Annotated in this window: 39 protein-coding genes and 1 riboswitch; of the genes, 16 read left to right on the plus strand and 23 right to left on the minus strand. The window is 69.8% G+C overall.

Annotation, left to right across the window (positions count from 1 at the left end):
• The 4 genes from QH470_RS13930 to QH470_RS13945 all read right to left on the minus strand — a co-directional run.
• Positions 1-345, minus strand: a 345-nt coding sequence (locus tag QH470_RS13930; RefSeq protein ID WP_280272762.1) for a biotin carboxylase N-terminal domain-containing protein, incomplete at its 3' end; no start/stop codon positions are given.
• Between the two features lie 8 nt (positions 346-353).
• Positions 354-1,952, minus strand: coding sequence for an acyl-CoA carboxylase subunit beta (locus QH470_RS13935; RefSeq protein WP_280272763.1), 1,599 nt, complete (start codon positions 1,950-1,952; stop codon positions 354-356).
• Positions 1,953-2,022: 70 nt separating this feature from the next.
• A complete protein-coding gene (locus QH470_RS13940; RefSeq protein WP_280272764.1) occupies positions 2,023-3,171 on the minus strand; it encodes an acyl-CoA dehydrogenase family protein in 1,149 nt (382 codons plus the stop codon).
• Positions 3,168-4,871, minus strand: a complete 1,704-nt coding sequence (locus QH470_RS13945) for an acyclic terpene utilization AtuA family protein (RefSeq protein ID WP_280272765.1) — start codon at positions 4,869-4,871, stop codon at positions 3,168-3,170. Before QH470_RS13945 ends, QH470_RS13940 begins: the two co-directional genes overlap by 4 nt.
• A gap of 290 nt (positions 4,872-5,161) precedes the next feature.
• Here QH470_RS13945 and QH470_RS13950 point away from each other — a divergent pair, with 290 nt between their 5' ends.
• Entirely contained in the window at positions 5,162-5,320 is a 159-nt protein-coding gene (locus tag QH470_RS13950) for a hypothetical protein (RefSeq protein ID WP_280272801.1), read from the plus strand.
• 31 nt (positions 5,321-5,351) lie between these two features.
• Here QH470_RS13950 and QH470_RS13955 read toward each other — a convergent pair whose 3' ends face one another.
• The 6 genes from QH470_RS13955 to thiO all read right to left on the minus strand — a co-directional run bounded on the left by QH470_RS13955 (position 5,352) and on the right by thiO (position 10,499).
• Positions 5,352-6,116: an adenylate/guanylate cyclase domain-containing protein gene (locus tag QH470_RS13955; protein ID WP_280272799.1), complete on the minus strand. Its 765-nt coding sequence runs from the start codon at positions 6,114-6,116 to the stop codon at positions 5,352-5,354.
• Between the two features lie 414 nt (positions 6,117-6,530).
• On the minus strand, positions 6,531-7,289 hold the full coding sequence (locus QH470_RS13960; protein ID WP_280272766.1) for an ABC transporter permease: 759 nt from the start codon (positions 7,287-7,289) through the stop codon (positions 6,531-6,533).
• Entirely contained in the window at positions 7,289-8,224 is a 936-nt protein-coding gene (locus tag QH470_RS13965; protein WP_280272767.1) for an ABC transporter ATP-binding protein, read from the minus strand. The genes QH470_RS13960 and QH470_RS13965 overlap by 1 nt, the downstream gene beginning before the upstream one ends.
• 226 nt (positions 8,225-8,450) lie before the next feature.
• Positions 8,451-9,224: a thiazole synthase gene (thiG, locus tag QH470_RS13970; protein ID WP_280272768.1), complete on the minus strand. Its 774-nt coding sequence runs from the start codon at positions 9,222-9,224 to the stop codon at positions 8,451-8,453.
• A complete protein-coding gene (thiS, locus tag QH470_RS13975) occupies positions 9,217-9,432 on the minus strand; it encodes a sulfur carrier protein ThiS (RefSeq protein WP_280272769.1) in 216 nt (71 codons plus the stop codon). Before thiS ends, thiG begins: the two co-directional genes overlap by 8 nt.
• The gene (gene thiO, locus QH470_RS13980) at positions 9,429-10,499 is read right to left on the minus strand and encodes a glycine oxidase ThiO (RefSeq protein WP_280272770.1); all 1,071 of its coding nucleotides are present in this window, start codon (positions 10,497-10,499) and stop codon (positions 9,429-9,431) included. Before thiO ends, thiS begins: the two co-directional genes overlap by 4 nt.
• Before the next feature lie 147 nt (positions 10,500-10,646).
• Between thiO and thiE the strand changes: the two genes are divergently transcribed.
• Positions 10,647-11,351 (plus strand): thiamine phosphate synthase, encoded by a 705-nt coding sequence (thiE, locus tag QH470_RS13985; RefSeq protein WP_280272771.1) that lies wholly within the window; start codon positions 10,647-10,649, stop codon positions 11,349-11,351.
• A 274-nt stretch (positions 11,352-11,625) separates the two neighbouring features.
• Here the strand turns inward: thiE and QH470_RS13990 are convergent, their stop codons facing one another.
• Positions 11,626-12,279 carry an NUDIX hydrolase gene (locus QH470_RS13990; protein ID WP_280272772.1) on the minus strand — a complete coding sequence of 218 codons (654 nt, stop codon included), beginning with the start codon at positions 12,277-12,279 and terminating at the stop codon, positions 11,626-11,628.
• A gap of 134 nt (positions 12,280-12,413) precedes the next feature.
• Between QH470_RS13990 and QH470_RS13995 the strand changes: the two genes are divergently transcribed.
• The 3 genes from QH470_RS13995 (at position 12,414) to QH470_RS14005 (ending at position 17,224) form a co-directional block, all read left to right on the plus strand.
• Positions 12,414-13,760 carry a hypothetical protein gene (locus tag QH470_RS13995; RefSeq protein WP_280272773.1) on the plus strand — a complete coding sequence of 449 codons (1,347 nt, stop codon included), beginning with the start codon at positions 12,414-12,416 and terminating at the stop codon, positions 13,758-13,760.
• Entirely contained in the window at positions 13,757-14,725 is a 969-nt protein-coding gene (locus QH470_RS14000; protein ID WP_280272774.1) for a glutamate ABC transporter substrate-binding protein, read from the plus strand. The genes QH470_RS13995 and QH470_RS14000 overlap by 4 nt, the downstream gene beginning before the upstream one ends.
• 450 nt (positions 14,726-15,175) lie before the next feature.
• The gene (locus QH470_RS14005) at positions 15,176-17,224 is read left to right on the plus strand and encodes a serine/threonine-protein kinase (RefSeq protein WP_425302662.1); all 2,049 of its coding nucleotides are present in this window, start codon (positions 15,176-15,178) and stop codon (positions 17,222-17,224) included.
• A gap of 21 nt (positions 17,225-17,245) precedes the next feature.
• Here the strand turns inward: QH470_RS14005 and QH470_RS14010 are convergent, their stop codons facing one another.
• Both QH470_RS14010 and pta read right to left on the minus strand, forming a co-directional pair.
• On the minus strand, positions 17,246-18,442 hold the full coding sequence (locus tag QH470_RS14010; protein ID WP_280272776.1) for an acetate kinase: 1,197 nt from the start codon (positions 18,440-18,442) through the stop codon (positions 17,246-17,248).
• A 57-nt stretch (positions 18,443-18,499) separates the two neighbouring features.
• On the minus strand, positions 18,500-20,587 hold the full coding sequence (pta, locus tag QH470_RS14015; protein ID WP_280272777.1) for a phosphate acetyltransferase: 2,088 nt from the start codon (positions 20,585-20,587) through the stop codon (positions 18,500-18,502).
• Positions 20,588-20,725: 138 nt separating this feature from the next.
• Between pta and QH470_RS14020 the strand changes: the two genes are divergently transcribed.
• Both QH470_RS14020 and QH470_RS14025 read left to right on the plus strand, forming a co-directional pair.
• Positions 20,726-21,529, plus strand: a complete 804-nt coding sequence (locus QH470_RS14020; protein WP_280272778.1) for an LLM class flavin-dependent oxidoreductase — start codon at positions 20,726-20,728, stop codon at positions 21,527-21,529.
• An 82-nt stretch (positions 21,530-21,611) separates the two neighbouring features.
• On the plus strand, positions 21,612-22,121 hold the full coding sequence (locus tag QH470_RS14025; protein ID WP_280272779.1) for a nitroreductase/quinone reductase family protein: 510 nt from the start codon (positions 21,612-21,614) through the stop codon (positions 22,119-22,121).
• Positions 22,122-22,220: 99 nt separating this feature from the next.
• Here the strand turns inward: QH470_RS14025 and fgd are convergent, their stop codons facing one another.
• Complete coding sequence (gene fgd, locus QH470_RS14030) at positions 22,221-23,228, minus strand: glucose-6-phosphate dehydrogenase (coenzyme-F420) (RefSeq protein ID WP_280272780.1); 1,008 nt, start codon at positions 23,226-23,228, stop codon at positions 22,221-22,223.
• 273 nt (positions 23,229-23,501) lie between these two features.
• Between fgd and QH470_RS14035 the strand changes: the two genes are divergently transcribed.
• Positions 23,502-24,269 carry an HAD-IIA family hydrolase gene (locus QH470_RS14035; RefSeq protein WP_425302663.1) on the plus strand — a complete coding sequence of 256 codons (768 nt, stop codon included), beginning with the start codon at positions 23,502-23,504 and terminating at the stop codon, positions 24,267-24,269.
• Positions 24,270-24,273: 4 nt separating this feature from the next.
• On the opposite strand, the gene QH470_RS14040 is transcribed toward QH470_RS14035, so the two are convergent.
• Positions 24,274-24,723, minus strand: a complete 450-nt coding sequence (locus QH470_RS14040; RefSeq protein WP_280272782.1) for a MarR family winged helix-turn-helix transcriptional regulator — start codon at positions 24,721-24,723, stop codon at positions 24,274-24,276.
• Positions 24,720-25,370 (minus strand): DJ-1/PfpI family protein, encoded by a 651-nt coding sequence (locus QH470_RS14045; RefSeq protein WP_280272783.1) that lies wholly within the window; start codon positions 25,368-25,370, stop codon positions 24,720-24,722. Before QH470_RS14045 ends, QH470_RS14040 begins: the two co-directional genes overlap by 4 nt.
• 168 nt (positions 25,371-25,538) lie before the next feature.
• Here QH470_RS14045 and nrdF point away from each other — a divergent pair, with 168 nt between their 5' ends.
• Positions 25,539-26,504 (plus strand): class 1b ribonucleoside-diphosphate reductase subunit beta, encoded by a 966-nt coding sequence (gene nrdF / locus QH470_RS14050; RefSeq protein ID WP_280272784.1) that lies wholly within the window; start codon positions 25,539-25,541, stop codon positions 26,502-26,504.
• Here nrdF and QH470_RS14055 read toward each other — a convergent pair whose 3' ends face one another.
• From QH470_RS14055 to QH470_RS14065, 3 genes are all read right to left on the minus strand, one after another.
• A complete protein-coding gene (locus tag QH470_RS14055) occupies positions 26,505-27,725 on the minus strand; it encodes an O-succinylhomoserine sulfhydrylase (RefSeq protein WP_280272800.1) in 1,221 nt (406 codons plus the stop codon).
• Positions 27,722-28,144: a rhodanese-like domain-containing protein gene (locus QH470_RS14060; protein ID WP_280272785.1), complete on the minus strand. Its 423-nt coding sequence runs from the start codon at positions 28,142-28,144 to the stop codon at positions 27,722-27,724. The genes QH470_RS14055 and QH470_RS14060 overlap by 4 nt, the downstream gene beginning before the upstream one ends.
• A gap of 17 nt (positions 28,145-28,161) precedes the next feature.
• Positions 28,162-28,281: riboswitch (SAM riboswitch) on the minus strand.
• A 46-nt stretch (positions 28,282-28,327) separates the two neighbouring features.
• Positions 28,328-28,765, minus strand: a complete 438-nt coding sequence (locus tag QH470_RS14065) for an Rv0361 family membrane protein (protein WP_280272786.1) — start codon at positions 28,763-28,765, stop codon at positions 28,328-28,330.
• Positions 28,766-29,051: 286 nt separating this feature from the next.
• Between QH470_RS14065 and QH470_RS14070 the strand changes: the two genes are divergently transcribed.
• From QH470_RS14070 to QH470_RS14095, 6 genes are all read left to right on the plus strand, one after another.
• A complete protein-coding gene (locus QH470_RS14070) occupies positions 29,052-30,440 on the plus strand; it encodes an FAD-dependent oxidoreductase (RefSeq protein WP_280272787.1) in 1,389 nt (462 codons plus the stop codon).
• Between the two features lie 63 nt (positions 30,441-30,503).
• Positions 30,504-31,376 (plus strand): amidohydrolase family protein, encoded by an 873-nt coding sequence (locus tag QH470_RS14075; RefSeq protein WP_280272788.1) that lies wholly within the window; start codon positions 30,504-30,506, stop codon positions 31,374-31,376.
• Positions 31,377-31,484: 108 nt separating this feature from the next.
• Positions 31,485-32,582, plus strand: coding sequence for a CaiB/BaiF CoA transferase family protein (locus QH470_RS14080; RefSeq protein ID WP_280272789.1), 1,098 nt, complete (start codon positions 31,485-31,487; stop codon positions 32,580-32,582).
• Positions 32,583-32,690: 108 nt separating this feature from the next.
• Complete coding sequence (locus QH470_RS14085; RefSeq protein ID WP_280272790.1) at positions 32,691-33,380, plus strand: hypothetical protein; 690 nt, start codon at positions 32,691-32,693, stop codon at positions 33,378-33,380.
• Positions 33,381-33,527: 147 nt separating this feature from the next.
• Positions 33,528-36,143 (plus strand): helix-turn-helix transcriptional regulator, encoded by a 2,616-nt coding sequence (locus QH470_RS14090; protein ID WP_280272791.1) that lies wholly within the window; start codon positions 33,528-33,530, stop codon positions 36,141-36,143.
• 139 nt (positions 36,144-36,282) lie between these two features.
• Entirely contained in the window at positions 36,283-36,693 is a 411-nt protein-coding gene (locus tag QH470_RS14095) for a hypothetical protein (protein WP_280272792.1), read from the plus strand.
• Between the two features lie 120 nt (positions 36,694-36,813).
• On the opposite strand, the gene QH470_RS14100 is transcribed toward QH470_RS14095, so the two are convergent.
• Together QH470_RS14100 and QH470_RS14105 are read right to left on the minus strand one after the other, a co-directional pair.
• On the minus strand, positions 36,814-37,365 hold the full coding sequence (locus QH470_RS14100; RefSeq protein WP_280272794.1) for a methylated-DNA--[protein]-cysteine S-methyltransferase: 552 nt from the start codon (positions 37,363-37,365) through the stop codon (positions 36,814-36,816).
• A gap of 297 nt (positions 37,366-37,662) precedes the next feature.
• On the minus strand, positions 37,663-37,896 hold the full coding sequence (locus tag QH470_RS14105; protein WP_280272795.1) for a hypothetical protein: 234 nt from the start codon (positions 37,894-37,896) through the stop codon (positions 37,663-37,665).
• Positions 37,897-37,958: 62 nt separating this feature from the next.
• Between QH470_RS14105 and yczR the strand changes: the two genes are divergently transcribed.
• Entirely contained in the window at positions 37,959-39,458 is a 1,500-nt protein-coding gene (gene yczR / locus QH470_RS14110) for a MocR-like transcription factor YczR (protein WP_280272796.1), read from the plus strand.
• Here the strand turns inward: yczR and QH470_RS14115 are convergent.
• Together QH470_RS14115 and QH470_RS14120 are read right to left on the minus strand one after the other, a co-directional pair.
• Positions 39,445-39,798, minus strand: a complete 354-nt coding sequence (locus QH470_RS14115) for a rhodanese-like domain-containing protein (RefSeq protein WP_280272797.1) — start codon at positions 39,796-39,798, stop codon at positions 39,445-39,447. The genes yczR and QH470_RS14115 overlap by 14 nt on opposite strands.
• A 251-nt stretch (positions 39,799-40,049) precedes the next feature.
• Positions 40,050-41,339 carry an adenylosuccinate synthase gene (locus tag QH470_RS14120; RefSeq protein ID WP_280272798.1) on the minus strand — a complete coding sequence of 430 codons (1,290 nt, stop codon included), beginning with the start codon at positions 41,337-41,339 and terminating at the stop codon, positions 40,050-40,052.
• Between the last annotated feature and the right edge of the window lie 489 nt (positions 41,340-41,828).

The following is a 41,828-nucleotide window of genomic DNA, read 5'->3' on the forward strand; positions in this document are numbered from 1 at the left end:
CGAGCCCATCTGCTCGATGGCGGCGACCGGCGGACCGATCCAGGTCAGTCCGGCCGCGAGCACGGCGCGCGCGAAATCGGCGTTCTCGGAAAGGAATCCGTAGCCGGGGTGGATCGCGTCGGCGCCCGCGGCCAGCGCCGCCTCGACGATCAGGTCGCCCCGCAGATACGTCTCGCCGGGAGTATTGCCGGGCAACCGAATCGCGGCGTCGGCCTCCCCCACGTGGGGCGCGTCCGCGTCGGCGTCCGAATACACCGCGACGGTGCCGAGGCCCATCCGGCGGCACGTGGCGAATACCCGCCGCGCGATCTCCCCACGGTTGGCGACCAGGACTGTGCTGAGCATGCCGGCCCTCACATTCGGAAGACGCCGAAGCCCTCGGCGCCCTTGATCGGGGCATTGTGGATGGCGGACAACGCCATTCCCAACACCGTGCGGGTATCGCGGGGGTCGATGACGCCGTCGTCGTAGAGGCGGCCGGACATGAACATCGGCAGCGACTCCGCCTCGATCTGCGCCTCGATCATCGCGCGCATCCCGGCGTCGGCCTGCTCGTCGAACGGCTGCCCCTTGGCCTCGGCGGACGCGCGGCTGACGATCGAGATCACACCGGCCAGCTGCGCGCCGCCCATCACCGCGGATTTCGCACTGGGCCAGGCGAAGACGAAGCGGGGATCGTAGGCGCGCCCGCACATGCCGTAGTGCCCCGCGCCGTAGGAGGCGCCCATCAGCACCGAGATGTGCGGCACCTTGGAATTGGAGACGGCGTTGATCATCATCGCGCCGTGCTTGATGATGCCCTTCTGCTCGTACTCCTTGCCGACCATGTACCCGGTCGTGTTGTGCAGGAACAACAGTGGGGTGTTCGACTGGTTGGCCAGCTGGATGAACTGCGTGGCCTTCTGCGACTCCTCCGAGAACAGCACGCCGCGCGCGTTGGCGAGGATGCCGACCGGATAGCCGTGCAGCTCGGCCCATCCCGTGACCAGGCTGGAGCCGTACAGCGGCTTGAACTCGTCGAAATCCGATCCGTCGACCACCCGGGCGATCACCTCGCGCGGATCGAAGGGGACCTTCAGGTCGGCGGGCACGATGCCGAGCAGTTCCTCCGGGTCGTACAGCGGCTCGATGACCTCCGCCCGCGGCGCCGGACCCCGCTTGCGCCAGTTCAGCCGCCGCACGATGGACCGGCCGAGCCGGATGGCGTCCTGCTCGTCCACGGCCAGATAGTCGGCCAGGCCGGAGACGCGCGCGTGCATCTCGGCGCCGCCGAGCGACTCGTCGTCGGACTCCTCGCCGGTGGCCATCTTGACCAGCGGCGGCCCGCCGAGGAAGACCTTGGAGCGCTCCTTGATCATCACCGTGTAGTCGGACATGCCCGGGATGTAGGCGCCGCCGGCGGTCGAATTGCCGAAAACCAGTGCGATGGTGGGGATTCCGGCCGCGGAGGCCTGGGTGAGATCGCGGAACATGCGCCCGCCCGGGACGAAGACCTCCTTCTGAGTGGGCAGGTCGGCGCCGCCGGACTCGACCAGGCCGATCACCGGCAGCCGGTTCTGCATGACGATGTCGTTCATCCGCAGGTTCTTGCGCAGCGTCCACGGGTTCGAGGTGCCGCCGCGCACCGTGGGATCCGGGGCCACGATCATGCATTCGACGCCCTCGACGATGCCGATGCCCGCGATCACGCTCGCGCCGACGTGGAAGTCGCTGCCCCACGCCGCGAGCGGGCACAGCTCGAGAAACGGCGAGTCCTCGTCCACGAGCAGTTCGATGCGCTCGCGCGCGGTCAGCTTGCCGCGCTTGCGATGTCGCGCCAGCTTGTCCGGCCCGCCGCCCGCGATGGCCTTCGCGAACTCGCCCTCGATCTCGGTGAGCTTGGCCCGCATCGCCTCGGCCGCGGCCTGATAGTCCGCCGACCCGGCATCGACGGCGGTACGCAGAATACTCATGCTGTGTCCTTTCTGGCATGACCGGGCCGCTGCGTGGTGACGCTTCGCTGCCGCCTCCGCGCCTGACCGTTCATGCCGTGAACCCCAATCGCTTCGCCGCCAGCGCGGTCAGAATTTCGGTGGTGCCGCCGCCGATGCCCAGGATGCGGATATCACGGTACTGCCGCTCCACCTCGGATTCGCGCATGTAGCCGAGACCGCCGAACAGCTGCACCGACTGGTTGGCCACCCATTCCGCGGCCTCCACGGCGGTGTTCTTGGCGAAGCACACCTCGGCGATCAGATCGGTCTCGCCCTCGGCGGCGCGCTCGGCCACCCGGCGGGTGTACACCCGCGCGACGTCGATCCGCCGCGCCATCTCGGCCAGCGTGTTCTGCACGGCCTGGCGGGCGATCAACGGGCGGCCGAAGGTCTCGCGGTCGCGGCACCACCGCAGCGTCAGGTCCAGGCAGCGTTGCGCCTGCGCGTACGCCTGCACGGCCAGCCCCACCCGCTCGCTCACGAAAGCCGCTGCGATCTGGGCGAATCCGCTGTTCTCCGGGCCGACCAGATTCTCCACCGGCACCCGCGCGTCGACATACGACAGCTCCGCGGTGTCCGAGGCCAGCCAGCCCATCTTCTCCAGCTTGCGGCTCACCGTGAAACCCGGCGTGCCCTTCTCGACCACCAGCAGCGACACACCCGCGGCGCCGGAACCGCCGGTCCGCACCGCGGTCACCACGAAGTCGGCGCGGGTCCCCGAGGTGATGTAGGTCTTGGCGCCGTTGACGACGAAATGGTCGCCGTCGCGCACCGCGCTGGTCGTCAGATGTCCCACATCCGATCCCCCGCCCGGCTCCGTGATGGCCAGCGAGCCGATCTTCTCGCCCGCCAGCGTCGGCCGCGCCCAGCGCTCGATGTGCTCGGCGTTACCCGAGGCGATGATGTGCGGCACCGCGATACCGCAGGTGAACAGCGAAGCGAACAGTCCGCCGGACGCGCCCGCCTGGTGCATCTCCTCGCAGACGACGGCCGCGTCGATGCCGTCACCGCCCGCGCCGCCGACCGCCTCGGGGAACTGGATGCCCAGCAGGCCCAGCGCACCGGCCCGCTTGTGCAGCTCGCGCGGGATCTCGCCGGCCCGCTCCCATTCGTCGAGGTGCGGCAGGATCTCGCGTTCCACGAAACCTCTGACGGTGGAACGCAATTCGCGGCGCTCCGGGTTCTCCCACACATTCATGTCAGCAGCTCCACGGGGATATCGATGTGCCGGGACCGCAGCCATTCGCCGAGTCCCTTGGCCTGCGGGTCGAAGCGGGCCTGGTAGGCCACGCCCGCGCCGAGGATGCCCTCGACGACGAAGTTCAGCGCCCGCAGTTCGGGCAGTACGTGCCGGGTGACCGGCAGGTGCGCGGTCTCCGGCAGCAGTGTCCGCAGGGCGTCCACGGTCAGCGTGTGCGCCAGCCAGCGCCACTGCGCGTCGGTGCGCACCCACACGCCGATATTGGCGTTGCCGCCCTTGTCGCCGCTGCGCGCCAGCGCCAGGGTGCCCAGCGGAACGCGCCGGGTCGCGCCGTCCGGCCACGGCTCCGGCAACGCGGGTTCCGGCACCTCGGTGAGTGCGAGAGTGGTTGCGGGCGCGGCGATCTCGACCCGCTCGCCGTCCGGGAGCACCGCGATGTGCGGCACCTCGGCCGCGTCGACGTATCCCGGCGTGAAAACCCCGTAGGGGCCGCCGTTTCCGGGCGGCGAGGTCATGGTGCAGCCCGGATAGCTGGCCAGCGCCAATTCCACGACCACACCGGAGAACTTGCGGCCCACCGTGTCCGGGTTCGGGTCGCGGACCACGCAGCGCAGCAGCGCGCTGGCCTGCTCCTCGGTGTCGGCATCGGGCCGGTCCGTCCGCGACAGCGTCCACTCCAGCTCGGCCGGGCGCACCGGCAGCCACTTCTCCAGCTGCCGTTGTGCCAGTTCGGCTTTCGCCTCGATGTCCAGGCCGGTGAGCACGAAGGTCATCTCGTTGCGGAAGCCGCCGAGGGTGTTCAGCGACACCTTCAGGCTCGGCGGCGGCGCCTCGCCCCGGACACCGCTCACGAGCACCCGGTCCGGCCCCTCCTGCGCGAGCGCGATGCTGTCCAGCCGCGTCGTCACGTCCGGGCCCGCGTACCGCGCGCCCTGGATCTCGTACATCAACTGCGCCTCGACGGTGTCGACAGTGACCGCGCCGCCGGTGTTCTCGTGCTTGGTGATGACGCTGCTGCCGTCGCGGCGCACCTCCGCGATCGGGAAACCGGGCCGGTCCAGGTCGGCGATCTCGGTGAAGAACGCGAAGTTCCCGCCCGTCGCCTGCGTGCCGCACTCGATCACGTGCCCCGCCACCGTCGCCCCGGCCAGCGCGTCGAAATCGTCACGGGCCCAGCCGAAGTGGGCCGCCGCCGGGCCGACCACCAGCGCCGCGTCGGTGACCCGGCCGGTCACCACCACATCCGCACCGGCCCGCAGGCACTCCGCGATGCCCCATGCCCCCAGATAGGCGTTGGCGGCCAGCGGCGCACCCAGGCCCAGCTCCGCCGCCCGCGGCAGCAGATCGTCGCCCTCCACATGCGCCACCCGCGCCGCCACGCCCAGCTTGTCGGCCACCTCGCGCAGCCGCTGCGCCAGGCCCGCCGGGTTCAGGCCACCGGCATTGGCGACGATGCGCACGCCGCGCTCCAAGGCCAGGCCGAGGCAGTCCTCCACTTGTCGCACAAAGGTTTTGGCGTAGCCGAGGTTGGCGTCCTTCATCCGGTCGCGGCCCAGGATCAGCATGGTCAGCTCGGCGAGATAGTCCCCGGTGAGTACGTCGAGCTGCCCGCCCTCGAGCATCTCCCGCATCGCGCTCAGCCGGTCGCCGTAGAACCCGGAACAGTTCCCGATCCGGATGACGTCCGGACTGCTCATCGCGCCTCCGTAATTTTGGCGCCGCCTTCGGCGTCGCGGGGTTTGTGGCCCCTGGGGGGCTCGCGTTTCGAGGTCCGCCGCTCGCGACTTCGTCGCATGCGCGGCGGACCTCGAAACGCGAGCCGGGCCACAAACCGGGGGTGGTTGCGTTATTGAGAGGGTTGCATCATGGTGGGAAAAAATCAAGCTTGCGTGCTTGTTAATTTGGGGCTCGTTGCTGTCTTTGCAGGTCGAGGGGTTTTCTTAGGGTGCGGGGGGCTGGTGGTTCGGCGCACGGCAAGATGGTTTGCGTGTCCAACTCCGTGATCGTGGTGCTGCTGTTCGCTCTTGCGGGCTTCCTGCTGGGTGGGGCCTACAGCAGTTGGAAGAACACTCGGTGGCTGGCGATCGCGCTCGGCGTGTGCGGGGTGCTGGCGGTCGCGGGGGCGATCACGTGGATGGTGGGCTGACCGCCGGCCGAAGGCATGCCGGGATGTGGAACTAGTCCTCGTAGAGGCGGTAGATGCGTAGGTCCTCGGGGACGCCGCTGAGGGGAGCGGCGAAGAAGCTGCGGCGGTAGGGCTTGGGAGCGTAGCCGAGGGCGGGGAGGGTTTCCGGCTCCAGGGCTTGCAGGGTGGCGGCCGACAGCATGGTGTTGCCGTTGCCGCCCGCCTCCATGACGCGGGCCGCTATGGTCACGTCGACGCCGAGCCAGTCGCCGCCGATCTCGCGCGGGCTTCCCGTGTGCAGGCCGATGCGCATCTGGGGGCGGTAGCCCGATACCTCGACGCGGGCCAGATTCTCCTTCGCGGCGACCGCCGCCTGCACGGCCCGGTCCGGCGAACCGAACACCGCCATCACGCCGTCGCCCATCCGCTTGACCACCCGGCCGCCGCGATCCACGATCGGCGGCTCGATGGCCTTGGCAACGCGGCGCAGCAGCTCCAGCGTGGCCTCGTCGCCCGCCGACAGCGACCAGCGGGAGAAGGCCACCAGGTCGGTGAACATCACCGTCATCTGCTCGCCGCCCTTGCCGCGACCGACCCGCTCCAGCATCGCCTGCCAGACCTGCAGGGCGCCCAGTCCGATCTCCTTGGCGGCGCTGGGGGTATCGCCGACCAGTTTGTCGGCGGCGCGGGCCACCGCCCGCGGGCCGCCCGGACCCGAAACCGACAGGGGGTCACCGAAAGCCGGGTCTCCGGGCAGGTTCTCGCGGGCGCGCCGGATCGCTCCGATGACATCGCGACGCTGATTGGCCGCGGCCATCAACGACGAGAACTGACCGGTGCGCAACCGGCCGCTCGGGCGCGGGCGGGCATTCCGGGAATCGGCATCGGGGGGATCCTCGGCGTCCGTCGGCGTGAGCGGGATCACGATATCCGGCGCCGGTTCGGCCCGCCTGCTGCCCTCGCCCCCGCGCGACCCGCCCTTCTCCGGTCGACGTCGCGAACCGTCGGCGCGAGAACCGTTCTCGCCACTGCCGGAGGGTGTTTCGGTCACGGTCCGAGCCTAGCTCAGACACGAAGACACCGGCCCGATGCGAGGTGTTCGCATCGGGCCGGTGTGGTTGTCACGCGGGCCGGGCAGTGGCCCGGCGTGACTCGGGCGTAGCGGTCCCCCGACAGGACCGCCCTCCCGTCCCCGGGTGGCGAGGGATTGCTCCCGGGGGCTGGGCAGGTCTCAGGCGTCGCGGCGGTCCACCACGTACAGCGCGGCGGCGAGCACGACGGCGACGAAGACGGTGAAGTAGACCAGCCCACCCCACGCGCCCCAGTGCCAGTTGCCGGTCCCCTCCGAGCCGAGGAAGCGCTGCATGTTGGCGAAGGGCAGGAACGGCTGCACATTGCGGCCGAAGCTCCCGAACGCCCCCGCCAGCGGCTCCACCAGCATCGGCCACAGCACGATCAGCGCGATCGCCGCGGCGGACTGGCGCACCAGGACCCCGATCGCCACGGCCAGGATCGCGCCCAGGAAGGCGTAGACCGGGACGCCGATCAGGCCGCGCCAATCCTCCGCGGACGTCAGCGTCAGGTGCGCACCGGCGTCCGAACCACTGATGACCTTGGCGATACCGAACGCCAGCAGCGCCAGCACCGCGGTGAGCACCGCACCGAAGACGGCGACCAGACCGGCCTTGGCGGCGATCACCCGCATCCGGTTGGGGGTGGCCTGGAAGGTGGTCCGAATGATCCCGAACCGGTATTCGCTGGTCACGGTCAGGGCCGACATGATCATCAGGATCATCACGCCCAGCCCGGTGAGACCCGAAACCGCCTGCGAGACAGTGAGTTCGAGGCTGCCCTCCTTGTTGTAGGAGGCCTTGGCCACCAGGCCGAACACAGCGGCCAGACCCAGCCCGATCACGACGACCGAGGCCGAGCACCACCACGGCGACCGGGTGGAGGTCAGTTTGATGCGTTCCGCTGTCAACACGCCCATCAGAGCGCACCTCCCATCACCTGTTCGATGCCTTCACCGTGGTACTGCACCGCGCCGCCGGTCAGGCGCATGAACGCGTCCTCGAGCGAGGCCCGCTGCGGTGCCAGCTCGTAGAGCGTGATGCCGTTCGCGCCGGCCAGCTTGCCGACCGCGTCGCTGGTCTCCCCGACCACCAGCAGCGCCGCGGAGTCGTCGTCCTCGCGCACCGTGAGGCCGTTGGAGGTGAGCAGACTGCGCAGCTGGTCCAGCTGCGGACTCCGCACGCGCACAGTCGCTTCCGAGGCGTGCTCGATGAAATCCTTGGTGCTGGTGTCGGCGATCAGCTTGCCGCGGCCGATGACGACGAGATGGTCGGCCGTCTGCGCCATCTCCGACAGCAGGTGACTGGAGACCAGCACGGTGCGGCCCTCGGCGGCCAGCCGCTGCATGAACCGGCGGATCCACAGGATGCCCTCCGGGTCCAGTCCGTTGACCGGCTCGTCGAACAGCAGCACCGGCGGATCGCCGAGCAGCGCGCCCGCCAGGCCCAGCCGCTGTGACATGCCCAGGGAGAAGCCGCCGGCGTTCTTGTTGGCCACCTCGGTGAGGCCGACCAACCGCAGCACCTCCTCCACCCGGGACTCGGGGATGCCGCTGGAGGCCGCCATCCAGCGCAGATGCGACCGCGCCGAGCGATTGGGGTGCACCCACTTGGCATCCAGCAGCGCGCCGACGGTGCGCAGCGGGTCGTCCAGCTCGCGGTACGGCTTGCCCTGCACCAGCGCGGTGCCCGCGGTAGGCCGGTCCAGGCCCAGGATCATTCGCATCGTCGTCGACTTGCCGGCGCCGTTGGGCCCGAGAAATCCGGTGACCTGCCCGGGTTTCACCGAGAACGACAGATCGTCGACAGCGACGGTGGTGCCGAACCGTTTGGTCAGGCCAGTCACTTCGATCATGCCCACAGTCTTGCCGAGAATCCGCCCGTTAACCATCGCTCACAGGTCGCGAGTCACATAGTCCTTCAGGATGACCGCGTCCCCTACCTTCGCCCGAGGCATCCCTGAGGCGCGTCGACGGTCCCCGGCTCCCGGTTAGCGGATCCGGTCCACTCCCCCGGCCTCCGGCCCGCCACCAAGCCCGGTCTCCGCCCCGCCTTCCGGGCGCGGACTCCGGGCGTGCCTGTCACAGCTCCGGTGATGAGGCCTGGGCCCAGAAGCGCTTGGGGATGCGGCCCGCCTGCCGGGCCAGGTATCCGGCGCGCACCGCGTCGGCCATCGCGGTCGCCATCAGCGCCGGGCGGCGGGCCCGGGTGACCGCGGTCGCCAGCAGTACCGCCGCGCAGCCCAGTTCCATGGCGAGGGCGGCGTCGCTGGCGGTGCCGATCCCGGCGTCGAGGATGACCGGTACGTCCGCCTCGGCGACGATCATCTCGATATTGTGCGGATTGCCGATGCCCAGACCGGTGCCGATCGGCGCGCCCAGCGGCATGACGGCGGCGCACCCGGCGTCGGCGAGGCGGCGGGCCAGGATCGGATCGTCGTTGGTGTAGGGCAGGACGACGAAGCCGTCGTCGACCAATTGTTCTGCGGCGCTTACCAATTCGATGGCATCGGGCAGCAGGGTGCGTTCGTCGGCGACGACCTCGAGCTTCACCCAGTCGGTGTCCAGGGCTTCGCGGGCCAGGCGCGCGGTCAGGACCGCCTCGGCGGCGGTGCGGCAGCCCGCGGTATTCGGCAGGGGGGCGATGTCCAGGCGTTTCAACAGGTCCAGCACGCCCGTGCCACCGGCCGCGTCGACGCGGCGCATGGCGACCGTGGTCAGCTCGGTCCCGGAGGCCAGCAGCGCCTCCTCCAGCACCGCCAGGTTCTCCGCGCCACCGGTGCCCATGATCAGGCGGGAGCCGAAGACCCGGTCCGCGATGCGCAGCGGGGGCAGTTCGTGCGCGGCGTCAGCCACCCTGCACCGCCGTGAGCACCTCGATCGCCCAGCCGCGCCCGACCGGTTCGTCCCAGCGGGACTTCGGGAACACCGCGCCGTCGACGGCGAGCGCGATGCCCCGGCACGGCAGGTCCAGTCGCTCCAGCAGCTCGCGGACGGTGAGTTGCTCGGCGAACTCGTGATCCTCTCCGTTCACGGTCACGCCGATCGGGATGGTCGTGGTCATCTATTACCTCCTCGAACTGAAAACCGGTGCGGGTCGGCGACTTTCGCCTCCGGCAGCACCTCGCCGCCGAGCAGCGCCACGACCGCGTCCGCGGTCAGCGGCACGCCCAGGATGCCGTTGCGGCCGTGTCCGGCGGCGACTATCACGCGGTCGGACAGGCGGCCGAGCAGTGGCAGGTTGTCGGGAGTGCCCGGACGCGAACCCGCGGCGGCCTCCTGCAATTCGTATTCGCCGAGGGCGGGCAGGACCGCCTCGGCGTCGGCGATCAGGTCGCGCACGCCCGCGACGGTCACCGCGGTGTCGAAACCGGCCTCGTATTGTGTTGCGCCGACGACGATTCCGTCCGCGCGCGGCACCAGATACAGCGGGCGGCCGTGCACCCGGGCGCGGATCACCCGGCGCGGGGGCGGTGGCGCGCCCGGACGGTGTCGCAGGCGCAGAATCTCGCCCTTCACGGGATGCACCGGCAGGCCCGGCCACAGCCGCGCGGTGGCGGCTCCGGCGGCCAGCACGACCTGGTCGTGCTCGCAGTCCTCCAGCGCCGCAACGGACTCGGCGACAATGTGCACACCGACCTGTTCACAACAGCGGCGCAGGGCATTCAGCAGCAGCCGGTTGTCCACAGCCGGTTCGGTGGGCGCGAGCAGGCCCGCGCGGACGGTCCGGGCCAGATCGGGTTCGGCGGCCCGCACGCCCTGCCGGTCGAGCAGCCGCATCTCGTGGCCGCGCGCGGTCACGAAATCGGCGATGGTGCGCAGGTCGGCGGCGTCGGCAGCATCCAGGGCCACGGTCAGCGTCTCGTCGGCGACGACGACCCTGATACCGGCCGCCGCCTCGAGCCGGGCGGCGAAATCGGGCCAGCGGGCCAGCGTGGCCGCGCCGAATTCCAGCGGTTCGTCCTCCCCCGGCCAGCCCTCCGACAGCGGGGCCAGCATGCCGCCGGCCACCCACGAGGCGCCCGTTCCGGCGGCCGGATCGAAGACCGTGACCGACCACCCCGCCGCGGCGGCGCGCCATGCCACCGACAGCCCGATCACACCCCCACCCACGACGGCCAGAGTTCGCATACCTTCCACCTCACTCGGTCCCGGATGACCGGGATCCGCCGGCCGCGGGCACACCCCGCGCCGAACGGCCTCCCCGCGCGGCCGCCTTCGCTGCGGGGATGTCCAGATGTTTCGACTACCCAAGGTACCGCGACTACGGTCGGTGACGTGCAACCGTCCCATCCGAACCGACCCGCGGCCCCGCGCGAACGCCTGGCCTCGGCACGGCTCTATCTGTGCACCGACGCCCGCCGCGACAAGGGCGACCTGGCCGCGTTCGCCGAGGCGGCGCTGGCGGGCGGAGTCGACATCATCCAGCTGCGCGACAAGGGCTCGGCCGGTGCGGCCGCGTCCGGCCCGCTGGAGGCGCGCGCGGAACTGGGCGCGCTGGCCGAACTGCGGGCCGCGACCCGCCGCCACGGCGCGCTGCTCGCGGTGAACGACCGCGCCGACATCGCGCACGCCGCCGGGGCCGACGTGCTGCACCTGGGCCAGGACGACCTGCCGCCCTGGTACGCGCGCAAGATCGTCGGACCGGATGTGGTCATCGGTCGTTCCACACACGACCGCGAACAGGCGGGACTGGCCGCCATCGAAGAACACATCGACTACTTCTGCACCGGCCCTGTCTGGACCACCCCCACCAAACCCGGCCGTCCCGCCGCCGGACTGGACCTGATCCGCTCGACCGCCGACGCACACCCCACCCGCCCCTGGTTCGCCATCGGCGGCATCGACAACCGCCGCCTACCCGAAATACTCGACGCGGGCGCCACCCGCATCGTCGTGGTCCGAGCCATCACCGCTGCCGACGACCCCGAGTCCGCCGCCCGCACCCTCAAAGAGCGCCTGCTCGAGAACGCCGAGGCCTGACAAGCGACCGTCGCGCCTACCAGTCGCGCGTCAATACGCCGTCATCGACGCGTCGTTCATCCGAGCGCACCGCACGGGTGCTGGGCAAACTGTGCATTCCGGGACGGGGCGAACAGCCTGCGCCGGTCCCCCGCGCGGAGCCCGGTAGCTATCGGCCGCATTACCGTAGGGCGCAATGCGCCGGGCTACGGGGAATGCGGCGGTCGGGATCGCATGGGCCGCGGCACGGTTGGAGATTCGGGCAGCGCGGGGGCGGGACGCGTGCTGTCATATCTCAGGACAGCACCTGATCCAACGTGAGGAACAACACATTTCCCGCCATATCCGCGGAGGATCCGATCCGGGCCGGGCGTCCGCCCCCGCCGTTCGAGTGCAGCCAGACGAATCCGTGCTCGGCCAGGTCCACGGTGCGCGGCAACACCGCCGCCACCGCCGCGGGATCGGCCACATCGTCCAGGCTGACGCGGGCGGGCAGGGCGCGCAGCGACGGCCAGGCCGCCGCGAAGCCGGGATGCAGCGGACGCGCGTCCACCTCTTCCTCGGGGACCCAGGCCAATTCGGCGCTCTCCCGGTTCGCGGTGGTGGCCAACGGCTCGGGCACATCGGCGACGACGGTGGTGTAGGTCCAGCCGCTCGGTGCGGTCGCCGTCACCCGCTCGCCGCGCACCCGCACGGCCGCCGGCGCGATCCCGGCCTCCTCGTGCGCCTCCCGCACCGCGGCGCGCACATTGCTCTCGTGGCTGTCGCGCGCACCGCCGGGCAGCGCCCAGGTGCCGCCTTGATGACTCCACGGCGCCCGGTGCTGCAACAGCACCATCGCGCCCCCGCCTACCTGCGGCGCCCGCAGCAACAACCCCGCAGCCCCGAACAATCCCCATTGCCGCGTCCCGTCCGGGGAATGCACAAAGCCGTCTCCGTCACCACGCATATTCGCCTCGTCCCACTCTCGCCGGCACGGCCGCTCGGCTGCCGCGGCGGGGCGACACACCCGCGACGGCGCCGGTACGACCACAATAAGCTCAGTCCGACACAGCATGGGCCGGACCGCGATCGGAGGTGGGTATGACGCGCAGCACGCAACCGCGGCTGGACGAACTGTCCCCCCGCGCCGCGGCCGCCGCCGTACGCCGCCGCCTCGACGCCACCGATCTGCGGTCGTTCCTGCATTCTTCGCCCGCCAAATTGATCGCCGTCGGGTTACTGCTGTTGATCATGTGCCTGCTGGCGGGGGTGGTCACGGCGTCCGCGGTCAGCAGCCGCCAGCACGCCCTGGATCATCTGCTGGACGAATCCGAACCCGACGCGTATTCCGCTCAGCGCCTGTACGCCTCGCTGTCGGTGGCCGACGCGGCCGCCGGCACCGCGTTCATCTCCGGCGGCCTGGAACCCGAACCGGTTCGCGACCGCTACAGCCAGGCCGTCGGCCAGGCCTCGGCGGAACTGGTGGCCCAATCCAACGCCGGCACGGGCGCTTCCGGCGACAGCGACCCGGACGGCCGCCTGCGCACCGGCATCGCCACCGAGCTGCCGGTCTACACCGGACTGATCGAGACCGCCCGCGCCAACAATCGCGAGGGGCATCCGGTGGGCGCGGCCTACCTCAGCGAGGCGTCCAATCTGATGCAGACCACCATGCTGCAGATGGCTCGCGAACTCCAGGAACACCGGTCCGACGCCATCACCGAGACCCAGCGCCGCCACGTGCAACCGCCCTGGGCCGCGATCGTGCTGCCGATCCTGAGCCTGGCGGCCTTGATCGCCGCGCAGGTGTATCTCGCCCGCCGCTGGCAGCGGCTGTTGAATCCGGGACTGCTGCTGGCCTCGGGCACCCTGGTGATCCTGTTGTCCTGGACCGTGATCGCCGGATCGGTGTCGGCGGTGGCCACCCTGCACGGCCGGGACGACGGCGCGGTGCCGACCTCGGAGCTGACCGAGAGCCGCATCCTCACCCAGCAGGCCCGCGCCGCCGAGACACTGAAGCTGGTGCGCCGCGACGCCAGCGGCGACTACGACCACATCTACGACGACGCCATCGCCAAACTGACCACGCTGCTCACCCGATACCCCCAGGACGCACCGGGTTCCGGCGATGTCGGCACCGCGCGCGGAGCGCTGGACCGCTGGCGCGAGGCGCATCAGCGCATGAACGACGCGCTGGGCCGCGGCGACTTCCCCGGTGCGAGCGTCGTCGCGATCGGTCCCGGGGCCGACGGCGCCGCCGCCGCCGTGGAGGCGCTGGACAACGCGGTCGGCGAGGGCATCTCGGATGCCCGGAACCGGTTGCGCGGCGAGGTTTCCGACGCCGCCCGCGCACTGGATCTGCTGTCGCCGGGTGCGCTGTTGCTGTCGGTGCTCGCCGCGTGCTTCGTGGTGGCGGGTCTGTGGCCGCGGCTGCGGGAGTACCGATGAGGGCGCGCGCACTCGTCCTGCTGCTGGCCGCGGTGGCGCTGGCGGCCGGCGGTTGCGATACCGATTCGGCCGCGCCGCCGCCCGACCACACCGTCAGCTATTCCGAGCCGCCGCTGCCCGCGAAAGCCGGTCCGGCACAGACACAATCGCCGTTGCCGCCGGAAACCGACCAGAACTGCGACGCGACCGCCAGCCTTCGACCCGACGGCGCGGCCGGCGGTCCGACCGTGGACGCCATCCGCGCGCGCGGGCGGCTGCTGGTCGGGCTCGATCCCGGCAGCAACCTGTTCAGCTTCCGCGATCCGATCACGGGCACGCTGGCCGGATTCGACGTCGATATCGCCAAGGAGATCGCCCGCGACCTGTTCGGTGACCCGGAGCGGATCGAGTACCGCATCCTGGGCTCCGCGGATCGCGAACGGGCCCTGCAGGAACACACCGTCGACGTGGTGGTCAAGACGATGACGATCACCTGTGCGCGGCGCGAGCGGGTGACCTTCTCCAGCACGTACCTGATGTCGCATCAGCGGGTGCTGGCGGTGAAGAACTCCGGTATCAACGGGCTGGCCGATCTGGCGGGCAAGCGCGTGTGCGTGGTGAGCGGCACGACGTCGCTGGACCTGATCCGCCGCAAGCAGCCCGCCGCCTCGATCATGACCGTGCCCGCCTGGGCCGACTGCCTGGTGGTGCTGCAGCAGCGCCAGGTCGACGCGATCAGCACCGACGACGCGCTGCTGGCCGGTCTGGTGTCGCAAGACCAGTCGTACACGGAGATGGTCGGCGAGAACCTCAGCGACGAGCCGTACGGCGTCGGCATCCCGAAGGGCAACGACGACATGGTGCGCTTCGTCAACCGCACCCTGGACCGCCTGCGCGCCGACGGCACCTGGAACCGCTTCTATCAGAAGTGGTTGACGGTGCTCGGCCCCTCCCCGGGCCCACCGCCGCCGAAATACCAGGACTGACCCATGCCCGATCCCGACCAAACCCCCTCCAGCACACCCGAACCCCCGCAGACCGAGGCCGTCCCCGCCGAAACATCGCGTGCCGCTGCGACTTCGGACGACGCGGCGACCGGGCAGCCGGGCACCCAACACGCCGAACCGCCGGAGACGCGGGCCGTCCCCGCTGAAACATCGCGTGCCGCTGCGACTTCGGGCGACGCGGCGACTGTGCAGCCGGGCACCCAACACGCCGAACCGCCGGAGACGCGGGCCGTTCCGGCGGACACTTCGCGTGCCGCTGCGACTTCCGGGGATGCGGTCGGGCAGCCGGGCACGGCGGCGTTGCGGTCGACCGGGTCGGAGGTCGAGTCCGCGCGGGGTACGTCGGGTCGTAGTGGCCGGACGGCTCGCACTCGGCCGTCGGTGCGGCGGCTCGGGGCGGGACTCGTGCAGATATCCCCGGTGCCGCCGGTGGATCCACGGGATGTGGTGTTGACCGATCCGGTGGTGTCGGAGGGACGCCGCTTCTGCTGGCGCTGCGGTAAACCGGTGGGGCGGGCCACCGCGACGCGGCCCTCGACCACCGCCGGGACGTGCGAAACCTGCGGTGCGCCTTACGATTTCCGGCCCAACCTGCGGCCGGGTGAGACGGTCGCCGGTCAGTACGAGATCCAGGGCTGCCTCGCGCACGGCGGGCTGGGCTGGATCTTCCTGGCCGTGGACCGCAATGTGAGCGACCGCTGGGTGGTGCTGAAGGGCCTGCTGCACGGCGGCGACGCGGAGGCGCAGGCGGTGGCCGTCGCCGAACGCCGGTACCTGGCCGAACTGGCTCACCCGAGCATCGTCAAGATCTACAACTTCGTCGAACACCCCAGTCCCGAGGGCGTTCCCGTCGGCTACATCGTGATGGAGTACGTCGGCGGCCGCTCGCTGCGGGACCTGCTGGACGGGTATCGGCGCCCGCGGCGCATGCCCGTCACCGAGGCCATCGCCTACGTGCTCGAGATCCTGCCCGCGCTGGAGTACCTGCACTCACTGGAACTGGCCTACAACGATCTCAAGCCCGACAACATCATGGTCACCGAGGACCAGGTGAAGCTGATCGACCTCGGCGCCGTCTCGGTCTTCGAGGCGTACGGAAATCTCTACGGCACCAGGGGTTTCCAGGCGCCGGAGATCGCGCGGACGGGCCCGACCGCGGCCTCGGACGTCTACACGGTCGGCCGCACGCTGGCCGCGCTGACCCTGAACCTCCCGACCGAGCAGGGCCGCTACCTCGACGGCCTCCCGGACCCGGCCGACGAACCGCTGCTGGCGCGCCACGAGTTCTACCACCGGCTGCTGCTGCGGGCCACCGACCCCGCGCCGTCGCGCCGCTTCCCCTCCGCTCGGGTGACGACCACGCAGCTCGCGGGCGTGCTGCGGGAGATCCTGGCCGCCGAGACCGGGATCGAGCATCCGCAATTGTCGACGGCGTTCAGCCCGCCGCGCACGAGTTTCGGCACCGCCGAACTGATCGCCCAGACCGATTCCTACGCCGACGGCATCGAGCGCAGCAAGAAGCTGTCCGCCCGCGACGTCGCTGCCGCGCTGCCGGTCCCGCTGATCGATCCGGCCGATCCCGCGGCCGCCCTGCTGGCCGGGACCGTGCACCCGGAACCGCGGCACGCGCTCGACGCGGTGCGCACCGCCCGCGAGCGCGCCGCCGCCGAACCGGGCGGAGCGCCGGAGAACTTCGAGATCGAGGCCACCTTCACCGAGGCCCGCATCCAGCTCGATCTGGCCCGCCCGGCGGCCGCCCGGAAGCTGCTGCGGCACAACGACGCCGGCGATTGGCGCACCGACTGGTATCTCGGCCTGGCCGGTCTGCTCGACCTGGACTACGAGAACGCGTTCGAACGCTTCGACGCGGTGCTGCGCGCCCTGCCGGGCGAGATCGCTCCCAAGCTGGCATTGGCCGCCACCGCGGAACTCGTTCTGCAGCACTGGGATTCGCCCGATCCCGCCCAGTGGCGCAGCTATGCCGAGAAGTTCTACGCCACCGTCTGGCGCACCGATCGCGGCGTGGTGAGCGCGGCGTTCGGGCTGGCCCGGGAGCTGGCGGCGAGTGGCCGCGTCGCCGAGGCGGTCCGGGCGCTGGACGAGGTGCCCGCGGCCTCGCGGCACTACACGGAAGCCCGGATGACCGCGGTGCTGATGCTGCTCACCGAGGTGCCGGTGGACGAACTCGACGAGGCGACGGTGCACGTCGCCGCGGCCCGGGTGCAGGCGCTGCCGGCGGGCGAACACCGCGCCGGCCAGATGAGGTTGCTGGTGCTCGGCTCGGCGCTGGCATGGCTGCACGCCGGGCACACCCCCGCGCCCGGCGCGACGCTGTTCGGCGAGCCGTTCACCGAGCGCGGACTGCGGCACGGCGCCGAAACGGGACTGCGCGGACTGGCCCGGTCCGCGCCCGGCCGCACCCACCGCTACGCCCTGGTCGACCTGGCCAACGCAATCCGAGCCAAGACCTGGTTCTGAGACGACCACCCAACGCGTCCGCTACTTCACCAAACGCACTGCCGCTCGCGCGATCGCCAACTCCTCGTTCGTGGGCACCACCAGCACCGCGACCGCTGCGTTATCCGTCGATATATACCGCGCCCCAGCGTCTTTCGCCGCGTTGCGCTCCGGATCGACCGAAATGCCGAAGCGTTCCAGCCCGGCCAGCGCGTCGGCGCGCACCCGGACATTGTTCTCCCCGACCCCGGCGGTGAACGTGATCGCGTCGACCCGGCCCAGTTCCACCAGATAGGCGCCCAGGTAGCGGCGCAGCCGGTGCACGTAGACGTCGTAGGCGAGTTGCGCGGCCCGGTCTCCGGTGTCGATGAGCCGGAACAGCTCCCGGAAGTCGTTCACGCCCGACAGGCCCTTGATGCCCGAGTTCCGGTTGAGCAGGTCGTCGATGGCGTCGATGTCCAGTCCGGCGGTCCGCGCCAGGTGCGGGATGATTCCCGGGTCGATATCGCCGGAGCGGGTGCCCATCACCAGCCCCTCCAACGGGGTGAGACCCATGCTGGTGTCCACCGCGTGGCCACCCCGGATCGCCGACGCCGAGGCGCCGTTGCCGAGATGGAACACGATCTGGTTCACCTCTTCCGGGTCCCGGCCCAGCAGACGCGCCGCCTGTCCCGATACGTACTCGTGGGACGTGCCGTGAAACCCGTAACGGCGGATCCCCTGCGCGGCAGCTACTTTCGCATCTATGGCGTAGGTCTTGGCGGCATCCGGCAGGCCGTGGAAGAAGGCCGTGTCGAACACCGCGACCTGCGGGACGTCAGGCAACAGCGCACGCGCCGACCGGATTCCGGTCACGTTCGCCGGATTGTGCAGCGGCGCGAGCGAGGACAGCTCCTCGATCGAGCGCACCACATCGTCATCGATCAGCGTGGGCCGGTAGAAGACCTCACCACCGTGCACCACTCGATGCCCGACCGCCGTCAAACCCGCGGCGGCCAGATCCTGACCGGACCGCGCGAACAGGTCGAAGACGATCCGCAGCCCGGCCGCGTGATCGGATACCGCGCCGTGGTGCTCGAGCGTGCGCCCGGCACTGTGGTGTTCGACCGTGGACGCGTCCGAGCCGACCTGCTCGCCGATCCTCGAGACCAGGCCGGATGCCGCCACCGCACCCGAATCCGGGTCCAGCAGTTGGTATTTGATCGACGAAGAACCCGAGTTGAGCACCAGGACCTGCATCGCACGCCTCCTGTCCGCCGCGGAACTCCGTTCCGGGCAACGCCGGGAATCTGCCGCTCATTCCTGCCGGGTCCGGGCCTGCGCCTGGATCGCGGTGATCGCCACGGTGTTGACGATGTCGGCGACCAGGGCGCCGCGCGACAGGTCGTTGACCGGTTTACGCAGGCCCTGCAGCACCGGGCCGATCGCCACCGCGCCCGCGCTGCGCTGCACCGCCTTGTAGGTGTTGTTGCCGGTATTGAGATCGGGGAAGATGAAAACCGTTGCGCGCCCGGCGACTTCCGAGTTCGGCAACTTGGCGTCGGCCACCGTGGGCTCGATCGCGGCGTCGTACTGAATCGGCCCCTCCACCAATAGTTGCGGCGCGCGCTCGTGCACCAGTTTGGTGGCGGTGCGCACCTTGTCGACATCGGCCCCAGTGCCGGACTCGCCCGTCGAATAGGACAGCATCGCGATCCGCGGCTCGATGCCGAACTGGGCCGCGGTGCGCGCGGACGAGATCGCGATGTCGGCCAGCTGCTCGGACGTCGGGTCCGGCACCACGGCGCAGTCGCCGTAGGCCAGCACCCGGTCCGCCAGGCACATCAGGAACACGCTGGACACGGTGGAGACGCCCGGCTCGGTCTTGATGATCTCGAACGACGGCCGGATGGTGTGCGCGGTGGTGTGCGCGGCGCCGGACACCATGCCGTCGGCGATGCCCTTGTAGACCATCATGGTGCCGAAATAGGAGATGTCGGTGATCAATTCGCGGGCGCGCTCCACCGTCATGCCCTTGTGCGCGCGCAGCCCGGCGTACTCCTCGGCGAATTCACCGCACAGGTCGCTGGTCCGCGGATCGAGGACCTGCGCGGCGTCGATGTCGACGTTGAGTTCGGCCGCGCGCCCGCGCACCGCGGCCTCGTCGCCGAGAATCGTCAGGTCGGCGATCTTGCGCTGTAGCACCCGGCCGGCGGCACGCAGGATGCGGTCGTCGTCGCCCTCGGGGAGCACGATCCGGCGCCGGTCCGTGCGGGCCCGCTCCACCAGCTGATACTCGAACATCTGCGGAGTCACCACGACCGACGCCCGCGGCACGGCGACCAGTTCCAGCAGCCGGGGGCCGTCCACCCGCTGCTCCATCAGCGCCAGCGCCGTGTCGACCTTGCGGATGCTCGACAGCGACACCCGGCCGCGGGTGCGGGCGGCGGCGTTGGCGGTATCGAAGGTGCCCAGTGCGGTGGTGAGGATCGGCAGCTTCGGTTTCAGGCCCTGGATCAGCCGCGCAATCGCCGGGTCGGGCAGCATGTCGCCGTTCATGATGATGCCCGACAGTGACGGAAAGCCTTCCGCCTCATGGGCATTCACCAAGGCCAGCAGCGCGTCCGAGCGATCGCCGGGCACGATCACGGCGACGCCGTCGGTCAACCGCTCCAGGATGTGCTCGGCCGTCATGCCGCCGACCATGACCGTCAGCGCCTCGCGCTGCAACAGCTCCGGGTCGCCGGAGTACAGCGTGCCGTCGATGGCCGCGCGCAGCTCGGTCATGGTGGGCGCGGTCAGCAGCGGCACCTCCGGCAGCGTCCACACCGGCGGGCCGACCGCCCCCACCGCGTCGGCGATCTCGTCGAGCCGGTCCGGGTCGCAGCGGTTGACCACGATCGCCGTCAGCTGCGCGTGCTCCTGCGCCAGCTCGTCCTCGCACAGCTCGGCGACCTGGACGATCTGCTCGGGAGTGCGGCCGGAGCCGCGCAGCACCAGCAGCACCGGCGCGCCCAGATTGACCGCGATCCGCCCGTTGTAGCGCAGCTCGCTGGGGCTGGCCACGTCGGTGTAGTCGCTGCCGACCACCACCACCGCGTCGCAGACCTTGGCGACCTCGTGGAACCGCATCACGATCTCGCTGATCGCCGCGTCCGGATCGGCGTGCACCTGCTCGTAGGTGACGCCGCAGGCCTGCTCGTAGTCGATATCGGCGGTGCAGTGCTCGAGCAGCAACTCCAGGATGTAATCGGGTTCCGTCGCCGAGCGCATGATCGGCCGGAACACCCCGACCCGCGGCGTGGTCGCGGACAGCAGCTGGAGCGCGCCCAGCGCCACCGTCGACTTGCCGGTGTCGCCCTCGAGCGAGGCGATGTACACGGTGGACGGAGCGGTATCGGCCATGATCGAGAGCCTAGTAACCGAGTCGCCGCCGAGGTGACCGGGAAGTAGCAAATTTCCGGAAATCACAGTCCGGCGGCCGTCGCATCGTGGCGTCGCGGGCGTCGGAATCGAATGTGGCGCCGAATGGTTGCACGCCGCATGGCACTAGAGATCGGCACCATCCTGCCCACGTCGACCCCGGATCCCGACCGTCCCATCCTCGGCGACGTCCGGGCCGCGGCCAGGCTCGCCGAAGACGTGGGACTGGACTCGGTGTGGTCGACCGATCATCTGATCGCCAGCGCGCCGATACTGGAGAGCACCGCGGTGGTGGCCACGGCGGCCGCGGTCACCGAGCGAATCCAGGTCGGGTTCGGGGTGCTGCTGCTGGCGCTGCGCCCGCCGGCCTGGGTGGCGAAGCAGGTGGCCACGCTGCAATACCTGTCCGGCGACCGGATCGTGCTCGGCGTCGGCACCGGCAACCCGGCGCACGGCGACATCGGCTGGCGGGCGGCCGGGCAGCCCTTCGCCGGTCGCGGCCGGCGCACCGACGAGGCCCTTGCGATACTCCCGGACCTCATCGCCGGACGCCCCGCCACCCTGCCCGACGGCACCGAGGCAACGCTGTCCCCCGGCGCCACCGTCCCGCCGATTCTGGTGGCGGGCAACGGCACCGCCGCCCTGCGCCGCGCCGCGACCTACGCCGAGGGCTGGATCGGACTCAACCCGAGTATCGACGAATTGTCCACCCTCACAACGGAATTGGCCGATCTGTCCGCCGAGCAAGGCCGCCCGGTCCCGGCGGTCACCATTGTCGCCGCCCCGCCGGACGATCTGGCACAGGCCGTCGACCAGCTGTCCGCCTACGCCGCGGCGGGTGTACGGCGCGTCATCGTTCCGCCTCGCTCAGGCGACTGGAAGGCCGGGTACGAGTTCGCGGCAAAACTGAAGTCCGCCTTGTGAATCGGGGCCGGGTCGCTACACGGCGGCCCTTCCCACATCGATCCCGGCACGGCAGTCGGTACTTCCGCCGTAGGATGCCCGCATGGCGGCACAGTTTCCGGACAGACAGTGGGGATCGCGAACGAGTCCGCTGGGCCGCATGGCCGGTCCTTTCGCGGCATCGACACTCGGTTCCCTGATAGTCCGCAAACTCACGCCCCTGGACCGCAAGGTCCTCGAACGCACCGCGGGCCGCTACACCGTCCTGGGCCCCATCGGCGCCCCGATCATCCTGCTGACCACCACCGGCCGAAAATCCGGACAACCCCGCACCGCACCCCTGCTCTACGTACACGACGGCGACACCCTGTACGTAATCGGCAGCAACTTCGGCCAACCCCACCACCCAGCCTGGACCGCCAACCTACTCGCCGACCCCACCGCCACCGTCACCATCGCAGGCGAACGAATCCCGGTCCACGCCGACCCGATCGAAGACCCAGCCCGAAAAGAAGAAATCTTCACCCGCTTCGTCCAAACCACCCGCGCCTACGCCACCTACCGCACCCGCACCACCCGCAACCTACGAATCTTCGCCCTCACTCGCGCTTGATGTGAGCGGATCCTGGTCGCCGAGAAAAGCACTCGGCGACCAGGAAGGTGGGTTCTGGCCTCTTGCGATCCCGGAGGTCGGCGGCCTGGAATGCTCGGGCTACAGCGCCCGCAGGCGGGGGGCGAGGTCGCGCTGGAAGAGGTCGAGGAAGCGGCGTTGGTCGTGGCCGGGGGCGTGGAAGACGAGGTGGTTCAGGCCTGCGTCTATGTAGGGCTTGATGAGGGATACGGCCTCGTCGGGGTCGCTGGCTACGATCCAGCGCTTGGCGATCTGCTCGATGGGGAGGGCGTCGGCGGCGGCTTCCATTTCGATCGGGTCGGTGATGGAGTGCTTCTGCTCGGCGGTCAGGGACAGCGGGGCCCAGAAGCGCGTGTTCTCCAGTGCGAGTTCGGGATCGGTGTCGTAGGAGATCTTGATTTCGATCATGCGGTCGATGTCGTCCACCGTGCGACCGGCCTTGGCCGCGCCTTCGGTGACCGCCGGCATCAGCTTCTCGGTGTAGAGGTCCATGCCCTTGCCGGAGGTGCAGATGAAACCGTCACCGGCGCGGCCCGCGTACTTGGCCACCAGCGGACCGCCCGCGGCGACATAGATCGGGATGCCGCCCTTGGGCACGTCGTAGATGGAGGCGCCGACCGTGTTGTAGTACTGGCCCTCGAAGCTCACCCGGTCACCGGTCCACAGGGCACGCATCAGGTCGACGGACTCCCGCAGCCGCCCGAACCGCTCCTTGAACTCCGGCCACTCGCCCTGGTAGCCGGTGGCGATCTCGTTGAGCGCCTCGCCGGTCCCGACGCCGAGCATGATGCGGTCGGGGTACAGACATCCCATGGTCGCGAATGCCTGCGCGATCACGGCCGGGTTGTAGCGGAAGGTGGGGGTCAGGACCGAGGTGCCGAGCTGGATCCGCTTGGTGCGCTCGCCGACCGCGGTCATCCACGCCAGCGAGAACGGCGCGTGCCCGCCCTCGTGCCGCCACGGCTGGAAATGGTCGCTGACCGTGGCGCTGTCGAGTCCGTGCTCCTCGACCAGAACCCCGAGCTCCACCAGCTCCCGGGGGCCGAACTGTTCCGCCGACGCCTTGTACCCGAGCTTGAGTCCACTCACTGCGCCACTCCTGTTCGTCGCTTGCGTGCTGTGGGGCGGGGCCCCGTCGACCGAGTGCAGCGCCGGGCTGCCATCGGCCATTCCCCAGCGCTTCTCGCGCGGCCTTCTCCGACACTAGTCAGCGCTCACGGCACACGTGCGAACGACCGTGACGACGCGGGTTGCGGATAAGTTGCCTCCGCCGAGAGCCCGCGCGGAACGGGGTTGGCGAGGCGCTGTCAGAATTGAGTGGTGACTGCCGACGACGAGCCCATTCTGTCCTACCTGACCGATATGGACGGCGTGCTGGTGCACGAGGACCATCTGGTGCCGGGCGCCGACAAATTCCTGACGGAGTTGCAGGCGGCCGAGGTCCCGTTTCTGGTGCTCACCAACAACTCCATCCGCACCCCGCGCGATCTGCAGGCGCGGCTGCGGCACACCGGCCTGGACATTCCGGCCGAGGCGATCTGGACCTCGGCCCTGGCCACCGCGACCTTCCTGGACGAGCAGCGGCCCGGCGGCACCGCCTATGTGGTCGGCGAGTCGGGACTCACCACGGCGCTGCACGAGATCGGCTATGTCCTGACCGACAGCGACCCCGACTACGTGGTCCTCGGCGAGACCCGCACCTACTCCTTCGAGGCGATCACCACCGCCATCCGGCTGGTCGAGCGCGGCGCCCGCTTCATCGCGACGAACCCGGACGCGACCGGCCCGTCTCGCGAGGGCCTGCTGCCCGCCACCGGTTCGGTCGCCGCCCTGATCACCCGCGCGACCGGCCGCGACCCGTATTACATCGGCAAACCCAATCCGCTGATGATGCGTTCGGCCCTCCGCCGCATCGGCGCCCACTCCCAGTCCTCGGTCATGATCGGCGACCGCATGGACACCGACGTGATCGCGGGTTTGGAGGCCGGTATGCGCACCATCCTCGTCACCTCGGGCATCTCCACCCGGGCCTCGGTCGAGCACTACCCCTACCGCCCCACCGCGGTCGTGGACTCCGTCGCCGACCTGGTAGGCCGCACCTCCGACCCGTTCTCCGTAGCGGAGGCCTGAACCCTCACTCCCCCTGCTCGAGGCGGTCCAGGGCGGCGGACAGGTCGGTGAGGGCGTCGGCTATCTGTGCCAGCCGCTCGGTACCCAATTCCGCCGCAAGGCGTTTCGCCATGTCGGCATGCTGGGGGTTGATGCGGCGGACGGCATTGTGACCGGCCTCGGTGACGGCGACCAGTTTGGCGCGACGGTGGGCGGGATTGGGGTGGTACTCGGCGAAACCCTTGGCTACCAACAGATCTGCGATGCGTTGCACGCTCTGGCGGGCGAGACCCATCTCCCGGGCGATTCCGGCGACCGGTAACGGCTCGCGCAGGATGGCGCCCAGGACCTGCCACCAAGCCACGGTAATGCCTGCGGGCCGGGCCAATTCTTCTGCGACGGCGAGGAATTGGCCGTTCAGTTTGAACGTGGTGACCGCCGCGGTGGCGAACAGGTCCTGTTCGGTGCGGGTCATCCGCGCGCGGCGGTCTCGGGCACCGCACGGTGCTGCTCGTACTCGGCCAGCGTGTAGAAGCCCTGCGGATCGTTGTCCCCGTAGAGCGCGTACCAGGCGTCGAGCACGTACGGCTCGTAGACATCCAACCGCGCCAGCACCGCCCGCGCGAAGTCGACCGGCCGAGTGCCGGTGGCCGTGATGAGATCTCCGGCCGTCACCGCAGGCTCAGCGACATAGCGCGCGCCGCCCGAATACTCGCTCATGGCAAGGAAACTCGCGTCGTTACTGGTGTGCGCGCGGTCGTCGAGCAGCCCTTCCGACGCCAAACCGAAGGTGGCCCCGCAGATCCCCGCCACGGGCACGCCCGCTGCGAGGAATTCGCGCGCCTTGCGGCCGAAGGCGGCCAGATCGCCCGTGACCCACGTGTCGGCGCCCGGCAGGAGCAGCATCGCACTGTCGGCCGGCGACAGCTCCTCCAGCGTGATATCCGGAACGACCCGCATCCCGCCCGCCGACACGACCGGATCCAGCGTCGCGCCGACCGTCCGCACCTGCCAGGCCCCCGGCTCGCGCTGCCACAGCGGCCGGTTGAGGTGCGCGGTGGCGTGCCCCACCTCCCAATCGGCGAACGTGTCGTAAACGGCCATGTGCACTGTCTTCAGCATGACAGCATGCTGTCATATTCGACAGCATGCTGTCAATGTCTCACGCGCAACACGGCCATCCACAATAGTTCGACTTGTCGAACTAAAGTGTTAGCCTACCCGAACTACTGTCAGCACAGGGCGGCCCACGACCGGCCCGCCCACTCGTTCCGCCGATCGGAGAGCCGCATGACCACACTCGTCGACCGCGTGCACGCGATCAACTGGAACCGCCTGCCCGACCCGCAGGACGCCGCGGTCTGGGATCGGCTGACCGGAAACTTCTGGCTCCCGGAGCGGGTACCGCTGTCCAACGACCTGCACACCTGGGAACAACTCACCGCGACCGAACAACAGCTCACCACAAGGGTTTTCACCGGCCTCACCCTGCTGGACACGGCGCAGGCCACCGTGGGCGCGGTCGCCATGCTGGCCGACGCGATCACCCCGCACGAGGAGGCCGTGCTGACCAACATCGCGTTCATGGAGTCGGTGCACGCCAAGAGCTACAGCTCGATCTTCTCCACGCTGTGCTCGACCCGCCAGATCGATGCCGCCTTCGACTGGTCCGAGGGCAATCCGCACCTGCAGCGCAAGGCACAGATCATCGTCGACTACTACCGCGGCGACGACGCGCTGAAGCGCAAGGCCGCCTCGGTCATGCTGGAATCGTTCCTGTTCTACTCCGGCTTCTTCCTGCCGATGCGCTGGTCGGCACGCGGAAAGCTCACCAACACAGCCGATCTGATCCGGCTCATCATCAGAGACGAAGCGGTGCACGGCTTCTACATCGGCTACAAGTGCCGCCGCGGCCTGGCCGAGCTGTCCGAGGCCGAGCGCACCGACCACCGTGACTACACCTACGAACTGCTACACACGCTGTACGCCAACGAGATCGAGTACGCGCACGACCTCTACGACGAGGTCGGCTGGACCGCGGACGTCCTGCCGTTCATGCGGTTCAACGCCAACCGGGCGCTGGGCAACCTCGGCTACGAGCCCGCATTCGCCTCGGAGGACTGCCGGGTGGATCCGTCGATCCTCGCCGCGCTCGATCCGGGCGCGGGCGAGAACCACGACTTCTTCTCCGGCTCCGGCAGTTCCTACGTCATCGGCAAGCAACAGCAGACCGAGGACGCCGACTGGGACTTCTGATCAGCTCAGCGCCTGTTCCAGATCGCCGAGCAGATCCTCCACGTCCTCCAGGCCGATCGAGATCCGCACCACGCCGTCGGTAATCCCCACGGCCGCACGGCCTTCCGCCCCCATCGCGCGATGCGTGGTGGTGGCCGGATGCGTGATCAGCGTCTTGGCGTCGCCGAGATTGTTGGAGATGTCGACGACCCGCAGCCGGTTCAGCACCTCGAACGCGCGCTTCTTCGCCGCGTCGTCACCGCTGCCGGACGCGAGTTCGAAGGTGACGACGGTACCGCCCGCCGACATCTGTTCGCGCGCCAGCGTGTGCTGCGGATGTGATTGCAGGAAGGGATATTTCGTCCAGGACACGGCGGGATGCCGCTCCAGGAACTCGGCCACCCGCAGCGCCGACTCCGCGGACTGGCGCACCCGCAGCGGCATGGTCTCCAGCCCCTTCAGCAGGGTCCAGGCGTTGAACGCGCTCAGCGCCGGGCCGGTGTGCCGCATGAGATGCTTCACCGGACCGTCGATGTAGTCGTGCGGGCCCAGAATGGCGCCGCCCAGCACCCGGCCCTGGCCGTCGATGTGCTTGGTGCCCGAATACACCACGATGTCGGCGCCCAGATCCAGGCTGCGCTGCAGCAGCGGGGTGGCGAAGACGTTGTCCAGCACCACTTTCGCGCCCGCGGCGTGCGCCAGCTCGGACACCCGCCGGACGTCGACCAAGGTCTGCATCGGGTTGGAGGGCGTCTCGAAGAACACGGCCTGGGTGGGCTGCGACAGCGCCTCCTCCCATTGGTCGAGATCCTCGCCGTCGACGAACACGGTCTCCACGCCCCAGCGCGGCAGGATCTCGTTGCAGACCACGAAACAGGACCCGAACAGGCTGCGCGCCGCCACCAGCCGATCGCCCTCGCCCAGCAGCGCCGCGAGCGCGGTGAAGACGGCCGACATGCCGCTGGCGGTCGCGAAACACGCCTCGGCGCCCTCGATCAGGCGCATCCGCTCCTCGAACATGGCGACCGTCGGGTTGCCGTAGCGCGAGTACACGAAATGCTCGACGTCGCCGGTGAACGCGGCCTCGGCCGCCTCGGCGCTCTCGTACACGAAACCGGAGGACAGGTACAGCGCCTCGGCGGTCTCCTCGAACCCGGACCGCCGCAGCCCGCCGCGCACGCTCAGGGTCGCGGGACCCACGCCCTCGGGCAGCGGCTTGTCGAACGCGCCGCCGGTGATCACGACTGCCGCCACGGGAGTCCGAGGGCGCGCCAGCCCGCGCCGCCGCGATGCCCCTGCGGATCCAGCGGACCCTCGAAGCCCTCGAGCACGTTGAACGACGGTGCGAAACCGGCCGCGGTCGACGCGGTCGCGGCGCCGATGGAGCGCTGCCCCGACCGGCAAAGGAAGATCACGGGGGCGTCGCCGTCCGGATCCCGCTCGGCCAGCACCTGCTTCAGCTGATCGACGAACGCCGCGTTGGGAGCGCCCGTCCCGTCGACCCATTCGATCAACGCCGTCGGCCGATCGATCGAGCTGGTGTCCGGCACCCCGACGAACCGCCACTCGGCCTCGGTCCGCACGTCGATCAGAACCGCATCGGGATTGTCGCGCAATAGATCCCACGCCTGCTTCGGGGTGATGTCGCCCGCATAACTCACTTCTCGCACCTCCTGAGAATCCGCACTTGCCGCACCGTGAGGACACCGGTGCGTGGCCAGGTCGTCACCCGGAGCACCCCACCGCGGAGGAGGGTTGCCGACCAGCGAGCCGGGGCTTCGCGCTGGCGCTCATGACCTGAAATTGAGAGTGCCCGGTCACGAGGTCGCATGTCAAACCTCCGTTCACGGCCGGTCGCAGATCAGCCAGGTGCCGTCGGCACGGGTCAAACTCCAGGTCGACGTGGTTTCGCGGCCGTCGATCCGGCTGGTCACCGCGGCCCGGGCGTGGTCGCCCTCGACGGCCGTGTCGGCGACCTTCACGATCTCGACCTCCTTGCCGACGGCGTCCGGCCCCAGGGGCGAACGGGCGGCGTCGAAGCCGCGGCAGGCGGTCGTGGCGCGGCGGTCGGCATTCGAATCCGCCTGCGCGGTGGCGAAATCGCGCGCCGCGATCGCGACCCGGTCGGTGTCTGTGAGATTCTTCTCAGCCGGCCGGGTCAGCGCGAGCGCGACGATGCCCGCGAGCACCAGCACCGCCACCACCGCGGCCGCCAGGAACGGGACCGGGGACTTGATGCTGTCGCGCTGGTCGATCGGGGTCGGCTCGTCGGCGTCGGTCATGCGTCGATCATCCCTGGTGGGCCGGAGTGCCGCAGATCACATAGGCATTTCCCGGCGGATCCCGGGAATAACGATCACGGCGACCACCGATAGACTCAACAGAATGCCCGGCCCAGGCCGGGTCCGGACCACATCCCGGACAGCAACGAAGCAGCATCGAGCGGATGTCGGATCGGCGGGGTGCGGCCCGGCCCATACGTCAACTTAGCCTAAGCTAAGAAAGACGGCTGAATAACGCGGCTGAGTACATGACGACAGAGTTCTCTACCAGAGGGTGCGCGTAAGAATGACGGAATACAGTGCGACCAACCCACTGCGCATTGCGATCGTGGGCGCCGGACCGGCCGGAATCTACGCCGCCGACGCCCTGATGAAGTCCGATGCCGAGGTGAGCATCGACCTGTACGAGCGGATGCCCGCACCGTTCGGGCTCATTCGCTACGGGGTCGCTCCCGACCATCCGCGCATCAAAGGCATCGTCACCGCACTGCACAAGGTCCTCGACAAGCCGCAGGTGCGGCTGCTCGGCAACATCGACTACGGCACCGACATCACGCTGTCGGACATGCGGCAGTTCTACGACGCGGTGATCTTCTCCACCGGCGCCAACGCCGACCGTGCCCTGCCCGTGCCCGGCATCGATCTGGACGGCTCCTACGGCGCCGCCGACTTCGTCTCCTGGTACGACGGCCACCCCGACGTGCCGCGTTCCTGGCCTCTCGACGCCGAGAAGGTGGCCGTGCTGGGCGTCGGCAACGTCGCGCTCGACGTGGCGCGCGTGCTCGCCAAGACCGGCGACGAACTGCTGCCGACCGAGATCCCGCCGAACGTCTACGAGGGCCTCCAGCACAACAAGGCGCTCGAGGTGCACGTGTTCGGCCGCCGCGGTCCCGCGCAGGCCAAGTTCACGCCGCTGGAGCTGCGCGAGCTGGACCACTCGCCGACCATCGAGGTCATCGTCGACCCCGAGGACATCGACTACGACGAGGGCTCCGAGGCCGCCCGCCGCCACTCCAAGCAGGTCGACATGGTCTGCAACACCCTGGAGCAGTGGGCGATCCGCGACGTCGGCAATCGGCCGCACAAGCTGTTCCTGCACTTCTTCGAATCGCCGCACGAGATCCTCGGCGAGGACGGCAAGGTCGTCGGGCTGCGCACCGAGCGCACCCAGCTCGACGGCACCGGCAACGTGAAGGGCACCGGCGACTACAACGAGTGGGACGTCCAGGCCGTGTACCGGGCCGTCGGCTACCTGTCGCAGAACATCCCGCAGCTGCCCTTCGACGAGCAGGCCGGCACCGTCCCGAACGAGGCGGGCCGGGTGCTCGCCGACGACAACGCCGACGATCCGGCGCAGCGATTCGTGCCCGCCACCTACGTCACCGGCTGGATCAAGCGCGGCCCCGTCGGCCTGATCGGCCACACCAAGGGCGACGCCAACGAGACCATCGCCTGCCTGCTCGACGACGCCGCGAACTTCACCCCCGCCGCCGAGCGCGAGCCGGAGGCCGTGACCACGTGGCTGGAGGAGAAGGGCATCCCGTTCACCACCTGGGCGGGCTGGTACCGGCTGGACGCGCACGAGCGGTCGCTCGGCGAGCCGCAGGGCCGCGAGCGCGTCAAGGTGGTCGAGCGGCACGAGATGCTCGCCGCCAGCGAACCGCACAAAGCCTGAGACAAACGCACGGCCGTTACCACGGCTTACGCATTCGTCACCGTTGTGAGGCATGCTGATCACGTGTTCGATGCCCATGTCCACCTCATCGATCCGCGGTTCCCGCTGAGCGAGAACGAGGGCTACCTGCCGCGGCCCTACACCATCGCCGACTATCGAAAGCGCATGTCGCGCTTCGACATCGACGGTGGCGCCGTGGTCAGCGCGTCGTTCCAGGGCACCGATACCGGCTTCATGCGGGCCGCGCTGGCCGAACTCGGGCCGAACTGGGTGGGTGTGCTGAACCCGGATCCCGATGCCTCCGACGAACAGATCGCCGAGCTGGACCGGGCGGGCGTGCGCGCGCTGCGGTTCAACCTCAAGCGGGCGGCCGGTGACATCGTGACGCTGACCATGGCGGCGCTGCGGGCGCACGACATCGCCGGCTGGCACGTCGAGCTGTACATCGACGGGTCGATGCTGGGTTCGCTGGAACCGGTGATCTCCAAACTGCCGGCGCTGTCGATCGACCACATGGGTATGTCCGACGACTGCCTGCCGTACCTGCTGAACCTGGTCGACCGGGGCGCCCGGGTGAAGGCGTCGGGATTCGGCCGGGTGTCGATGAACGTGGTGTCGGCGATGCGGCGGATCCACACGGTGAACCCCGGCGCGCTGATGTTCGGCTCCGACCTGCCCGGCACCCGCGCCGGTCGGCCGTTCCGGGATTCGGATATCGAACTGATCGCCGATGCCGTCGGCACGGACATGTACAAGGTGCTCGAGGACAACGCCCGCGCCTTCTACCGGCTGCCGGTGAAGGTGCGCGCGGCCCACGAGGAACCCGCGCCCACGCTGCCGATCCGGACCGGGGAGCCGCCGACGCTGCGGCTCGACCGCCGCGATCTACCGAAACCCGCGCCCGCCGATACCGTTCCGCTGCCGGTGATCGAGTAGGCCGCGGGCGGCGGCACCCTGTCGTCGTCACCTCCGACGTTATTGTCATACTGACAATACCGGGCTGTGCTCCGGTAGAACGGGATCGACGACGAACCGAGGTAGGGCGTGAGCACTCCATCCGCAGCCACGAAGCAGGGCCCGCTGGCGGGCATCCGAGTTGTTGAACTGGCCGGCATCGGCCCCGGCCCGCACGCGGCGCTGCTGCTCGCGGATCTGGGCGCCGACGTGGTGCGGGTGCAGCGGCCCGGCATGCTGCCGGGGTTCATGGAGCGCCCGCAGTGGCGTGGCCGCACGATCGTCGAGGCCAATCTCAAGGACGCCGCCGACATCGAGCGGGTGCTGGGCCTGATCGAGAAGGCCGATGTGCTGATCGAGGGCTTCCGGCCGGGCGTCACCGAGCGCATGGGCCTGGGCCCCGACGCGGCCCTGGAACGCAACCCGCGCCTGGTGTACGGCCGCATGACCGGGTGGGGCCAGCACGGCCCGCTCGCCGACCGCGCGGGCCACGACATCAACTACATCTCGCTGACCGGCGTGCTGAACGCCATCGGCCGCAAAGGTGAGCGGCCGGTGCCGCCTCTGAACATGGTCGGCGACTTCGGCGGGGGCTCGATGTTCCTGGTGTTCGGCATCCTGGCGGCGCTGGTGGAGCGGCAGAGTTCCGGTAAGGGGCAGGTCATCGATGCCGCGATGATCGACGGTGCGCTGTCGCTGTCGCACATGATCTGGGGCATGCGCGGGGTGGGCCTGTGGTCCGACGAGCGCGGCACCAACCTCCTCGACACCGGCATGGCGTTCTACGACACCTATGAGACCTCCGACGGCAAATACATGGCGGTCGGCTGCATCGAGCCCCAGTTCTACGCCGAGTTCCTGAAGGGCCTCGAGATCGAGCCCGAGGGCCTGCCCGCGCAGATCGACCCGAACGGCCAGGATCAACTGCGCAAGCTGTTCACGGAGAAGTTCAAGACGAAGACCCGCGACGAGTGGGCGGCCGTCTTCGACGGCACCGACGCCTGCGTCACCCCGGTCCTCACGCTCACCGAGGCGACCGCGAACGAGCACATCACCGCCCGCGAGTCGCTGGTGGAGATCGACGGTGTCGTGCAGCACGCCCCGGCCCCCCGGTTCTCCCGCACGCCGGGCGGCATTCCCACCCCGCCGCCGTCGGAGGCCACGCCGATCGAACAGGTCTGGGCATAGCGATCTTCCAGTTGCTTTGCGGCTGAGGGACTTCGGGCTGCGCGCCTGCGGGGACATTCCGGGACCCTCTAGGCTGCGAGAGTCGCCGATCCACAGGGGGAGCCGCAAATGGTCGATCCGTATCGGGCCGGGATGTCGGGACCGCCCCCACATCCCGGCCACCCGGTGCCGCAGCAGATGCCTTGGGCGCCGCCCCCTCCGGCGTATCCGGCGACACCCCGGACGAGTCGACGATCCGCCGCGACCGTGGTGGCGCTCGTCGCGTTGATCTCGACCGTGGTCGCGGATATCGCCGAGCCTTTCGTGGTGTCGGCTCGGCGCTGGCCCTACGATTCCGATCTTTCGCTGGTGGCCCTGGCCGTGGCGGCCCTGACGGCCGTGACGGGGACGGTCATGCTGCTGGTGAAAGACCAGCCGACGGCGCGAACGCTGGCAGGGCTCGGCACCGGCGGATTGTTCCTGCATGCCGCAATAATGTTGATCGGCGGAAGCCGAGGGTGGTCGCCCGACGGGGGGCTCGAGGAGGCTCTCGAGGGCGGCCGATGGCTCATCGTCCTGGCGTTCCTGACGAATCTGGCTGCCGTTGTCGCACTACTGCTACCCGTACCCTCGGCGTCGCCACGGCCGGCGCCTTACCGGCCGACGAGCCCACCGCCCGGTGTGCCGCCGTGGCCGCAGGGCGGGCCCGGACCGGGAGCACAACCCTTCCCCGGAGCCGCGCAATTCCCAATGCCGCCCAACACTCTGCCGCCCGACGCCGCGGGTTCGCCGCCCACCCCGCCGATCCCGCCGAGCTGACAGCGGATGGCATGGTCGGTTGACCAATTGCAGGCGTGTGGTCGTCCGGGCCGTTGATAGCAGGTGAACATTCGCCCTGGATCTGGCACGGTCTGTTCGGGCTTGGTTCGCGCCGCCCACGATCGCTGAGGCACTAAAGTAATTCGCATGCCTCGGAATTGGCCGATGATCGAACGCGGGAACGAACTCGAGTCGATCCGCGCGGCACTCACCGGTACCGAATTCGTCGGCGCCGTGCTGACCGGCGACGCCGGCGTCGGGAAGACGACGCTGGCGCGCCAGGCGACGGCCGCGGTGGGCGGGAACATCAGATGGGTGGCGGGGACCGAATCCGCCCGCAGCATCCCGCTCGGCGTGTTCGCCCACATGGTCGGCGTCTACACCGCGCACGATCCGGTGACGTTCATGGCCGCGGCGCGCGAGGCGCTGCTGGCCGACGGGCACACCATCATCGGTGTCGACGACGCCCACCTGCTGGACCAGTTGTCGGCGACGCTGCTGCTGCAGCTGGCCATCGACAAGGCGGCGCGCATCGTGTGCACCGTGCGCAGCGGGGTGCAGGTGCCCGACGCGGTGACCTCGCTGTGGAAAGACGGCCACCTGCTGCGAATCGACCTGTCCCCCTTCAGCGAACGGCAGAGCGTCGAACTCGTCGAGTCGATGCTCGGCGGGCAGCTGGAGGGCTTCACCGCCAACCTGATGTGGGAGTCGTCGGGCGGAAATGCCCTGTTCCTAAGGCATTTGGTGGAGGGCGCGCTGGAAGTCGGCACGCTGAAGCAGGTCAACGGCGTGTGGCAGCTGCGCGGGCGGGCCGCCGTCACCTCGGAATTGGCTGCGCTGCTGGAGGATCGGGTCGAGCAGTTGCCCGAGGACGTGCTGCGGGTGCTGGAGCTGCTCACCTTCTGCGAGCCGATCGATCTGGACGTGCTCGCCGAGCTGGCGGGTGAGGAAGCGGTCGAGGCGGCCGAAACCCGTGGGCTGGTAAGGATTGTCGAGAATTCCCACCAGCTGCTGGTGCGCTACAACCATCCGCTGTTCGGCGAGGTGATCCGGCGGCGGCTGGGCATCGCGTCGGCCCGCCGGTTGCGCGGGCGGCTGTACTCGTCGCTGCGGGAGCGGCCGATCAAATCCGCGTCCGATCGCATCCGTCTCGCCGAATTGGCTTTGGACAGCGACAAATCCGCCGATCTGGAACTGTTCGAGGCGGCGGCCGCGGACGCCATCGGGCTGGCCAACATCCCGCTCGGCGAGCGGTTCGCCCGCGCGGCCGTGGAGCGCCGCGGCGGTGTCGAGTCCGCCGATCTGCTCGCCCGCGCGCTGCTCTACCAGGGGCACCGCATCGAGGCCGAGCGCACCCTGGCCAGCTTCGACCCGGACCAGCTCAACGAGCTGCAACTGGTGCGCTGGGGCAGCACCCGGGTGTCCAACCTGCTGTGGTCGATGGGCGACGCCGACCGCGCCGACGAGGTGCTGGCCCTGGTGCGCGACAAGGTCGCGCATCCGAAGCTGGCGCTGACGCTGCGGGGGCTGTCGTCCGCGTGCGCGGTCAACGAAAACCGTTTGGAGGACGCCTTCATCGACGCCGACACGGTGATGTCGGATGGCGAATCGCCGCCGTGGGCGGTGTGGTGGGCGTCGTTCGGCGGCGGCTTGGCACTGGCGCTGATGGGTCGCGGCGAGGCGGCCCGCACCTACGCGGCCCGCGGGCACGAGGTCGAATCGCACATCGACGGCCTGAACCGGTTCATGTCCACGCACGCCGAGGTGCTGGCGCTGACCTTCACCGGAGATCTGGAGGCCGCCCAGCGGTGCGCCTCGTCGCACTTCGGCTATTCGGCGCCCGGTCAGTACCTGGCCTGGGGGCTGTCGAAGATCTTGCAGGGCACCGTGGATGTCGCCCGGGGGCGGTTCCCCGACGGAGTCGAGAATCTCGAGCAGGCCCTGGCCGCGCTGACCGCCGAGGGCGCCGCGGCGTGGATGTTCCCCGCGAGAGTGCGTCTGGCGGAAGCGTATTCGGCGCTCGGCCGGGCTGCCGAGGCCAAGGAGGTCATCACCGAGGCCGATCGCCGCGGCGGGCGGCACTCCGCGGTGTACGAACCGCAACTCGACATCGCCCGCGCCTGGCAGGCCGCCGCCGAGGGCACCGTCACCCCGGCCGTCCGGCTGGCCATCGCGGCCGCCGACGGCGCCGCCCGCTCCAACCAGCACGCCATCGAGGCCATGGCGCTGCACACCGCGGCCCGCTTCGGCGACCACAGCGTGGCCGGGCGGCTGGCGGACATCGCGGCCCGCATCGACGGTCGGCTGGTCCAGGCCCAGGCCCGGCACGCGGTCGCGGTCGCCTCCAACGACGGCCCCGGTTTGGACTCCGCCGCAGCGGAATTCGAGGCGATCGGGTCGCTGCTGTCCGCGGCGGACGCGGCGGCGCAGGCGGCCTCGGCGCACGAGCGGTCCGGCGACCGACGACGCCTGCTGGAGTCGGCGGCGACCGCGAATCGGTTGGCGGCGGCGTGCGGCGGGGCCAGTACCCCGGCGTTGCGGCAGTCCGCGCAGCCGTTGCCGCTGACCGCCCGCGAGCGCGAGATCGCCAATCTGGTCGCGGCGGGGCTGACCAACCGGCAGATCGCCGACCGGCTCACCGTCTCGGTCCGGACCGTCGAGGGCCACCTCTACCGCGCCTGCATCAAGCTCGACGTAACCGACCGCGAGGCGCTGGCCGAACTCATGCGCGGTGAGCCGCCCAGCGGCAAGCAGCGTGGCTGACGCGGCGCGGGCTGTGCGTGATTCGAAACTCGAGGTTTGACCCGGCGGATCGGTGGGCATAAGCCGTTGCGCCCGCTACGATCTGGGCGGGCGGCAGTGGTCGCCGCCCCGCAGCAGCGGATAAGGGTGGTGCATCGACGTGATACGTCGTAACCGCAACGTGAAGGCGGTAATTCGGGTCGGACTGGCCGCGTTGCCCGTGGCCGTCGCACTGGCCTGCGCGGGCGCGCCCGCCGCCGTGGCAGGACCGGTGCAGCCGGGCGTGACGACCCCGAAGCAACCCACCGAGCCGAGCACCGACGAGCCCGCCGACTTCCGTTCGGCCGCACCGCAGAACACCGCCCCGGCCCCACAGGCCAAGCCGCGCCCGGAAAAGAAGCCGGACCAACCCCCGGCCTCCGAACCTCCCGCACCCCGCAGCGTCCGAATCGGCGAATTCAGCGCCCCGGTCCCCGACGCCGTCCCCAGCGAACTGGTCGACGGCGTGAACCGCACCACCGAGGGCATCCAGAACGCCCTCACCCCCGGCACTCCCCCACCCGCGAAGTAGCCCGGCCCGCCGGGAAAGCACGCTCGTCATCTCGGCATGTTCTGGCGGGAACCACGCTCCCTCAGCTGGATACCCGCCGAAAGCATGCCGGAATGGCGGAGGCTGGGTGCGGGCGTCCGCTCAGAAGAGGGTGGGTTCGCCGAAGCCTGGGGTGCGTTCGATTTCGAGTAGGCGTTGTTTGGTGGTGAGGCCGCCGGGGGCGGAGAAGCCGTGCAGGGCGTGGTCGGCGGCGAGGACGCGGTGGCAGGGGACGATCAGGGGGATGGGGTTGTGGCCCAAGGCTTGTCCGACCGCCTGGGCGGCGCCGGGGGCGCCGATTCGCGCGGCGACCTGGCCGTAGCTCAGGGTGCGGCCGGGGTCGATGGCGCGGGTGATGTCGTAGACCGCGCGGTGGAATTCGGGGCTTTCGTTCTGGTCCAACGGGATCCAGCGCAGATCGTCCAGGGCGCCGCACAGATGTGCCCGGACACCCGCGACGGCCTCGGCCATCGGCCCGGACGGCTCCTCCTCGCGCACGCCGGAACCGCGACCCAGCAACCGGGACCGGGTAGCGGCGGTGGTGGCCTCGGGGAGCAGGAACCGCACCACACCGATGTCGGTCCACGCGATCGCGCAGGCGCCGATCACGGTATCGAAGAGCGCCCCGGCAACGGGCCGGTCCGAACGCAGCATGTGCCCAGTGTGCACCGTCGCACCGACAGCTACCGTCGGCGTTCACCGGCCGTCTCCGATTCGCGATGCGCCCGGATGGCGGTCAGCTCCGCGTACTGCCGCCGATCGTCGCCATAGGCCATAGGCCATGGACCAGTCGGCCATCGGTGCGTGCGGACGATATCGCTCGAACAGTTCGGCGGTGCGATCGGCACGCCGGGATGCGTACCGATACACCATGACCGCGAAGATCACGACGACTGCCAGGGAAGCGAGGAAGGAGAGCATAGCCCCAGCGTGCGACCAACTGGACCCGCATCAAATATCCACTGACTCGATACTGGCTCGATTTCCGCGGCGACTGGAAAACCGAGGGGAGACCGGCTCGGGATGGCACCGCCCGATACGCGCCTCACCCCAATCCGTGAGCGAATGCCGGGCCCGCAGCGCCGCCTGCCGGAATGCCTCGCGCTCACCCGGCCGCGGCGCGTAATCGCGCACCGCGGCGGCCAGCACCACGACGACAATGCCGATCAGGAGAAGTGCGGTCATGGCCTCCAGCGTGGGCCGCGCTGGACTTGAAATACATAGCCAATATCGCAATACTGGCCTGCATGGCATTACGTGTGATCAGCGCGGCCACTCTGACCCGCGACCTGGGCCGCTGGCGGCACGACGATTCCGAGCCCGGCTCCGCCGCGCGGCGCACCTCCCGTCCGGCGTATCTCGCACTGGCGGAGAGCATCCGGCTGCTGATCCACGACGGCCGCGCGCCCCTGGGCGTCGCCCTGCCCAGCGAGCGCGACCTGGCCACCGCCCTCGGCGTCAGTCGCACCACCGTCACCTCGGCGTACGCGCTGCTGCGGGAGAACGGCTACCTGATCAGCCGCCAGGGTTCGCGGAGCACGGTCGCGCTGCCCGCCGGTGTCACCCACGACGGCACCAAGCCCGCGCGCAGCATCCTCGCGATGATGTCCCCGAACGAGCTGCCCGCCATCGACCTGACCTACGCCGCGATGTCCGCTCCGCCGGAGATGGGCGACGCGTATTCCGCGGCGCTGCAAGGCCTTCCGATCTACCTCGGCACGCACGGCATGGACCCGGTCGGCGTGCTGCCGCTGCGCGAGGCGATCGCGCGCCGCTATACCGAGCGCGGCCTGCCCACCGACCCGGACCAGATTCTGGTCACCCTCGGCGCCCAGCACGGCCTGCGGCTGCTGTTGAACGTGCTCACCGCGCCGGCCGAGCGAGTCCTCATCGACCATCCCACCTACCCCAACGCGATCGAGGCGATCCGCGACGTCGGCGCCCGGCCCGTGCCCGTGCCGCTGCGTCCGGAGCGCCCCGGCGCCGCCTGGGATCTCGACGGAATCCGCAGTGCCGCACGGCAAACCGCGGCCAGCACCGCCTACCTCGTACCCGATTTCAACAACCCGACCGGGCTGCTGATGAATGCCGAGAGCCGGGCCGAACTGGCCGCCATCGCCCGCGAGACCCGGATGACGGTGATCGTCGACGAATCCATGGTGGACCAGCAGCTCGAGGGTGAAAACCCGCCGCCCGCAGCCGCTTTCGCGCGCGGGCCGGAGATCGTCACGATCGGGTCGGCGTCGAAGTCGTTCTGGGGCGGCCTGCGCGTGGGCTGGGTACGGGCCAATCAGACGCTGATCACGAAGCTGCTCGGCACCCGGTCGACGGTCGACCTCGGCACCCCCGTGATGGACCAGCTGGCCACCGTGTATCTGCTCGAGCACGCCGAGACCATCCTGGCCCGCCGCCGCGACCAACTGCGCAGCCGCCGCGAGACGCTGCTGAGCACGCTGGCCGAGGAACTGCCGGACTGGCGCGCGGTGCCCGGCGTCGGCGGCATGTCCCTGTGGGTCCAGTTGCCCGCCCCGGTTTCGACGGCGCTCGCCGCCACCGCCCCGAATCACGGCGTATTGCTCGCGGCCGGACCACGTTTCGGCGTGCAGGGCGCCTTCGAGCGTTTCCTGCGCCTGCCGTTCACCCGGGAGGAATCGGACCTGCGCCTGGGAGTGAAGGCCGTCGCCGCCGCCTACGCCGCCCTCACCCCGCACGCCGCCGATCCGCTGGCCCCGCTCACCTGCTACTAGCCGGGCCGGTGCCCGTCTCCAGCGCTCCACCGGCGGCACGCCAGTCGACGAGCCCGCCGGACATGTTCTTGGCCTCGAAGCCGTACTCGATGAGCAGGTTGGCGGCGCCGTAGGACCGCAGACCGCCGGTGCAGAAGGTGATCAGAAGCCGATCGTCGGGCAGGTCCCCGCATCCGTCCGCCAGCTGTTCCAAGGGTAGGTGGACCGCGCCGGGGATATGGGTGCGGTTCCATTCGAATTGCCGGCGCACATCCACGATCAGCGCCCCGGCGCGGACGGCGTCGATCGCCTCCGCGGCCGAGACGGACGGTGCGCGATACAGGTAGTGCCGAATCCCCACGGATCTGTCCTCACTTCGTCGGTCGACATTCGGCTCCGGTCGAGGCGCCACCTCCCGCGACTTCGCTCGGGCGTCGACCATCACCGACCTTCAGCCTAGCTGAAGGTCCGGCCCGAAGATGCTGTGAGCCTTGCCCTCCGATCGGTCGGCACAGCGGATACGTCGCACAGCACGCCCAGGGACGGGTAATCCGGAATGGCGCGGTAGTCCGGCAACGCACAGTGTTTCGGCGGACTGTGCCGGAGGGAAGGTCAGCCCAGTACGTCGTGCCGGACGATGGTTTCGTCGCGGCCGGGGCCGACGCCGATGCAGGAGATGCGGCTCCCGGAGAGTTCCTCCAGGCGGAGCACGTAGGCCTGGGCGTTGGCCGGGAGGTCCGCGAAGGTGCGGGCGCCGGAGATGTCCTCCCACCAACCGGGCATTTCCTCGTAGATGGGCCGGGCGTGGTGGAACTCGGTCTGTGTGGTCGGCATCTGCTCGACGCGCTCGCCGTCGATCTCGTAGGCGACGCAGATCGGCACCCGGTCCAGGCTGGACAGCACGTCCAGCTTGGTGAGGAAGTAGTCGGTGATGCCGTTGACGCGGGTGGCGTAGCGGGCGATGACCGCGTCGAACCAGCCGGTGCGCCGCGCGCGGCCGGTGGTCACGCCCACCTCGCCGCCGGTCTTGGCCAGGTACTCGCCGGACTGGTCGAACAGCTCGGTCGGGAACGGGCCGGAGCCGACCCGCGTGGTGTACGCCTTGAGGATGCCCAGCACCGCCCCGATCTTGTTGGGCCCGATACCCGATCCCACCGCCGCACCCCCGGCCGTGGGGTTGGAGGAGGTGACGTACGGATAGGTGCCGTGGTCGACGTCGAGCAGCGTGCCCTGCGAGCCCTCGAGCAGCACGGTCTCGCCGCCCTCCAGGGCCTGGTTCAGCAACAGCCGGGTGTCGCTGATGCGGTGCTTGAAGCCCTCCGCCTGGGTCAGCACCTCGTCGACCACCTGCTGCGGGTCGAGGGCGCGGCGGTTGTAGATCTTGACCAGCACCTGGTTCTTGAATTCCAGCGCCGCCTCGACCTTCTGGGTGAGGATCTTCTCGTCCAGCAGATCGGCGACCCGCACGCCCACCCGCGCCACCTTGTCCTGGTAGCAGGGTCCGATGCCGCGCCCGGTCGTGCCGATCTTCTTGTTCCCGAGAAAGCGTTCGGTGACCTTATCGATGGCCACGTGATACGGCATGATCAGATGCGCGTCGGCCGAGAGCAGCAGCCGCGAGGTGTCCACACCGCGATCCTCCAGCCCCGCCAGTTCCTCCAGCAGCACCCCCGGATCGACAACCACCCCGTTGCCGATCACATTGGTCACCCCCGGGCTGAGAATCCCCGACGGGATGAGATGCAGCGCGAAGTTGTCCCCATTGGGCAGCACCACGGTATGACCGGCATTGTTGCCGCCCTGATAGCGCACAACCCATTGGACTCGACCGCCGAGCAAGTCGGTAGCTTTGCCCTTACCCTCGTCGCCCCATTGGGCGCCGATCAGGACGATTGCCGGCATGTGGAGTCTCCTACGGTTAGACGCGCAGCGTCCACGACGCTGCAGCTACCTGCCGTTTCCGAGGCGGTGGCCGGGAGCACAGTCTAATGGATGCCACCTCGCCCCCTCCCGAGCCGACGCGCCCACTGTGGCCCGCACCACACACCCCCACCGGATACGAACCGCCCCAACACCTTTCACCCCCCACCCACCCCACCCATGACGCAAATCACACCAAGACCAGCACAAATACAAGATCGAACACCCACAACCCGAAGAACCTCACCATCACGCAACCCCACCCCGACCCCACAAAACACAAACCCGAAAAGACCACCAAGCCCCCCCATCACGCAACCCACCCCCCGCCCTACGAAACACAACCCAAAAGCACCCCCAAGCCCCCCCCCACCCCCCACCCCCCCCCCCCCCCCAAAACACAAAACCAAAAGCCCCCCCCCCCCCCCCCGACAGCCACCCCCCCCCGGTTTGGGGCCGGCCGCGGTTTAT

The organism is Nocardia wallacei, from assembly GCF_029868745.1.
GTDB classification, from domain to species: Bacteria; Actinomycetota; Actinomycetes; order Mycobacteriales; family Mycobacteriaceae; genus Nocardia; species Nocardia wallacei_B.

Coding starts and splice junctions, on each gene's coding strand:
- QH470_RS14045 (WP_280272783.1), bottom strand. CDS start 25,370: ATGCTGAAGACAGTGCACATGGCCGTTTACGACACGTTCGCCGATTGG.
- QH470_RS14090 (WP_280272791.1), top strand. CDS start 33,528: ATGCCTCGGAATTGGCCGATGATCGAACGCGGGAACGAACTCGAGTCG.
- thiS (WP_280272769.1), bottom strand. CDS start 9,432: ATGACCACGACCATCCCGATCGGCGTGACCGTGAACGGAGAGGATCAC.
- yczR (WP_280272796.1), top strand. CDS start 37,959: ATGGCATTACGTGTGATCAGCGCGGCCACTCTGACCCGCGACCTGGGC.
- QH470_RS14100 (WP_280272794.1), bottom strand. CDS start 37,365: ATGCTGCGTTCGGACCGGCCCGTTGCCGGGGCGCTCTTCGATACCGTG.
- QH470_RS14000 (WP_280272774.1), top strand. CDS start 13,757: ATGAGGGCGCGCGCACTCGTCCTGCTGCTGGCCGCGGTGGCGCTGGCG.
- QH470_RS13960 (WP_280272766.1), bottom strand. CDS start 7,289: ATGGGCGTGTTGACAGCGGAACGCATCAAACTGACCTCCACCCGGTCG.
- QH470_RS13965 (WP_280272767.1), bottom strand. CDS start 8,224: ATGATCGAAGTGACTGGCCTGACCAAACGGTTCGGCACCACCGTCGCT.
- QH470_RS14065 (WP_280272786.1), bottom strand. CDS start 28,765: ATGACCGACGCCGACGAGCCGACCCCGATCGACCAGCGCGACAGCATC.
- QH470_RS13945 (WP_280272765.1), bottom strand. CDS start 4,871: ATGAGCAGTCCGGACGTCATCCGGATCGGGAACTGTTCCGGGTTCTAC.
- QH470_RS14040 (WP_280272782.1), bottom strand. CDS start 24,723: ATGACCCGCACCGAACAGGACCTGTTCGCCACCGCGGCGGTCACCACG.
- QH470_RS13935 (WP_280272763.1), bottom strand. CDS start 1,952: ATGAGTATTCTGCGTACCGCCGTCGATGCCGGGTCGGCGGACTATCAG.
- QH470_RS14105 (WP_280272795.1), bottom strand. CDS start 37,896: ATGACCGCACTTCTCCTGATCGGCATTGTCGTCGTGGTGCTGGCCGCC.
- QH470_RS14010 (WP_280272776.1), bottom strand. CDS start 18,442: ATGCAGGTCCTGGTGCTCAACTCGGGTTCTTCGTCGATCAAATACCAA.
- nrdF (WP_280272784.1), top strand. CDS start 25,539: ATGACCACACTCGTCGACCGCGTGCACGCGATCAACTGGAACCGCCTG.
- QH470_RS13940 (WP_280272764.1), bottom strand. CDS start 3,171: ATGAATGTGTGGGAGAACCCGGAGCGCCGCGAATTGCGTTCCACCGTC.
- QH470_RS13990 (WP_280272772.1), bottom strand. CDS start 12,279: ATGCGTGGTGACGGAGACGGCTTTGTGCATTCCCCGGACGGGACGCGG.
- QH470_RS14070 (WP_280272787.1), top strand. CDS start 29,052: ATGACGGAATACAGTGCGACCAACCCACTGCGCATTGCGATCGTGGGC.
- thiO (WP_280272770.1), bottom strand. CDS start 10,499: ATGCGAACTCTGGCCGTCGTGGGTGGGGGTGTGATCGGGCTGTCGGTG.
- QH470_RS14025 (WP_280272779.1), top strand. CDS start 21,612: ATGGCGGCACAGTTTCCGGACAGACAGTGGGGATCGCGAACGAGTCCG.
- QH470_RS14020 (WP_280272778.1), top strand. CDS start 20,726: ATGGCACTAGAGATCGGCACCATCCTGCCCACGTCGACCCCGGATCCC.
- pta (WP_280272777.1), bottom strand. CDS start 20,587: ATGGCCGATACCGCTCCGTCCACCGTGTACATCGCCTCGCTCGAGGGC.
- QH470_RS13995 (WP_280272773.1), top strand. CDS start 12,414: ATGACGCGCAGCACGCAACCGCGGCTGGACGAACTGTCCCCCCGCGCC.
- QH470_RS14035 (WP_425302663.1), top strand. CDS start 23,502: ATGGACGGCGTGCTGGTGCACGAGGACCATCTGGTGCCGGGCGCCGAC.
- QH470_RS14085 (WP_280272790.1), top strand. CDS start 32,691: ATGGTCGATCCGTATCGGGCCGGGATGTCGGGACCGCCCCCACATCCC.
- QH470_RS14120 (WP_280272798.1), bottom strand. CDS start 41,339: ATGCCGGCAATCGTCCTGATCGGCGCCCAATGGGGCGACGAGGGTAAG.
- QH470_RS13955 (WP_280272799.1), bottom strand. CDS start 6,116: ATGGCCGCGGCCAATCAGCGTCGCGATGTCATCGGAGCGATCCGGCGC.